Genomic DNA, 57,671 nt, shown 5'->3' on the forward strand with positions numbered 1-57,671 from the left:
ACGGATTCAAGCCTGCGTTCGGCCAGCGTGGTTGACGGGGCGCCTCAGATCAAGATCAAGGTCACGAGCCAGGTCACAAGCAGAGCAACAGCTACGGCTTCAGTGCGGTGTTGGACTTGGGCGTTAAAAAAGCTGGGGCACCATGGTGACCCAGCTTTTTTTGTTGCGCTCGATGTATTCAGGCTGGCATCACCACAAAGCTCTCCGGCTTGCAGGTCAGCGCCACAGCCGTCCCCGGCGGCAGTGCGTGGCTGCCTGGGGTAGGCAGTTGCTGGCATTTGAGGTCAAGTGTGCCGTCCGCGACGGCGACGCGGTAGATGACGCGGTTGCCGATGAAGGAGGTGTCTTTGACTTTGCCGGCAAATGCGCCGTCGGCGAGGGGGGTGCCGAGTGCGGGTTCCAGGCCGATGGTTTCGGGGCGGATCGAGACGTTGACCGGGCCGCTGCCGAGGTTGGTTTTGGCGCTGTGGGCGTAGCGTCCGAATGGCAGCTCTACGTAGCCTTCGTGACCGTAGGTGCCGTTGACGATGTTGGTGTCGCCAAAGAACTTCGCCGCAAACAAGGTGCGCGGTGACCAGTACATTTCTTGCGGGCCGCCGATTTGTTCGATGCCGCCTTTGTTGAGCAGTACCACCCGGTCGGAGAGGATCATCGCCTCGTCCTGGTCGTGGGTGACGTAGACGAAGGTGGTGGAGGTTTCTTCGTGGATGCGTTTGATCTCGTTGAGCATGTGGTGGCGAATCTTCAGGTCCAGGGCCGCCAGCGGTTCATCGAGCAATAACACGGCCGGGCGGTTTACCAGGGCGCGGGCCAGGGCGACGCGCTGGGCCTGGCCGCCGCTGAGTTCGGAGATCCAGCGGTTCTTGAAGCTTTCAAGTTGCACCAGTTCCAGGGCTTTGGTCACTTCGCGCTTGATTTCGTCCCTGGGTTTTTTCTTCAGGCGCAGGCCGAAGGCGACGTTGTCGAACACGTCCAGGTGCGGGAACAGTGCGTATTTCTGGAACACCATGTTCACCGGGCGGTGCTCGGGGGCGAGGGCGGTGGAGTCCTTGCCGTCGATCACCACTTTGCCGGTGGTGGGCTCCTCGAAACCGGCAATGATGCGCATCAGGGTGGTTTTGCCGCAGCCGCTGGGGCCGAGCAGGGTGAGGATTTCATTGCGCTTGACGGTCAGGTCGACCTTGCCCAGGGCGGTCAGGTTGCCGTAGCTCTTGGAGATACCGGTGAGTTCAATACTGTTGGTCATGGTGATTACTCTGCAGTTTCAGCACGTTCAAGTTCGAGGCGGAGACGGCGCAAGGTCATGACCAGGCCGGCAATGGCGATAATGGCGATGGTCACCACCAGCATGAACACCGAGGCGGCGTTGATGGTGGGGCTGACGGCGCGGCGCATCATCGAGAGGATCATCAGCGGCAGGGTGGTGTCGCTGCCGGTGACGAACACGGTGATCAGGAATTCATCCATCGACAGCGCCACGGCGAGGATCGCGGCCCCGGCGATGGTCGGGCCGATGATCGGCAAGGTCACCAGCCAGAACGCCTTGAGCGGTGAAGCGCCCAGGTCGCGCGCGGCCTCTTCGAAGGACAGGTCGAAGTACTCCAGGCGCGAGCGCACCGATTCGACGAAAAACGGAAAGGTGAACAAGGTATGGCCGATGATCACCGTCAGCAGCGAGCGCGGCAGGCCGATCAGCGAGAAAAAGATCACCAGCGCGATACCGAGAAACAAGCCGGGCAAGGCAATCGGTGCGAAGTTCATAAAGGCGAACACCGCCTTGACCCGCCCCTTCATGCGCATCAACGCCATCGCCGAGAACGTACCCAGCAACGTGGTGAGCACGGCTGAGCCGAGCGCGACGATGGCGCTGTTGGTCAGGGCGCTCATGAAGTCCGAGCTGTTGAACAGCGCCGCATACCATTGCGTCGAGAAACCTTCGAACGGGAACGACAGCGACGGCGATGAGTGAAAGCTGAACAGCGCGATAATCGCGATCGGCGCGTAGAGGAACAGCATGTAAACGTAGGTAAATAGCCTGAGCATGACGAGGGACCTTTTTGATGGGCGGTATTCAGTCGTGGTAACGCTTGCCGGGTGCCAGGTTCGCCACCCGCAACACGGCCAGCAGCAGCGCGTAGACCAGCATGAATACAATCAGCAGCAGATAGGCCATCGCCGCACCCAGCGGCCAGTTGCCGACCGAGCGGAACTGGTTGGCGATCACCAGCCCTGTGGTCATGGCATCGCGGCCGCCGAGCAATTGCGGGGTGACGTAGTCACTGGCCGCGAGGACGAAGGTGAACATGAATGAGCTGACGATGCTTTTGTGCGCCATGGGCATGATCACCCGCCACAGAATCGTGACGCCGCCGGCGCCCAGGTCGGCGGCGGCTTCCAGGTAGTCACGCTTGATGTCGCGCAAGCCCGAAACCAGCAGCAACAGGGTGAAGGGCAGCATGATGTGCACCAGCGTCAGCACCACGGAAAACTTGCTGAACACCAGCCATTCCATGGGCTGGTCGATCAGGCCGAAGTGCATCAGGGTGGAGTTGATCACGCCGTTGGTGCCCAGGATCGAGCGCCAGGCGTAGACCCGCACCAAATAACTGGAAAACCACGACACCAGCGCCAGATACAACACGGCGTTGGAGCGGGTGCGGTACACGATGTAATACGCCACCGGGGCGCTGATCACGGTGGACAGCAGCGCGGTCCAGAAGCCGTTTTGCAGGGCGATCCACAGCGAGTCATAAAACCCGCTGGCCCCCAGGGCCCGCGCATAGCTTGCAAGACTTGCCGCGGGTTCCATGCTGAAGGTCTTGGCGGTCCAGAAACTGGCCACCAGCAGCAGCACCGAGGGCACCAGAAAGAACACCAGCAAAAACACCAGCGGCGGCGAGGCCAGCCAGTAGGCGCTGAGGGTTTTCTTGTCGATCTTTGTGCGTTTTGCGGCCTGTTCGTCCCCGTTTTGCAGGGTGATGGGCTCGCTGTTGTTGACTACGGTCATGATGAAATTGCCTGTGCTTTTATCCGATAACCCGTGCGCATGGGTGAAACAGGCGCGTGCTCACGCGCCCCGCATCGCAGCGCTTTAAAACGAACCCTTGAAGTTGGCCCACTGATCGATCCATTGCGCGTAGGTCACGTACTGGTCGGAGTTCAGCGGAGGCTGGCCGTAGAGTTTGGATTTCTCGAAAAAGCTGTCCAGGTGGGCGTAGTCGAAGGTGTTACGCAGCTCTTCGGACAGCAAAGGAATGGCCTTGGGGTTGACTACGCCGGAGAACATCGTGGTCGCCATCTTGGCTTGGGTATCGGCCTCCAGCACCTTGTTGATGAACTCCAGCGCCAGGGGAACATTCTTCGCCGTCTTCGGAATGAACAGCGCATCGCACCACAGCGCCGCGCCTTCGGCGGGCACTGAAAGCAGGGTGGTCACGCCGCGTTTGGTGGTTTCGCTGGGGGTGTTGGCGGAGGCCGAGAACACCACGTCGACTTCCCCGGACACCAGCAACGACACGGCATCGCCGGACGACGCAGCAAATACGCGGCACTGGTCGCGGTAGGGTTTGAGCTTTTCAAAGGCGTCGTCGAATTCGGCGCGGGTCAGGTTGGGGTACTTGTCGCCGTAGCCGGCAATGATTGCGATCAATGACCAGTTGGACGTGCCGTCGTCCACAAACGTAAGGCGGCCCTTGTATTTCGGGTCGAGCAGGTCGCTGTAGCGGGTGGGTTTTTTGACGTTTTTGGGGTTGTAAACGATGGTGTTCATGCCCCACAGCAAAGGCACGCCCCACTGCTTGCCATCCCAGTACCAGCGGCTGCCCTTGTAGAACAGCGGCAGGGTGTTGTCGGGTGAATAATTGGGGATTTTCGAGGTGTCGATGGCCTTGAGCAGGCCCATTTCCTTGTAGATGATCTCGTAGCCCAGCGCATACATGGTCAGGTCCAGTTGCACCGGATCGGAACCGGCCAGCCGTGCGGTGATGTCGTCCTGGTTGCTGGCGTAGCTGGACCGTACGGTGATGCCCTGTTGTTTGCGCCAATCGGCCAGTTCCGCGTCACCGGTCTCGCCCTCCCAACCGAGGATTTCCAGGTGACCGCCGGTGGCCGCGAACACGCTCGGCGCAAACGAGCCGATATACAGCCCCGCAGCAGAGGCGGCGGCGCCCAGCAGAAACGAGCGACGTTTCAAGCTCAGTGCGTTGAGGTCAATGCCGGTCAAACCATAACCCGTTTGTTTTTCTTCGTTCATTTCGAGTTCCTGCCTGGGGTAAGTGTGTGCAAACGCTATGAATGCAGTCGTGTAGATCGGCAGTGTTATGGCCAGCATTGTTTCCATGCTGCTGGGGAGGGGCTTAGCCTCCACTGGTCCGATTGACTCTTCCTTGGCGGGGCGACACCGGCCTGATTCACGGGCTATGTGCCCGTGCTTTGAGGGGGTTCGCCCAGCGGCTGATAGGCTCGGCTTGTTGTTTTCATGGCTTGAGTATTCGCCCGGCGGGCAGGCCACTCAATTTCGCAGCCCCGGCAAAAGCGACGCACACTGACGCATCAAAGTGACTTAAACGGCGCAGCCCCGGCCGTCTGGCGGGCGCCAGAGCGGCTGCGTCACCCTGCGTCTGTTTTTGTGCAGGGTGCGAAATTGAGCGCAAGCGACGGCGGGCCAATACTGCAGCGGTGATTCTTGAGCCAGGCGCGGTGCATTGATGAAACTCACGGGCAGCCAGATTGTTGTGAAAGCGCTGAAAGCCAACGGTGTCGACTACGTGGCCGGCGTGCCGGGTGAGGGCGCGCGGGGTCTGCTCGACGCCTTGTTGGCGCCGGGAACGGGCCTGCCGTTTATTCACGTCATGCAGGAGCACAGTGGCATCCACTTGGCCGATGGCTATTTTCGCGCGTGCGGGCGGCCCATGGCGGTGGTGCTTGCGGGGCCGCTGGAGCGTTCCAAGGCGGTGGGGGCGGTCGCGGCGGCGCAGGCGTTGCTGGTGATCAGCGGCGTTCATGACGACACGGAAGGTATGACCATCGAAGGGCTTCCCCAGGCCTTGCGCCAAGCGTTCGAGACGATGCTCAGTGAGCGCGGGCCGGTCAACCTGCCCATTGCTGTCGCCGTGCAGAACGCTACGCTTGGCACGCGCCTGCCACCCGCCAGCCTGCGCGCCGAACCGCCGTCGCCGGGGGCCACAAACGTCGCGGTGTTGCGTCAGGCCCGCGTGTCGCGTTCGGCACTGGAAGCGGATGCAATCCTGGTGGTGGGCGGTGGTGGTGTGCAGGCCCGGCTGGGAGAACTGTTCCCCAGCCATCACCCGGCCAGCCACTTGAGCACCGAGACCCTGGGGTGGGCGGTCCCCGCGGCGATTGGCGCGCGGCTCGCCATGCCTGCCCGGCAGGTGGTGTGCGCCGTGGGCAGCACCGACTTTTTGCAGTCGCTGCAAGAAATGGCGGTGTGCGTGATGCACAGCATTCCGGTGGTGTTTCTGGTGTTCAGCGCCAGCGCTGAGTTCAACCTGCCGGATGGCAAACCGTATGCCCCGGACTTTGCCGGTATCGCGCGCAATTTCGGCCTGGAGGCCTGGCGGGTCGAACACGCTTCGCAATTCAATCAGACCTTTATCAAGGCGCTAAACAGTACGGGCCCGTCCCTGGTCGAAGTGATGACAGCGGCGAGCGCGCCTTAGTCCTGGCCGCCCCACACGATCGTGGCGTTTTCGCCGGTCATGTATTCGCGCACATCCAGTGGGATCGACTGGTCGCTGGGCAACACCACCGTGGCGTTGCGCAGGTGGTGCTTGCGGATTTTGCCCTTGTCCACCAAGCCCAGGGCCATGCGCGTGGAGAAGGGTTGGCGGAAGGATGACGACGCCACGCCCGTGACCAAACCGTAGAGAAAGCGGATCGGCCGACGGTGCTGCGGCGTCAGGATCGAAAACGTCATCTCGTTGCGTTGCTTGCCTTCGAAATCCACCATGAACAAACGGTCGCCAAGCAGCAGGCAAAAGCCGTGGTAGGTGAAGGAATAACCGATCTTGCCGCTGCCATCGCGCAATGGAAAACGCTCTATGGTGACGTATTGCACCATGGAGTCGGCGCGGTACAGGCAGGTGACGGAGCGCAGTATCCGGCCTTTATAAATCGATGAGTTGTGATAGCGGTAATACACGCCCAAATAGTCTTCCAGCAGGTCGGCCGATTGTTTGGCCAGCGGCAGGAAGTGATTGAATTGTTCCGAGGCGCGCAAGTCAGTCGGCAACTCGTTTTCATAACCTTCATAGAACTTTTTGAACTCGGCGGGCGGGCGAAACAGGTCTTCGGCCTCCATCATGAAATAGCGCCCGATCTTTTGCAGGATCTTCTGCGAGGGCACGTGCTGGCCCACCAGGTACTTGTTGAATTGCTGGCGATTGACGTCGACCTTACGGCACATATCCGCCACCGAGCGGCAGGACTCCACCAGGGTGCTCAGGTTCTTTTGCACATTGGCCTGCAGGTCGCTGCGCAGCTGCTGGCGTTCGGGGTGCGAGGTGGCGGTGGCTAACGACAGGGCGGGTGAGTCTGCGCGATTGGGCATGCTGTTCTCGACGTGACTGATTCGGTTATAGCGCCAGTTATTCAAGTTATCCAGCAGTTATCAGATAACTTTCGGAATAACCGTTATAACCGTTTAACTGTTTGATTCTTATACTAATTACTCAAGCATCTTCCATGCCGAAGGCTCGCACTTGCCGAGAACTTTCGGCGCCGGCCAACTGCGTCAGTTTGTAAGCAGTTTTCCGACACTGCGCGTGTATAACGACGTGCTGTTTTTTGGGGCAAGTCTATTGTTTCGCGCACCTTTTGGGTAACGCATAAGCGCAGTCAGTAACACCTTCAGCCTTTGCGGGTAACACCGCTTGCCGGGGTAAAAGTGCTTCGGTCCGCGTCAGGTATCGAGGGGTGTGCGAAATGGAGAAAAACCTGCGCGCGCTGAATACTCGGGGCAGGGCGTTTGCGAGGCAGACGCGATGATCACGTTACCGAGGGCATTCCATGTCAAGCGAACTGCAACGAGCCGCGTATTCGGTTCTCCTTCCGGCCTTTGCCGATTTGCAGCTGGACGACACCGTACGGCGCTACCTGAGCCGTGGCGGTGTGTCGATCCTGCTCGGTGAAACCCGCGACGAATACGTTGGCCGGGGCATGAGCCCGGCTCGCAAGGCGGCCGAGACCAGTGCCGGCTTTATCAATATTGCCCGTGAAGCGGCCGCATTGGCGGGGGCGCCGGTGCTGGTAGCGGTGGATCAGGAACTGGGCGGGATCGAACGCCTGCATCAATTGGTGCCTGCCGTGGCCAGCCGGGCCGAGCTTGAGGGCCTTGGGGCCGATGTGATCGAGAAACGCTGTTTTGAAATGGCCACCGTGGCGCGCAGCCTGGGCGTCAACCTGTTCCTGGCGCCGATTGTGGATGTGGTCACCGGCGCCAACCCATGGTTGCACAACCGCCACCTGGGCGCCGACCCGCACGAAGTCAGCCGGGTGTCCTGCGCCTTTATCCGTGGGGTTCAGCGCGCCGGGGTGATTGCCACCGCCAAGCATTTCCCGGGGCATTACGTGACCGAGCACGACCCGGCAATCGCCGAAGCCACGGTACCGGGGCCGCTGGAATTGCTGGACGCCAACCTCGACGTGTTCAGGCAGGTCATCGCCACCGGCGTCAAAGCCGTGATGCCCGGGCCTGCGGTGTTTGCGGCACTCGACCCGGAGCAATCGGCCTCAACCTCACCGGCGGTCATCGGGCTGCTGCGTGACACGCTGGGGTTTGACGGTTTGATCATTTCCGATGACCTGGATGCCGTGTCGATTCTGCGCGGCAACAGCATTCCCGACACGGCCGTCGCCTCGCTGGTGGCCGGGGCGCACTTGCTGCTGGTGTCCAGCGAATCCGGCCTGGATGCGATTGCCGAGGCGATCGTCAACGCGGTGCATGAAGGTGCCCTGGACCGCCAGGTGCTGCTGGCCGCCGCCGCCAAGGTACGCCACCTCGCCAGCCAGGGGGCGCGTGATGAGCAGCAATGAGCGCAAGGCTTACGGCGTGCTGTTCCCGGTGGTGCTTGACCTGGAAATGACTGACGAGGTGCGCCGCTTCCTCGGCAATGGCGGGCGCAGCCTGCTGTTTGGCGAGACCGCCGAGGAATATGTCAGCGGCGTGATGAGCCCGGCCCGCCTGCACTGCGAAACCCTGGATAAGTGGCAGCGTTATACCGCTGCGGCCATTGAGCTGGGCGGGCCGTTGTTGCTTGCGGCCGATGCGGACATCTCTGCCGTGCACCGTTTGCAGGGCGTTGCACCGGCATTGCCCGAGCCGGATGCGGCCAGGGCAATGGCGGTTTCCGAGCTGGAAGACGCGTGCTTTCGCGTCGCCTGCGCAGTGCGTGATGCCGGGGTCAACCTGCTGCTGTCACCCACGGCAGATGTCGTCGGCGGCCCGAACGTGTGGCTCAGCGGGCGCACATTGTCCGATGACGTCGAGCAGGCCGCTGCGATGGTCGGTGCCTATGTGCGTGGCGTGCGCCGGGCCGGTGTGGCCAGCACGCTCAAGCATTTTCCCGGGCACCCGGTGTTGCTGCGCCAACCGGCGGTTGAAGAGGCGCAGGTCAACGCAACGCTGGCGCAATTGCGCGCGTATTGGCCGGCCTTCCAGGCGGGCGTCGACGCCGGGGCCGACGCGGTGATGATGGGGCCGGCGATTTTTACGGCCTGCACGCCGCCGGTTGCCGCGTCGATCTCGCCCGAGTTGATCGGCGTGCTGCGCGAGGAGCTGGGTTTCAGCGGCGTGGTGATGACCATCGACCTGGACCATCGCTCCGTTATCGGCCAACGCTCGCTCAGCGAGGTGGCGGTGCAGGCCTTGAACGCCGGTGCCGACCTGCTGCTGATTTCCGCCCGGGCGCTGCCGCAACTGCCTCACATCGCCGATGCGATTGTTGGCGCCGTAGCCCACGGACGCTTGCCCCAATCGCGCCTCGATGCAGCCGCGCTGGCCGTTGCTCGCCTGGCAAATCGCCTCTCAACCGCCCCTTAGGAGCGCCCCATGACAACCCTGACCCTGCATTCCACCGTCGCCAAGCATTCCACCTTGGCGATGGACCTCGACATCGCGAGCGCCGTGGGCTTCGACGCACTGGAAATCAACAGCGGCAAACTCGAAGCCTATCTGCAGGCCGGCTACACCGAAGCCGAGTTGCGCGCACTGCTCAAGCCTGTGCAGGTGCCCGGCATCGGTTACCTGCGCGACATCGAACGCCAAGGCGCCGAGCGCGACGAACTGTTCAAAGAGGCCGAGCGCCTGTTTCAACTGGCTAATCTGGCCGGCGCCAAGGGCGTTCAAGTGCTCACCGGGCCGATCAATGTGCAGGCGGTGCATGACTTCCAGCGCAGCGGCCACAGCCCGCATTACACCGGCCTGTTGGGGCAGGACTTGACCGAGCAATACCGGCTGACCGCGAAAAACCTAACCTCGCTGGCCGACCTCGCCGCGCAGTACGACGTGCTGCTCTACCTCGAAGCCTTGTCATGGACGCCCTTGAACAGCCTCGCGCACCAACTGCAACTGATCGACCGCAGCGAGCGCAGCAACGTGAAGATGGTCATCGATTACTGGCATTGCTTTACCTCCGGCAACACGCCGGACGACGTAGCACGGCTCGACAAGGAGGTGATCTACGGCGTGCACGTGTGCGACTCGCTGCCTTTCAGCGGCGGTATTGCGGATGAAGCGGTGTTGCGCGACGTCCCCACCGGCAGCGGGGTGCTGGACCTTGGCGCGTGGACGGCGGCGGTCAAGGCCACCGGTTATGCGGGCTGGTGGAGCTGCGAGTTGTTCTGCCAGAAACAGCAGCAGCAAAACAGCTACGCCGTGGCAAAGGACCTGCACACGCTGTTGCGCCGACTGGTGGGCTGATTCGGCCTGCCACTTCCCGAACAATCAAAACAATTGAGGTCGTCATGGTGGATTACATCGTGATCGGAGGCGGCTCTACGGGCTGCACGGTCGCATCGCGCTTGAGTGAAGACACGTCGGCATCGGTGGTGCTGTTTGAAGAGGGGCCGCGAGACCGCAGCCCATATATCCACATCCCCGGCGCCTACTACAAAACCGCCCAAGGGCCGTTACTCAAGCGCTATGCCTGGGAGCCCACTGAGGACCAGCATCGCAGCGAAACACCGACCATGGTCCAGGCCAGCGTGCTGGGCGGCGGCAGCTCGGTGAACGCGATGATCTACATCCGCGGTGTACCGGCGGATTACGACGGTTGGGCCGAGCAGGGCGCCACCGGCTGGTCCTATAACGATGTGCTGCCGTACTTCAAAAAAGCCGAAGACAACGAACGTTTTTGCAATGCCGCCCATGGCGTGGGCGGGCCGCTGGGGGTGTCGGACCCGATCAACATTCACCCGCTGACCAAGGTCTGGCTGCGCGCGTGCCAGCAATACGGCCTGCCGTACAACGAAGACTTCAACTCGGGCCAGCCCCAAGGTTGCGGGCTGTACCAGATCACCGCCAAAAACGGTTTTCGCAGCAGCGCGGCGGTGGCTTATCTGGCGCCGGCCAAACGTCGCACGAACCTCACGGTCAAGACGGGCTGCCGGGTGCTGCGGATTTTGCTGCAGGGCGACAAAGCGGTGGGCGTGGAATACCTCGAAAACGGCGTGCGTCAGGTGATGCACGCCGGGAAAGAGGTGGTGCTCTGCGCCGGCGCCATCAACTCGCCGCGCTTGCTGATGCTGTCCGGCATCGGCCCCGCGGCGCAGCTGGAAAAGCATGGCATCCAGGTGACCAAGGACTTGCCGGGTGTCGGGCAGAACCTGCAGGACCATATCGAAATATCGCTGGTGTATGAACTGACCGGCCCGCACAGCTACGACAAGTACAAGAAGCCGTTCTGGAAACTCATGGCCGGCTTGCAATACGCGCTGTTCAGGCAGGGCCCGGCGGCCTCCAACCTGATTGAAGGCGGGGCATTCTGGTGGGGCGACAAAGACGCCGTGCACCCGGATATCCAGTACTTCATGGTGGTGGGCGCAGGCATTGAGGAAGGCGTGGATTCAGTGCCGGGCGGCAATGGCTGCACCCTGAACCTGGGGCAGATCCGGCCTCGCTCGCGGGGCTACGTGGAGTTGTATTCCAGCGACCCGATGTCGCCGCCGCGCATCGTGCCCAATTATTTTTCCGACCCCTATGACATCGAAAGCCTGGTGGACGGCTGCCTGGTGGGCGAGGCGATCATGGCCCAGGCCGCGTTCACGCCTTACATCGCGCGGCGCCACGTGCCGCAAGACAGCGTGCGCACACGCGACGCGATGAAACAGTTCTGCCATGAACAAGCGCACGCAGCCTTGCACCCGGCGGGCACCTGCCGCATGGGCGTGGATGAGCTGGCCGTGGTGGGGCCGGATTTGAAAGTGCATGGCATTCAAGGGTTGCGTGTGGCCGATGCGTCAGTCATGCCGACGCTGATCTCGGGCAACCCCAATTCGGTGTGCATCATGATCGGCGAAAAAGCCGCCGACCTGATCAGGCAGGCGCGCTAGCTGCACCGTTTTGGTTCGGTTGCTACCGACCCGTGAAGGGCGAACAGTGTCCCCGTGGCGAGCGGGCTTGCCCCGCGTTGGGTTGCGAAGCGACCCTAAAAAGGCAGAATGCGGTGAGTCAGTCACGCTGCGACCGCTGGTTTTGGGGCTGCTTCGCAGCCCAACGCGGGGCAAGCCCGCTCGCCACAGGGTACTTGTCGCCTGTTCTACCTCACACCCCGAGCAACCACAGCACGCCACAGCCGCCAAGGGCACACACCGACAGGGCAATGGCCAGCCGCGCTTGCCATTCGAGGGACAACCCACGGGAGCCGTGAAGTTTTTCAATCGAATCAAGCGGCTGTACCTGGCCGTTGATCACCCGGGCGGTGGCAAAGAACAAACTGTGCATGGCGTATACCTCTGGGTCGTTTCTGCTCATGTCGAGGCGCGAGTAGCCCTCTGACAACACTAGAGCAAGCGCCATGCCACCTTCTAGCGCTGCTCCACCAGATTGAGGAAACGCCGGGTGCGCTCGTCTGCGGGATTCACCAGAATCTGCTGCGGCGTGCCATCGGCGACGATCTTGCCGGCCTCCATGAATAACACGCGGTCAGCGATGTCCTGGGCGAACTTCATTTCATGGGTCACCAGCAGCATGGTCATTTGCTGTTCGTGGGCGATCGAGCGAATTACCGCCAGCACTTCGCCGACCAGCTCCGGGTCCAGGGCCGATGTGACTTCATCGAACAGCATCACTTGCGGGCGCATCGCCAAGGCGCGCGCGATCGCCACGCGCTGCTGCTGGCCACCCGAGAGCTGGGCTGGGTAGGCGTCCGCCTTGTGGCTCAAGCCCACCAGGCTCAGGTACTCGTCGGCGCGGGCATTGGCTTCGTCGCGGCTGAGCTTCAAGACCCTGTACGGCGCCTCGGTGATGTTTTCCCGTACGCTCAGGTGCGGGAACAGGTTGAACTGCTGGAACACCATGCCGACGCGATGCACCACCGGCGCTCTGCGTGCGCCCGGCCAATGCCAGCGGCGTTGCTTGTCGGGCACGGCGGCACCTGCGACTTCGATGGTGCCGTGCTGGTAGCTTTCCAGGCCCTTGATCAGGCGCAGCACGGTGGACTTTCCGGAGCCGCTTGGCCCGATCAAGGCAACTTTCTGGCCTTGGGGGATGCACAGGTCGAGATGGTCGATGACCCGTGTGCGGCCAAAATCCTTGACCACGTGCTTGAGCTGGATCTGCGCCGGCGCCAGGCGGTGGGTGTGGGAGAGATCAGTCATGGCGGCGCCTTTCGAGGTAGGTGAAAAACAGTGAAGTGGGCACGCTGATCGCCAGGAACATCAGCGCCATGACGGTGTAGGGCTCGTTGTAGCGGTAGGTCATGCCTGCGATTTGCTTGGCGGCCTGGAACAGTTCCGGGATGGTGATCACGGCCAGCAGCGGGGTTTCCTTGAACATGCCGATCAAGTAGTTGCCGAGGATCGGCAGCATCGGCTTCAACGCCTGGGGCAGCACGATCCGGCGCCAGGTGGTGGCGGTGTCGAGGTCCAACGCCTTGGCGGCCTCCCACTGGCCGGCCGGTACGCCTTCGATGGCGCCGCGATAGGCTTCGGCGATGTAAGCACCGTAATACAACCCCAGCCCGATCACCCCGGTGGAAATCGCGGGGAGGGTGATGCCGACTAAAGGCAAGGCAAAAAACAGCACATACAACTGCACCATCAACGGCGTATTGCGAAAGAAGCTGAGGTAGCCACGGCTCAGCGTGTGCACGATGCCGACGTGCGAACGTTGCGCGATGGCCAGCACCAAACCCAGCAACACGGCAAGCACAAAGCCCAGCACCACCACCTGGAACGTCACCAGCAAGCCGCGAAACAAATCGGGCAGGATCGACAGGGCGAACCCGTAATCGAAGTTCATGCCGTTCGGTCCCTGCGCCAGCCCGTCACGTGGCGCTCATAGCGTTTCACCAGCCAGCTCAACGGCCAGGCCATGACGAAATAGCACAGCAGCACGATGCTCCAGATCAGTGTCTGTTGGCCCAGCGTGGTGACGAGCTGGCCGCCGGCAAACGTCAGGTCGCTGAGGGTGATCAGCGACACCAGCGAGGTGGTTTTCATCAGCTCAACCAGCTGGTTGCCCAACGGCGGCAGCATGAACGGCAGCGCTTGCGGCAGCAGGATGCGGCGAAAGGCGGTGACGGGGGCAAAGTCCAGGGCGCGAATCGCGTCACGCTGGCCACGGCTGACGTTGACCAGTGCCGAGCGCACGATTTCCGAGCCATACGCCGAAAACGTCAGGCCCAGGCCCAGCACGCCGGTGGTCATCGGTGACAGGCTGATGCCGAACAGCGGCAAGATGAAAAACAGGTAGAACAGCAACACCAGCGCCGAGATGCCGCGCAGTACTTCGACGTACAGGGTGGCGATCCAGCGCAAGGGGCGTGAAGACGAAAGGCGCATCAGCGCGATGACGAACGACATCACCAGAACCGCCAGCTCTGCGAGAACGGTGATCTCCAGCGTGGTCAGCGCGCCATGGGCCAACTGGCGCGCGATGAACGCTGCGGTATCCAGCGTTGAGGGGTCGATAAACATGGCGGGTACGGCTACCTGGAAACTCAGAGCGCGCAGCGTTGGGCGGCAGTAACACCGGCTTCCGGCAGTTCATTATCGGTGTAGCCGTATTTCTGCAGGATCTTCAGCAGCTCGCCGGATGCACGCAGTTTGGCCAGTTGCTCGTTAAAGGCCTGGGTGAATTCCGGGTCGTTTTTCGGCAGGCCATAGGCGTGGTAATTCCAGGTCGGCTTGCCTTGCGCGTCAGGAATTTGCTCAAAGGGCAGGGCGCGTTCGATGTCGCTGCTGTTGGCTTTTTTCACCAGGCTGATGATCTCGGCGTCCGGGAAATACACCACGTCAACGCGGTTGGCTTCGAGGGCGGCGAGGGCTTCGGTGTCTTTGTCGAAGAGGATCACGTTGGCGGCGCTGATGCCGGTGTCCTTGGCCTCCTGGACCTGGTTGGTGCCGGTTTGCGTGGCCAGGCGGGCCTTGGGGTTCGCGGCGACGTCCTTGAGGCTGTGCAGCTTCAACGGGTTGCCCGCTTTGACAATAAACGCACCGCCGGAATGGGTCACGGGGTTGGAGTAACCGATCACTTTGCAGCGGGCGGGGTTGATAAACAGGCCCGCACCAATCAGGTCAAAACGCCCGGCGGCGAGGCCCGGCACCAATGAACCGAAGTCGGTGATCGGGGTTTCAATTTTAGTGATGCCCAGGGGCTTCAGGATGGCTTGCAGCACTTCGACGTTGGCCCCGGTGACCTTGCCGTCGGTGCCGATGTAAGCGTAAGGCTGTTCATTGGCGATGCCCGCCACCAGCCCGTTGCTGCGGCCTTTTTCAAGCAAGCCGGCCATGGCCGACGAGGCCAAGAATGTGCTGAGCAGTGCAGCGGAACCCAGGGTGACGGAGAGCGAGCGAAGGTTGATGCCTTTCATGATGAACTCGACGGGGAAATGGGAAGAGGGTCCATGCGGGTGACAGCGAGACGTCACGGCGACTGGAGTCAGGCGCGCGAGGCTTTCCTAAGCTTGAGAATGACTCTATAGCTATAAGAAATATTATTTAAATATCTTTGGGGAATATCGATAGATCGCGGGGGTGTGCAGCGGGGCGAGGCAGCCCTGCAACTGCGGGAGTTGCAGGGCCTGTAGCGGGGAGACTTACTCTTTCACGTCCATGAACTCTTCAGCCCATGCCACGTAGTTTTCAGGCCGCGTGTAGGTATGCGTCAGCTCTGTGGCACCGAGGTTGGAGGTGCTGTGAGTGAGTTTGCGCTGGGCACGCAGGCTGTCGTAAGTGGCCTTGATCGATGCGAAATAGGCGCCATGGCCGGCCACCACAATGCGCACGCCGAGCTTGGCCAGGTGCTCGCTGTCATTGAGTTTCGGGTTGCCGTAGGTCACCAGCATCAAGGGCACCGTGAGGTTCTCGGCGATCTGCTCAAGGTGGTCGAAGTCTTTGACGCCGACCATGCAGATGCCGTCAGCACCGGCTTTCTGGTAGGCCAGGGTGCGCTCGATCACTTCTTCGGTAGGCAGCACGCCAGCGTTGGTGCGCGCAATGATCGACAGTTCAGGATCAACCCGCGCTTCCAGCGCTGCCTTGACCTTGCCGATGCCTTCCTCGATGGAGATCAGGTCGGTGGACTTGCGCCCAAATTGTGCCGGCAGCAGCGTGTCTTCAATGGTCAGCGCAGCCACACCGGCGCGCTCAAGCTCTTCGACGGTGCGCATGACGTTCAGCGCGTTGCCATAGCCGTGGTCGGCATCCGCAATGAAAGGCAGTTGGGCGACACGACCGATGCGGGTGGCCTGCTCAACGAACTCACTCAAGGTAATCAGCGCAAAGTCGGGGGCCGCGAGCACCTGCAAGGAGGCGACGGAACCACCGAGAATGCCGACTTCAAAGCCCAGGTCGGCGGCGATACGCGCGGACATGGGGTCAAAGACGGAGGCGGTTTCAACGCAGATGGGCTTTGCAAGCAGTTCACGGAAATTGCGGCGCAATGCTGAGTGAGAAATTTTCGGCATGTTCTTTCCTGGCTCTGGTCATCGTCGAGTGACGATCAATGTCTATTCGTGGTGGCGCGAGATTACCACGCAGACGAACCGCAGATGATGACGTTTGAGTATGAGGTATGCGTCAAGCACATGGATCCTGGGTTCACAGTTCGGTGATGGACAGCCGAAAATTCGTGCGATCTGCATAAACCAATCCGAATGTTTTAGCCAGCATACAAACATGAAACATCTTGTAAATGTTTCATGTTTGACAAATTGACGTCAAAAATTTGCGCCAATAGTATCGCCGCCAAATGATGGCACTAAGCCATTTCGTCAATGGAGTGGCCATGCGCGTTTCAATCCTCACATCAACGTGCTACGCGCTGGCACTGACCGGCGTTACGCTGGCCTTTACGGTTCAAGCGGCGCCCAACCCGGGTGACACCGACCTGATTCGTGACCGCCAGGACCGCCTCCTTGAAGAACAACGCCGGCGCCTGGATGACCTCAAAGAGCTGCCTGGCCATACCGCGCCGTCCCAGGCGCCGGACGCCGCAGCGGACAGCCGCTGCTTTCCGATCAAGACCGTAGAACTCAGTGGCGCGGACGCTTTGTCCCCCGCCGAACGCACGCAGCTGTTGGCGCCCTACATCGACCAATGCCTGGGGGTTGCGCAGCTCAATGCCCTGCTCAAAGTCATCACCGAGCGCTATATCGCACTGGGGCTGGTCACCAGTCGCGCCTATTTGCCGCAACAGGACCTGTCCAGCGGCACCTTGAAGGTGCAAGTCGTGGAGGGCCGGCTTGAAGGGTTAAAAGGCGCCGAGGGCAGCGGTTTTTCCCAGCGCCAGTTGGCGCAAGTGTTCCCGGGCAAGCCCGGCGAGGTGCTCAACCTACGCGAAATCGAGCAGATGGTTGACCAGCTCAACCGTCTGCCATCGAACCAGGCGCAAATGGAGCTGGCACCCGGCAAGGCCGTGGGCGGCAGCGACGTGCTGGTCAAAAACACTCCGCAAAAGCCGTGGCGCGCCGGGTTGTCCTACGGCAATGACGGCCAGCGCAGCACCGGTCGACAGCAGGCCGGCACCAGTTTCGACTGGGATAACCCGCTGGGGCTGTCCGACCAGCTCTCGCTGCGCGCAGGCCATGATGTGGTCAGCGACACCACCAAGAATTCGCGCAACGCGATGCTCAATTACAACCTGCCGTTCGGCTGGTGGAACCTCACGTACAGCTACAGCGAAAGCGAGTACCGCTCCCAGGCCCAGGCCAACGGTTTCAACTTCAAACAAAGCGGCGACAGCCAGAACCACCAGCTGCGCCTTGAACGAGTGATCTACCGCGACGCGCTGAGCAAAACCTCGCTGAGCACCGGCGTGTCGTCCCTCAACACCCACAACTACATTGAAGACAGCAAGCTGGCGCTGAGCAGCAATCGCATCAGCGAAGCGCAATTCGGCATCAACCATGGCCGGCGTATCGGCGGGGCGTTTCTCAACATCGACCTGGGCATGCAGGACGGTATTGGCGCCTTTGATGCCCAGAGCAACCGTGACGTCAAAGCCGGCCAGCCCGATGCGCGCTACCGCAAATACACCGCCACCGTCAGCTATTTGCAGCCGTTCAAGCTGTGGGACGAGTCGTTGAGTTTCAGCAGCCTGATGACCGGCCAGCACAGCGAAGACGTGCTGTTCAGCCCCCAACGCACCAGCCTCGGCGGGCAATCGTCGATTCGCGGTTACCAGGACCAGACCCTTTCCGGCGACAGCGGCGGCTATTGGCGCAACGACCTGCGCTGGACCCGCCCGGTGACCTGGAACTGGATGCACGCGGTGTTTGCCGAGTACGGCAGCAGCCTTGGCTATGACCGGGGCGTGATCAGCCACGGGCGCTACAACCCTGACCAGCACGGGCGCATGAGCAGCGACTCGCTGGAACTGTTTGCCCGGGGCGCCAACGTGGCGGCCACCGTGACCTTTGCGCATTCCCTGGAACGACCCGACGCGATCACCGAACGTGAAGCACCGATCTATTTGCGCCTGGATTTCTTCCTCTAACTTTTTCGCCTTCGTGCATCGAGACCTCACATGGACGTCCGCCAGTTCGCCTTTCTTGCGCGCCAACCTTCTGCAGCCCTGAAAAATCGCCCGACGTTCCTCGGGCTGCCCAAGCGCGGGCTGGCGTTCATTCTGGTCAACGCCCTGTTCTGGCAGCCGTTGCTGGCACAGGCGGACGGTGTCGTCGTGAATGCCCCCGGCACCACGCTGGCGCAAGCGGGCAACGGTGTGCCCATCGTCAATATCGCGGCGCCGAATGCCGCCGGCCTGTCCCATAACAGCTTTCAGGACTACAACGTCGGCGCGCAGGGGCTGATCCTCAACAACGCCACCAACCGCACCCAAAGCACGCAGCTGGGCGGGATCATTGTCGGCAATCCCAATTTTACCGGGCAGGCCGCCAGCACCATCCTCAACGAAGTCAACGGCGGCAGCCCGAGCCAGTTGCGCGGTTACACCGAAGTGGCGGGGCAGGCCGCCCATGTGATTGTGGCCAACCCCTATGGCGTGAGCTGCAACGGTTGCGGCTTTATCAACACGCCCCAGGTCACGCTGACCACCGGCCAGGCGGTGATTGAAAACGGCGCTATCAGCCGCTACCAGGTGGACCAGGGCAGCGTGTCGGTGGAAGGCGACGGCCTGAACGCGAGCAACGTCGGCCAGTTCGAAATCATCACCCGTGCCGCGCACATCAACGCACAGATCCAGGCGCAAAAGCTGAGCATCGTGGCCGGTCGCAATGACGTCGACGCCGCCACCCTGAATGCCACCGCTCGCGCAGCCGACGGCAGTGCCGCACCGGCGCTGGCCATTGACTCGTCGGCGCTCGGCGGCATGTACGCCGGCACGATCCGGCTGGTGGGCACCGAAGCGGGCGTGGGGGTAAAACTTGCCGGCAACATGGTTGCCGGGGGCGATATCCGCATTGATGCCAACGGTCACCTGAACCTGGGGCAAACCTCTGCCGGCACTGCCGTGAATGTGACGGCCCAAAGTGTGGAAACCCAAGGCGCGGTGTATGCCGGCACAGACCTGGCGATCAAGGCCCAGGGCGACCTGAGCAACGGCAATAACCTCGCCGCGCGCAACAGCCTCACCCTCGACAGCGGTGCTCGCCTGAGCAACAGCGGCATCATCGAAGCGGGCGTGAACGCGGACAACAGCCGCAATGCCAACGGCGACGTGCGACTGACTGCGCAAACCCTCGATAACAGCGGCAACAGTGTGATCGCCAGCCGTGACCTCACGGTGAATGCTGCCACGCTGGGCAACAACCACGGCACCCTCAGCGCCGGGGGCCAAGGGCAGGTCAATGCTGCTCAAGTGGACAACACCAACGGCGGCCGGATTATCAGCACCGGCAGCCTGGGGCTCACGGCCAGCCAGTTACTCAACAATACGGGCGGGCTGCTGAGCAGTACTGGCAACTTGACCGGCACGGTGGGTCAACTGGTCAACAACGCGGGCGAGCTGTCGAGTGTGGCCCAGGTGAGCTTGCAGGTGGCGTCGCTGGATAACGTTGCCGGGCTGCTGTCGGCCGGGCAGTCGTTAATTCTCAACGCCACCGGTGCGGTCAACAACAGTTCTGGCGGGAAAATCCTGAGTACCCAGGGCCTGCACGCCAACGTGGGCAGCCTGGACAACAGCGCCGGTCGGGTCGCGAGCCAGTCCGACGTGAGCCTTGACCTCAACCGTGGCCAGCTCACCAACCTGGGCGGCGTGATCAACGCGCCGGGGCAGTTGCTGCTCAGCCATCTGAGCAATGTCGACAACCGCAACGGCGAGATCGCCAGTGCCAACAGCTTCAGCCTGCTCGCCGACAACCTGGACAACACCCAGGGCAGCCTGACCAGCGGCGGCCAGCTGACGGCGCAGATCGCCGGGCAATTGCTCAACCCGACCGGCCTGTTCGCCGCCACCGGTGACCTGCAATTGAGCGCCGCCAGCGTGAACAACGGGCTCCAGGGCCGCATCATCGGCAAGGCCGGTACGCGCCTTGCCATCGGCCAGTTCGACAACCGTGGCGGCAGCGTGGCGACCTTGGGCCCCCTGCACGTGCAGGGCGCGAGCCTGGATAACCGCGCCGGTGGCTTGCTCAATTCGGCAGCCGCCCTGACGCTGGCCGTCGACCAGGTCGACAACCGCGGCGGCGAAGTCTCCAGCGTTGCAGACCTGAGCGTGACCGGCAGCGGTTTCGACAACAGCCAGGGCGGCCAGCTACTGGCCGGCGGCGCATTGCAACTGACGCTCGATCGCCTCAACAACCAGCTCAAGGGCATTCTCAGCGGGCAACACACCGTCAGCATCAACGCGGGCAGCCTGGACAACAGCGGCCAGGGCAGCGTGTACGGCAAAGACGGCCTGTCGTTGCTGCTGCGCAATCAGTTCACCAACGCACAGGGCGTGGTGCGCAGCGACGCCAGCTTCAACGCGCAAACGGGCAGCCTGATCAACGACGGCGGGCGCATCAGCAGCGCCGGGCCCTGGGCGCTCACCAGCCAAGGCACGGTCAGCAACCTGGGCGGCCAGTTGTACAGCACCGCGGGCCTGAGCCTGGACTTGAGCGGCGCGCAATTGAACAACGCGGGCGGCCTGATCAATACCCCGGGCGTGCTGCTGCTCAACCATCTCGTCACGGTGGGCAACAGCGGCGGTGAAATCTCCAGCGCACAGGCCTTTACCTTCGCTGCGCAAAACCTCGACAACAGCGGCGGCAAACTGATCAGCAACCAGGCGTTGACCCTCAACGTCGACCAGTCGCTGACAAACCTCAACGGTCAAATTTCGGGGGCCGGGGTAAACGCGCATGTCGGCACACTGGATAACACCCACGGTTTATTGAGCAGCTCGACGGACCTTGCGTTGACCGTAGCCGGCAACCTGCTCAACGACAACGGCGAGGTGTCGAGCGCCGGTGCCAGCCTGGTCAGCGCGGCGGCGCTGAGCAACAAGGGCGGGCAGGTGCTGGGTGATAACAGCCTGGACCTGAGCGTCAGCGGCGCGCTGGGCAATCAGGGCGGTACCCTCGGCGGTGGCCAACGCTTGCAGGTGAAGTCTGCCAGTCTGGACAACAGCCAGTCCGGCAGCCTCGTCAGCGACGGCAGCCTGAGCGCGACCGTTGACGGCCTGCTCGACAACCATGCGCAAGGCAGCGTGCAGGCCAAGGGCGCGGTGGACATTCAGTCCGCCAGCCTGGACAACCGCACCGGGGCGATTCGCGCCAACGCGAACCTGAACCTGCACACGGCCCAGGTGGACAACCGCCAGGGCGTGATCAACAGCAAGCAGGTACTGGGTTTTGTCGGCCAGCAGCTGAACAACAGTAATGGCTTGACCAGCGCCACCGGGCCGGTGCACCTGGCTTTCGATAGCGTCAGCAATGACAAAGGCCGTATCGCCAGCCAAAGCGACCTCGACGCCACCCTCGGTGCGCTGACTCAACAGGGCGGCGAACTGGCGGCTCAGGGCAGCCTGACGCTGAACGCCACCACCCTCGACAACAGCAACGGCGGGCTGGTGGCCGCAACAAAAGCGCTGAAACTCAATGTGGGCTCTGCCGACAACCGCGGGGGGGAAATCTCCAGCCAGCAGAACGTCTCGCTGACCGGTCAGCAACTGGACAACAGCGGCGGCAAGCTGCTCGCCGCGACCGCTCTGGAAGTGGCCGTGGCCCAGGTGATCAACCAGGCCAAAGGGCTGGTGTTCGGACAAGACGTGCACCTGAGCGGCACAGGTCTGGACAACACTCAGGGCACTGTCGCCGCACAGCACTCGCTTGCGATTCAGCTGGCGGCAAGCCTGACCAACGCCAGCGGCACCCTCAGCAGCGAAGGCGACCTGACGTTGCTCGGCCAACGCCTGGACAACAGCGGCGGCAAGGTGTCGAGCGCCGGGCTGCTCAGCGTGACCAGCACGGCTGACCTGTTGAACCTCGGCGGTACCTTCGAGGCTGCGCAGGGCCTGGTGCTCAACAGCGCCAGCCTCGACAACAGCGCGCAAGGCCTGATCAAAAGCGACGGCGCGGCGCTCATCACCACCGGCCAGTTCAACAATGCCTCGGGCGGGCAGCTCACCAGTTCCGGCAAGCTCGACTTGAGCGCCGCACAGGTCAACAACGGCGGGCGCATCGCCAGCGCCGACGAGCTGAACGCGAGCGTCACCGGCCTGAACCAGCAAGGCGGCCAACTGTTCAGCAATACCCGACTGAACCTCAACCTCAACGGCGGCGACCTGAGCAACAGCGGGCTGATCAATGCACCCGTCCTGCTGCTGAGCAACCTGGGCAACCTCAGCAACAAGGGCGGTGAAATCTCCAGCCAGAACGCGTTTTCGCTGGCTGCGCACACCCTGGACAACAGCAACGGCAAACTCATCAGCAATCAGGCCCTGACCCTCACCGCAGACCAGCTGTTGAGCAACGTCAACGGCCATATCAGCGCCTTGGGTTTGACCACGCGCAGCGCGCAACTGGATAACACCGACGGCATCCTCAGCAGCCACGGCGGCGTGGACATCAGCGCCCGCGACCTGCTCACCAACCTGCGCGGCAGCCTGGTCGGCGACGGCTCATTGCTGCTCACCACCGCCAGCCTGGACAACAGCAGCGGCCAGGTGGCCGGCAAGGCCGACACGACGCTCAATGCCGGCGTGATCAACAACGGCAAAGGCCAGTTGGTCAGCACGGACACCCTGCACATCAGCGGTGCCAGCCTGGACAACCGCACCGGCCTGGTCGGCGCCACACAGGCGTTGAAACTGGACGTGGGCAGCGTCGACAACCGCGCGGGCGAGTTGACCGGCAGCGCCGATGTCACCGTCAATGGCCAGCGCCTGGACAACAGCGACGGCGGCAAACTGTTCGCGGCCAACGCGTTGAGCCTCACTGTCGACCAGTTGCTGAACCGCAGCCTCGGCCAGCTCAATGGCCAGCGCGTGACACTCACCGGTGTGACGCTGGATAACAGCGGCGGCAAGGTGTTCAGCCAGCAACCCTTGGTGCTGAACCTGACCGGCGATGCCAACAACACGCAAGGCCTGTTGAGCAGCGAAAGCCAACTGACCCTCAATGCCGCCAACCTCATCAATGCCCAAGGCAGCCTTTCCAGCGCGCAAGACCTCTCGCTGGGCCTCGGCGGCCAGTTGAACAACCTCGGTGGCGAACTGGTGACTGACGGCACCCTGACTCTGCACAGCAACGGGCTGAATAACGGCCAAGGCAGCATCAGCGGTAAAGGCGCGGTGGCACTGACCACCGGCGACCTGACAAACCAGAAGGGAAGCATCAGCAGCGGCGACACCCTGAGCCTCAGCGCAGGCCAACTGAGCAACGGCGGCAGCATCGGCAGTACCCACGCGCTGACCGCCAGTCTGACCGGCCTGAGTCAGCAAGGCGGCAAGCTGTTCAGCAACGGCGCCCTGACGCTCGATGTGAACAACGGCCTGTTCGACAACACCGGCGGCTTGATCAATTCGGCAGGTGCGCTGCAACTGAACCACCTCAGCGACGTCACCAACCAGAACGGTGAAATCTCCAGCGGACAGGCGTTCACGCTGACGGCGCAAAACCTCGACAACAGCAACGGCAAACTGCTGAGCAACCAACAGCTGACCCTGCGCGTTAACCAAGCGTTGGCCAACATCAACGGCCTGATCGGCGCCGCCGGCCTCGACGCCCACGCCGCCTCGGTGGACAACGGCAACGGCACCCTGAACAGCCGTGGCGACCTGCAACTGACCAGCGATGGCCTGCTCAATAACACCGGTCTTGGTCTGATCCACAGCCAGGGCAACCTGAACCTCACGGCGGCCAGCCTGAACACCGGCAGCGGCGGCGAAGTGTCAGCCCTAGGCACGCTCGACTTGAATGCGGGCGCGCTGACCTCGGCGGGCGGCAGGATCACGGGTGAGCAACGCGTCACCCTGGAGTTGAACAATGGCGACCTGGATAACCACGGCGGCCTGATCCTCGGCAAAGGCCCGTTGGCGATCAACCACCTGCGTGACCTCAACAACCAGAGCGGTGAAGTGTCCAGCCAGCAGAACCTGACGCTGGCCGCGCGCACCCTGGACAACAGCGCCGGCAAGCTGATCAGCAGCCAGGCACTGACCCTGGGCGCGGCCAACCTGACCAACGCCAATGGCCTGGTGTCGGGCTGGCAGAGCCTCGGTTTCACTGGCGGCAGCCTCGACAACCGCAACAACGGCACGTTTTCCAGCCGCAGCGGTGCGATGGCGGTCAACCTCACGGGGGCGCTGCTCAACAGTGGCGCCGGTGCACTGGTCAGCCAGGGCCGCTTGGACATCAACGCGGCCAGCCTCGACAACAGCAGCGGCGGCATTCTGTCCAGCGCAGCGGGGCAGGGCTTGACGGTCAGCGGCCTGCTGAACAACAGCGGTGGCGGTTTGATCGACAGCGGCGCGACCCTTGACGTGCAAGCGGCGACCCTCGGCAATGACGCCGGGAAGGTCAACGCGCAACAGGCGCTGGCCGTCACCGCCACCGACCTGAACAACACGGGCGGTAGCCTGGCCGGCAACGGCGCGGTCACCCTGAACCTGCTGGGCAACCTCATCAATGCCAACGGCAAACTGGCCAGCGCAGGACCCTTGCTGTTGCAGCGCGTTAATCAGGTCAACAATCAGGGCGGGCAGATTGTCAGCCAAAACCTGCTGAGCCTGTTTGCCGGGGCCATCGACAACAGCGCACACGGCACCCTCGCGGGCACCGGCAGCGTGGCGATCAACGCCAGCGGCGGCGTGCAAAACAACGCTGACGGTTTGATCTATAGCCAGGGCGGCGGCGTGCAGTTGCAGGCCGCCGGGCTCGCCAACGGCCGGGGCGTGGTGCAGGGTCAGAATGGCCTGAGCCTGAACCTCAGTGGCGACGTGGATAACCAGAGCGGCACACTTATCGCGCAAACCGGTGACGTGGCGCTCAACGCCAACAACCTCGACAACCGCGGCGGCACACTCGCCAGCCTCAACGGCGCAGTGCAAGCCCAAGTGGTGGGCGTGCTGCGCAACGGCTACGACCTCAACAACAACCGCCAGGGCGGCACCGTGCAGGGCCAGCGCCTCAACCTGCTGGCGGCGATGATCGATAACTACGGCGGACGCGTCTCCGCCCAGCGCGGCGATGCGCTGGTCAGCACCGGCAATTTCGACAACCGTAACGGCGGCCTCTACGCCACCGGCCTGGTCAGCGTCAGTGCCAACGACTTTGATAACAGCGGCGACAACGACGGCCAGATCACCGGCCAACAGATCGACCTGAGCCTGCGCGGTGCGTTGAATAACCGCCTGGGTATCGTCGAAAGCCAATCCACCCTCAACGTCAGCGCCGCCAGCGTCGACAACACCAACGGCCGCTTGCGCGCCCTGGGTAACGCGGGCACCACCGAGTTCGCCGTCGCCGGCCTGCTGGACAACACCAACGGTGTGCTGGAAACCGCCAACAGCAACCTGACTCTGGGTGCCGGCAGCCTGCAAAACGTCGGCGGCAGCGTGCTGCATGTCGGCAACGGTAATTTCACGATTGCGCCCGGCAACCTCAACAGCGTGGGCGGCAGCCTGGTGACGCGCGGCGGCCTAACCATCGCCCAGGACACCTGGACCAACAACAGCGTGATCCAGGCCGGGCACCTGACAGTCAACGTCAACACCCTCAACCAGACGGCCGACGGCCAATTGCTGGCCAGCAGCGCGCTGACCGGTACGGGCGGCAACTGGACCACCAACGGCCTGATCGCCAGTGACGGCAGCCTCGACCTGCACCTGGGCGGCACGCTCAACGGCGCAGGGCGCATCACCAGCCAGGGCGACCTGAGCCTGAGCGCCGCGCAACTCAACCTCAGCAGCGCCGCCAGCCTGGCCGGTGGCGGCCTCACCACGGTCAACGTCGCGGGTACCCTGAACAATGGCGGGCGGCTGACATCGGCGAATGACCTGATCATCAATGCTGGCGCGATAAACAACACCGCAACCCTGGGCAGCGCTCAGAAATTCACCGCCACCACCGGCGCATTGCTCAATGACCATGGCCTGATTTTCAGCGGCGGCGACATGAGCCTGCGGGTCGACACGCTGAACAACAGCTACGCCGACGTCTATAGCCTGGGCAACCTGAGCATCGACCGCGACGGGCAGGGCGGCCTTGCCACGGGCATCGTCAACAGTTCGTCGAGCCTGCAAAGCGACGGCAACATGAGCCTGGCCGCCAGCACGATCCAGAACGTGCGAGCGGTGCTGACCACCAGTGCGGGCGGCATCTATACCGCCTCCATCACTGAGTTTCCGTGCATCGAAGGCCCGAACTACGCGGGCGATTGCAGCGGCAAGCAGAACCACCTGTGGCAAATCGACCAGCGCGAAAAACTCGAGGTCACAGCGTCCAGCGCCGCGTCGAGCATCACCGCCGGGCAGAACCTCAACATTGCCGGCGGCGACGTGGTCAACGCCAGCAGCACCATCGGCGCGGGCGGCAACCTCAGCGTTGCCGCCAACAACCTCACCAACAGTGGCGTTGAAACCGGCGAGACCGATACCTCACGGCTGTTCGTGTCCGAGCGGACCCGGCACCCCGAGATGTGGTACGACGCCGCTGCCGCGTTCAACAGCCGCTACTCCGTGGGCGGCGCCACCTACAACCCCAACGACCTGAGCGGCCTGGACGGCGCCATGGCGTCGTTCATCGGCATCACCGAGGCTGAGCGCACGGTGTTTCGCACCGTCACCCATATCAACGGCGGCGACCAAAGCTACGCCGGTGTGATTCAGGCGGGCGGCGCGGTCAACATCAAGGCGCAGGCGAATATCGACAACAGCGTGGTGCGCCCAGGCTTCACCTACGTGGGCGCGGGCGCCAAGACCGGCACTGGCGCGGCGGGTGCCAGCGGTGCGGGTACCTTCTCCACACGCATCACCGTCAACGCGCAACTGCCGCCTGACCTCGCGCAGCGCCAGATCAACCCCCTGACCTTGCCGGGCTTCAGCCTCCCCACCGGGCAAAACGGCCTGTTCCGCTTGAGCGGGCAGGGCAGCAGCACCCCGGCTTCCAGTCACAACGCGCCAGCCTGGTCCCTGAGTGGCGCCAGCCTGCAACTGGACCCGCACCAGATCACCGCGCCCACGATTTCGGGCCGCGTGATACAGGTGAACACAGTGGCCCAGGACGCCGCCGACAGCCTCCAGCTGAACCTGGCCTCCCGCCAGGCCAGCGGCATCGGCGCCAGTGGCAGCGGCGTGGGAACCATCGCCGATGGCGGCAGCGTCAACCTTCAAACCCCGGGCCGCAGCAGCGCAGCCGCGGCCAGCCAAGTGGCCACTGGCGGTGCCCAGAACGCGGGCGGCGGTACCGCACCGTCCACCGTGCCCAACCTTGACCTGCCCGCAAACCAGGGCGGCAGCCTGGGCGCACCGGCGATCGCCGCGGTTTCCAGCCAGAGCATCGCCCGTGTACAGGGCCTGCCGGGCGCGCAGCCGGTGTCGCAGCCGCAAAAATACCTGGTCGAAACCAACCCGGTGCTCACCGACCTCAAGCAGTTCATGAGCTCGGACTACCTGCTCGCAGGCCTCGGCTACAACCCCGACGACAGCGCCAAGCGCCTCGGCGACGGCCTTTATGAGCAACACCTGGTCGATCAAGCCGTGGTGGCCCGCACCGGGCAACGCTTTATCGACGGCCAAAACACCGACTCGGGCATGCTCAAGTACCTGATGGACAACGCCATCAGCAGCAAACAGCAACTCGGCCTGAGCGTGGGCGTCAGCCTCACTTCCGCGCAAGTCGCAGCGCTGACCCACGACATCGTCTGGCTCGAAAACGAGCAAGTGAACGGCGAAACCGTGCTGGTGCCCGTGGTGTACCTCGCCCAGGCCAACAACCGCCTGGCCCCGGACGGCGCACTGATCGCCGGTAACGACGTCAACCTCATCGCCGGCCAGAACCTGGACAACGTCGGCACCTTGCGCGCCACCGACAACCTGTCGGCCCAGGCTGGCAACGACCTGACCAACAGCGGCCTGATCCAAGCCGGCAACCGCCTCGACCTGCTGGCCGGCAACACCATCATCAACACCGCCGGCGGCATCATCGCCGGCCGCGACGTAAGCCTGACCACCACCAACGGCGACATCCTCAACGAACGCAGCGTCACCAGCCACGACAGCAGCAGCGGCTACCGCACCGAACACAGCGACTCCGTGGACAGCGCCGCACGCATCGAAGCCGCCAACAACCTGAGCCTGCAAGCCGGCCGCGACGTCGACAGCGTGGGCGGAGTCGCCAGCAGCGGCGCCGACACCACCATCAAAGCCGGGCGCGACGTCAACCTCATCGCCGCCGAAGGCGACAACAGCAACACCGTAAGCGGGGTGTTCAAAGACAGCAGCATCAACCAGTACGGCAGCAGCCTGCAGGCCGGCGGCGACCTCAAGGTACAAGCCGGGCGAGACATCAGCGCCGTGGCAAGCGAGATCGACGCCAAGCGCGACGTCACCATGTCGGCAGTCGGCGATTTGTCACTCTCATCGGCGGCGGACGAATCCCACGCCTCGTTTACCTCGAAGAAGGTCAAGAGCGAAGACGACCATGTGAGCCAGGTGTCCACCACGGTCAAGGCCGGCGGGGATGTGGCACTGAGCGCCGGTCAAGACCTGGCGATGACCGCAAGCCGGGTGACTGCTGGGGACGAGGCATATTTGTATGCCGGGAACACGCTGGATCTGAATGCGGCGCAGGACAGTGATTATTCGCTGTATGACATGAAGAAGAAGGGTGGCTTCGGCGCGCTGAAGACTCAGCATGATGAAGTGACGGATGTTCGGAATGTGGGGAGTGAGATTCAGACCGGTGGGGCGCTGGCGCTGATCAGCGGCGGCGACCAGGTGTACCAGAACGCCAAGCTTGATAGCGGTGCGAACCTCTCGTTGAACAGTGGCGGGAGTATTTCGTTTGAGGCGGTGAAGGATCTGCATCAGGAGAGCCACAACAAAAGCGATTCCAGCTTGGCGTGGACGTCGATGTCAGGCAAAGGCAGTACCGATGAAACCCTCCGCCAGACCGAGTTAACTGCCAAGGGGCAGACCGTCATTAACGCCGTGAACGGCTTGAATATCGGCATCAAGCAGATTGACCAAAATACGGTTTCGCAAACCATTGATGTGATGGTGAAGGCCGATCCGAGCCTGGGGTGGTTGAAAGATGCAGAAGCCCGTGGGGATGTGAACTGGCAGCAAGTCAAGGAACTGCACGACTCCTACAAGTACAGCAGTTCCAGCTTGGGTGAAGGTGCGATGCTGGCGATCATCATCATTGTCTCTGTGCTGACTGCGGGAGCCGCGAGTGGCGCGGTGGCCGCTATGTCCGGGGCCGGCGCTGGGTCGACCATGGCAGCGGCTACAGCGGAAGTCGCAGCCACCGCAACGTCTGCTGCTGTTGAAGCGACCACTGCTGGCTTGGGGAACATGATGGCCTCGGCCGTGTTGACCTCTATGGCCAGCAGTAGTGCGGTGAGTTTGATCAACAATAAAGGGAATCTGGGCGCAACCCTGAAGGACACACTCTCGACATCGAGCCTTAAAAGCGATGTGTTGGCGGGACTCACTGCGGGAATAGGCTATGAACTGCCTTACAACCCTACAGCATTCAGCGTGGACAACCTTGAAAAGGCTGCTGTCACGTCAGTTGCCAATGCCGTAGCAAAAACTGCTGTTGAGGGCGGAAGCCTGCAGGGAAATCTGGTTAGCTCGTTGGCTGGTGCGGCGATTAACGTCGGTGGCGGCACAGTGGCCAACGATATCGGAGGGACTTACCTGCCCGACGGATCGCTGACGAAAATCGGCATGCATGCTTTGCTCGGTGGCGTTCTGTCCGTCGCTCAAGGCGGGGATTTCAAAACAGGCGCATTGGCAGCGGGGGCTGACGAAGCTGTAGTCAAGACCTTGTCTGACCTGGTCATGCCTGATCCTGCCACCGCCAGTTCGTTGACCGTACAGCAAGCGCAGCAGAAGTTGGTCGCACTGTCAGGGCTGGTGGGCATCCTTGCCGCGACTGCGACTGGGGGGAATGCTTCGATTGGTGCTTCTATAGCGGAAAATGCTACGCAGAACAATTTCCTGGGACCGAATTCTATAGCGCGTCGAGAGGCAGATCGTCAGGCACTGGAACACGGAACTGCGACAAATCAGCAGGCAGCTGAATACAAGGAATTGCAACAACGGGATCAGCAAAGCGATTACCTGCGTTCGAAAGTCGCAGCTGGGGGGGCGCTAACCAGTGCAGAGCGATCTTTCCTGCTTGATTCATATCAACAGTACTACGACGAAATGGTCAGCCAGGTCGGTGAGGGTCTGGCAGGTGCAGCGTTAGCCGGTTTGAAACAGGACGGCGCCATTAAAACATACGGCTTTCCGTTTGCCGGAACACCGGAGCAGAAGACTGACTGGACCGCCGCCAATTCCCAAACAGTTTTGGATTTCTTGAAGACAGCGTTTCGCTCACCGAGTGAGGATGAAACGCTCTACAACGGTATTGGGCATAGCGAGCAGATCGCAAAAGCACAGGAGCAAGACGTTCAAATAGGGCAGATTGCTATGTTGCCTGAGGAGGGATTGGCCGGGATTGCTGCGATAGGGGCTGTGACTATCGGGAAGGCAGTATCGGCTGGCAGCGAAGCTGGGGGTGCGCTACCTTCCACGCTGGGTTTGGCTTATGGAGAGAATAATGTAGTAGAGGTAGGTGTTGATCGAGGGCTGGGCAGCACAAGTGGTCATGAGTTTGCCGGGGCGGTTACCGAAGGTGGTAGTGGACAAGCGCTCGCTGGGCACGGTGTGATGGATGGTAGCTCCGCGTCAACACAATATGTCTCTCCTGCGGGAACGTTTGTTATTTCACCACGACCTGGCATAACGATTGCTGACTCAACCGGCCAGATATTGGAGCAGCTAACATCAGTGGAACAACTGGAAAATACGATGAAAACGGGTATTTCGCCTAACGGTCAAGTTCTTACGCAGCGAAACTATAACGATTTGGCAGGTTATCAGGTGACTGCACCTGGTGAGACGGGCTATAACTATACATTGCTGAGTCCGGGGTTCCAAAATAAGCCGTTAAATATATTTGGCAATTCCACAACCACGAGTGCGCCAACTAAGCTTTCCGACTTTCTTGAGCCGAATATGGGCTGCGTTTTTTGGGCCGCTTGTACCCAAGCCGTTCCCTATATACCACTGAAGTAGTGATAATGAATAAAATCCCCTATTTTGCTGACTTGACCAGCTACTCTCATCAGATAGAACCATTCACTTTAATCGGTGTAAAAAATGTGGGTTGGCTTGATGTCGAATCAACATTTCCGCTAGGCGATATCCCTAAGACAACGTTCCTTAAGCTGATAAGTTTGGCAGGTGGAAGTGGCAGCTTTCGGCCACTTGTGGAGCCAGTTCGAGAGTTGACCTGTTGCCAAATATGTGGCCCATTAGAGCTGCGTGACTCCACTGGAAAAATATTGCCTAGCGCTGAGCTTTGGATTCCAGCGCGCGAAACTATTTATGCAGCGCCCATAATGATTCTGCATTTTATCAGTGTTCATAATTATCTTCCTCCGGCAGAATTCATTGCTGCAATAGATGAAGTGGACGAACATAATCCGTTTGTCGCGGATGAAATATATAGAGAACAGCTGAGGTTGAGTGATTGGGGGCGGCTCTCAGGAGAAGAAAAAATGGATTTGGCCGCCGCTTACATTAAACGAACGCCTGGCGCGAAACCACAAGAAGATATAATAAAAGGAACAGATTTATTTAATGATTAATTGCCGATCAGCCTATTTTTTAAGCATGCGAAAAACGGGGTCAGCCCCCGTTTGATGTACGTTTTAATGTGGGCATATACAGGGTCTGCCCCCTATTTTTCGGACCTCCACGGCGTTGGAGCAGGCTGGAATTCCACGGAATGAATGGTTTGGGCGGAATCAAACTGGTATTGAAGCTTATTCAGGTAAAACTTTTAATGATTTAGCAGCAGATCAATTAAGAAATAATGATTTGCCATCAACCGGAGCAGAACAGCTGAAGTCGGTACGCCCATGATAATTAGCAAGCCAAAATTAGTACTAAATCCATACGAATGGTTGCCAGGGTACGGCGAATCAAAAGTGTCCTTTCGCTCCGAGGGGGCGAATGTGTTACTTGGTATTGAATGCGAGAGGGAAGTGCTAGATGCTGATGGAAATGAAAATATATTAAGCCTGGCTCGAGAAATTTGTTTTAAGCGTGTAAATGCCTTCGTTAAAACTCTGTTCCCTGGAAGTGCTATTTTTGAGTTTGAAGGTGAGCTAGGTGAGTTTAGGCTAGGTGAACTGACGGAATTCACGCAGTCTGAGTGGGTTAGGAGTGGTTTGAGTTCTTGGCGCTCAAAATCAAGTCATTCCCCCCCAACGATAAGACATTTTAGTATTCAGTTTATGTCTGAAAACCTTGCTTTCCATATATTGGCTGAGGGGGTGTTTTTGTCAGATGAACGCTCTAATGATTGTCCTCAATAATTGGATTTGACCTGTAGAAAACGGAGGCAGATTTATTTTATCTGGATGGCGTCAAAAACGCGGCAAATGGAGTCGAGCGAGTGGGGGCAAAGAAATAAATCTGTCCCCTTTATTCAGGTGACCTGATTATTGCCAAACTCAAGTGAGATTAAATAAGTGAATAATTGGGGTCGGTACGGAAAATTAAAATTTCAAGCGCTGTCACGGATTGAGCATGTACAAAGTCATTTGGATGGTGGCTTCGATCTGGCAGGATGTGTCGACAACATAGAGACCGGCAAAGGAGATCCTGCAGGCTGCGCGGATCTGTTGTCGACGCATGCGTACGCTCAGGGTATAGAAGAGTGGTTTGGCAATTCGTCACTGGAAAAAATGAAGGCCTGGTTTTTTATAGCAGACAGCCTTCGCCAATATCGATACTCATTCAAAAGTGACAGAATGAATTTTCTGTTAAAGACGTTTGATTTTATGGCCGGGTTGGTTTCTGATAACGAATCACCGATAGACTGGTTTTGTAATATCGATGAAATTGTTGATGCTAAGAGAATTCAAGCTACCACTACTGCAGACTTTATAGCTTATCAAATTCGGCTGGCTATTAAGGGAGACTTTGCTCAGCTTCGCGACCGTTGTGCCAGAATGATCGCGCGCCCACCTTCGGGACCAAAGAAGAGATTCATGCTGGATAATGAGTTCTTCATTGCGCTCGCAGAGGGCGATAAATCAAAAATGGAATCAGTTTTGCGCGAGCTGACAACACCGGCTTCAATAAAGAGAAGGTTTGATAGTGAGAACGGTTATTCTGAAGGTCTGATTTCAACTTTTGGTGTTATCTATGCAAAAATTGCCTGGAGACATGGTTATGAAGTAGTCATCGATACACCATACATCCCCGCAGAGTGGTTGCCCGTGAAACCGCTGGCTCATTATGACGTTCATTATAAATTCTTAGCGAGAGAAGTTTGAAGCGGATATGAATGGAGAAAAAGGGCGGGCATATAAAGTGTCTGCCGCCAAAGTCTGTCAAAAAAGCCATGGCCTTCGACAAGATTTTTCTATGCGACTAATTATATTACTGCTTGGAATGGCAGCCATTTGTGGATGCGTTAGTCAGCCAGTGACGTTGAGCAAAAATGCTGCAAAGGCATATGATGCTTTTCTGTCTCAACCTGTGGTTGCCGATACAGTGTTCCGTGAAGGGGACAGATTAAGTTTCCAGCTCGTTGCACCGCAAACCAAAGAAAAGACTCAACGTATTGTTGTGCAATTAGAAGCGTCTTGCAGCGTACCGCAGTTGAGCGCCGCGTATATAGACTCTCCGCATGGTCGATTTTATACAAATCGCAAAGAGGGAGAGTACGTAGGTGTGCAGCCCCTGCTGTCATCGCTTTATTCCGGGCTTACAAAGAGTCCGAGCTTTGCTCAAGCATGTTCTGAGATAACGCAGGCTGACTGGCGAATCGTAAAAAAGAAGGTGAACGATCGATGGCTAATGCTTGATAGGCAAAGCATCAAGAAGCAAGGCTCGGAAACGCTGTTTTGGGGAGCTTATGATAATAATGAAGTACAGATGAATGCAGTACGGGGCTTCTCGCCCTCCCAAGTGCGCGAGCACTATGCCGTCGATTGCTCCAAGCAAACATTTCGCCGGCTGGCCAGTTATGATGTTGATATCTTCAACAGCGTTGCTGATGGTGAAACTCCGGAAAATCCTGTGACTAAGATTGTAGCGGAAGCTAATGATGATAATAAGCTGTTATTCAAAACAGTGTGTATGAGCACCGAACAACTGAGTGAGCTACCAGTTTACAGTCCACGCTCCAAACCTCTTGATGTGCGCGCCCAAAATAGGATTGATGCGTCAGTTCTTTCTGCAGTTAACACGATCAATCTGCAACCGGCAACCAAAAAATTGACATATCTTGCACTGAGCGAAGAACCCACCAGCAGGGATGCCAGTTCAGTTCCTTACGAAGAGCTTTATTTCACCTCAGATTTGGCCAGTGGTCAGCTCGCTGTCGATCTGCGTGGAGAAGTCTATCAAATTCATAAGGTTACTTGGCGAGGGCTAATTAACCTTGATAGTAAAATAACTACATTTCAAGGCAAGGTAGGCACCTATAAACTCAACAGCTTGAGTTTTTCCGGAGATTGGCAGCTTATGCCTATTGGCTCTCTACTGAGCTACACCGCTCAGGGGGAGATTGGCCGTTCTGATCAACACCTGAAAGTCGGTAGAGTCTTCACGGTTGAATGCACTGTCGGGCGAGAACTTAACGCCAGTGAACTCAATGCCAACCTCAGTGGCACAGCCAAGGAATTAGGATGCATTACTAAATTTGAGAAAAGCAGCCCGACTTATAAAGTGTACTACCTGGCTGAATATGGCTACTTTTTATATTTGGCTGGTGATGGAAATGCATATTCCAATAATGAACTGCGTATTTTGAGCGTTCACTGAAGATGATCTGTTCGGGGGGCAAAACTGTTCTCGTCAAGCTTTACCGGACGCCGATTACGATAATTAAACCGCCTGCTGCTCCATTGCTGTTGGCGACAAATAGTTGTTGTAGCTGTGGAATCTGATTCGCTTGCGGCGTATACGGGGTCTGAGCCCTATTATTTCATTTGGCGAGCTTCCTGTGTGCTAAAGCTGTCGTGGCGCGATTTCACAGCTTGAATCTCTTCATCCAGAAGTTACCGCGAACGTACGAACCAATCCAAAGGGCCGTAGAGTACCACTCAATTAATAGGTGATTAATGTGTTGAGTTATAACGATATAGTGCAGAACATACTTTATTATTATCCAGTTTACTGCCGGGCTAAGGTTGCCACCAATAAAAGACAAGGATTTTCATGGGTGCCGGGAGAATTGGAGGTGGGGTACGCGTTGAATCAAATTGAAGGCAGCCTTGATCATCCCGCAGAGAGGTTGATGTTGCACACTGCGGGCCTTATTCTTTCAGCCGGTAGAGAGCCTGAAGTTGCTCGAAATGCCAACCTTGGTGATATTCTTGGCCTAATTGAAAAATATGGCGTCAATGCGTTATTAGGTGATCTTTCAGAGGCGGATGCAAGAAGAGTAAAAGCTGATTTAGAACTTTTTGGCGTAATATGAGTTCTGTCAGTTAATATGTGAGCACTCTAGGGGAAGACGGGGTCAGACCACGTTTTAATGTGAGCATATATGGGGTTTGACCCCTATTTCCCACAGATTTTTCACTTATTTGCTAGCTTGTAATCTTCCAAGGAGGGAAATTGCTTACGTCGGAGCAGTGCGAAATAGAGCTGCCCCCTTTTTCTATTCTTTTTCTTATTGGCCAGCTTAGAGTAATTGAGGTTCTGAAATGAGCATTACAATGTTTTTAGAAATTGAAGAGGGTGTCTCATATAGTGAGATAATCTCTGTGCTCTCTAAGATGAAAGCAAGCTATGCTGAGGAAGAAGATAATTTATTTGGAAACTTTTTCCGTTCAAATTGCTTCTTTGTTTTTGATCGCGCCTCCTCAGACTTTGAAGTGATAGCTGAGAGTGTGACTGTAGACTGGAAGGTTGGAGTAAGAGGCTCATTTAGCTCTCCTAATAGCGCAATGGAGGAAAGCTGGGGAGATATCAAGGCTTTTGTAGCTACGCTTGCCAATGACGCCCGCTTTAAGTTTGTGCTGTCTTTCCAATATGAAGGTGTATATGCATTGAATAATGAGGGCGGATTTAAAATTGTGCAAGAGATGTTTAGTTGATTGGGGTCAGATCACGTTTAAGAAAATATGGCCAATTTGCGTATACGGGTCTGACCCCTATTTTCCTGACCAGTTTGGTAACCATTGGTTTGCCAAAACGCGGCCAGACGGAATCCAACCATGGGGCAGTATCCGAAATGGAGTTATTCAAAATGACGGATTGAATACGACGGCGCGAGGCTTCAATCCAGATACCGGACTGTTGAAAGGAAAATAGCAATGAGTACTGAAAATTTAACACCTGAACTCGCGTATCTTACGATGTATGAATTTCTTGTAAATCTGTATCAGCGAACAAAGTCGGATGACTTAGGTTCACTTTTGGGAAGTATGAGTTATCTTGCTGATGGTGAGACTGCCGATCCTACAATTTGGAACGATTGGGTGCTCTGTGTGAACAAAATATTGGGTGGGCAAGGCGATGCTCAACTGAGATTGGAATGATTTCTTACCACAAACACCACGCTGACACAGCTTTGATGAATTGTTGAAGGGAGGCTTCATCAAGCCAATCACATAATTCGGGGGGTTAACTGTGAAAATCGAACAAATAGCAGAATGCTTTTTTAAATATGCAAATGAGCAGGGGAATCCATATGATGAATTTCCTTTGGGAACTGAAGTGGATGAGTTTGGTGGCCCATACATCGAAATTTCCGACTCTGGAAAGCTCGCAATAGTGGCAAAGGATCGCGGCGAAGCGTGTATGAGGAAAGAAACGCTATCGCCGGAAGCTCTGGCCAAATGGATCTATGAGATTTTCAACAAAGAATAACGGCCAAGTGATGGAAGAGTAGTGTGAGGTAAGGTCCTGAACGTATACGGGGCTGCTACTGTTTTTCCATTTTGAGTTGCAAAAAACGGGATCAGACCCTGAGGGCTCCGATTTTTCTTAATACAATTCAGCAGGTTGGAATTATTAAAAGGCCTGCATGACTCGGCAAACTTGGTTTCCCCCACGCTCTAGACATCAATGCGCAAGGCATACTGATTGTGCTTGCACACCTCGTTATTGGACCCTATCCAGATACCGCTCTATCAACCCCAACAACCGCCCGTTATCCACGGTCTGCAACACCTTGACCGGCTTACCCACCGCCACCTCAATCCCCACATCCAGCCGCAACGGTTGCTTGTAACGCCAGGTTTTACCGCGTGTACGCCCCTCCCGCAGTTCCACCTCCACAAAAAACTCCGTAGCCGTGGCGACGCCGGAATCCAGCAGCCAGGCAATCACCAACGCATCATGAATCCAGCACCCCGCCAGGCCACGGGTGGTCATCGAGTAGTCGATCCACGGCCGGAAGGTTTCGCAGATAAATTCGGCGAGTGGTGTACCCAGCGAAGCGATGAGGTCGAGGTCGGTGTGGGTCATCAGGGTTTGGGTGGTGACGTCCAGCGGCACCAGGATGATGTTCGCGCCGCTGGTGAGTACCTGGTGGGCGGCTTCGGGGTCAAAGCCGAAGTTGGTGTCCTTGATGTAGTCGTCGAGGGCGAACACGCCGCCCATGATGACGATCTGGCTGACGGCGGTGGCCATGGCGGGGTAGCGTTGCAGCGCCAGGGCGACGTTGGTCAAGGGGCCAATGGCGACGAGGGTGATGTCGCCGGGGTTGGCGCAGATCAGTTGGCCGATGGCGTCTGCCGCGTGCAAGGCGGGTGGCTGAAAGGCTTGGGGGGCGCGTACGTCTTGCCATAAATGTGCGAGTTGGCGTTTGTGCACGCTGTTGTCGAGTGCGTCGCGCCACGGGGCGTCGGGTTCTTGCAGTGCCTGGGTGCTGCCTTGTACGACGGGAATCGTGCGGCCGACGCGGGCCATCAAGTCTTGGGCGACGTTGTAGCCCACGGCGCTCGGCGTGTTTCCGGCGACGGTGGTGACCAACTCAAGCGACAGTTCGGGCGCGGCCAATGCGAGCGCCAGTGCCAGGCCGTCGTCAACATTTGCCCCTGCGATCCCGTTGCCGGGGTCGCAATCAATGATTAAACGCTTCATTTCACCTTCTTGTTTTCAGGCTTGCGGGGTTTTTATGGGGGTGCATCCGCAGGATTCGCCGAGTACCAGGCGATGGGAGAACTCTTGCAACTTCACCTCGCCATCCCAGGCCAGCAGCATGGATATGGCGGCTTTGGCCATGTCTTTGACGGGCTGGCACACGGTGGTCAATGACGGGGTGCAGAACGCTGAGGCTTCGGTGCCGTTGAAGCACACCAGCGCGATGTCTTCGGGCACCTTGAGGTGGTGTTCCGAGAGTGCCCGTACGCAGCCGATGGCCTGCGCTTCGTTGGAGCAAAACAGCGCGCGGGGAGGGCGGCCGTTGGCCAACATCTGTCGGGTGGCGTCATACCCGCCCTGGCGGGTGTAGCTGGCAGGGAAGATCCATTCGGGGTGTTCTTCAAGTGCGGCATCGGCCAATGCGTCGCGCCAGCCGTTGAGACGGTCCTGGGCGTTGAGCATTTCCGGCTCGCCGCTGATGATGCCAATGTCGCGGTAGCCGTGGCTGAGCAGGTGCGCGGTGACTTGCCGGGCTGCGGCGCGTTCGTCCACGCGCAGCATATTGACACGCAGTTCGGGGTCGACGCGGTCGAGCATCACAAACGGTGTGCCACTGGCCTGGATCAAGTCGATATGCGGGTGGCGGTCGACGCTGGTGTAGAACAGGCCGTCGACGCGCTGGCTGAGCAGGCTGTTGATCAGGCTCAGTTCGCGGGTGCGGCAGTCGCCGGAATCGCCCAGCAGGATCACTAGACCGTTGTCCAGCGCCTCTTGTTGCAGGGCATGGGCAAAGGAGGCGATGAAGGTGTTGGAGATGTTGGGCACGATCAGCCCGTAGGTTTTCGTTTTGCCGGAGGCCAGCGCCTGGGCCACGCCGTTGGGGCGGTAACCGGTGGCTTTGATGGCGTCGAGTACGCGTTGCCGTGTGGCTTTGGCGACGGGCCTGGGGCCGTTGTTGACCACGTAGCTGACGACGGCCACTGAAGTGCCGGCTTCACGCGCGACGTCATCGCGCGTGGCGCGGCTTGCGTGTTGTTTGGTCAAAGTGACCTTCCCGTCTGGAGGGGTTTGGCAGTGGGTCTACCCGCGTAGACCCGTGCGTTAAAAAAATAGAAAAGGGCGTTCAGGCGACGGGCAAAACCGGCTTTTCATAAACGACATTATCCCTTCGGTTTTATTGCAGTTTGATGACCGGCGACGCGTTTGCGTGATCACCTGCAGCCCTTTATTCAGAAGATTGCGTAGGTGTAGCTGAAGACCACGCGGGCCTGGTCAACTGCGCCAACGTTGGGGATGCCGCTGCGGAAACTGCCCTCGCGCAGGGACGCGCCGAGGCCTTTGAGGGCGCCGCTTTGCACCACGTAGTCGATGCGCGCATCACGTTCCCATTCCGAATAGCGCTCACCACCGGCGGAGCGAATGTTGTCGCCGTGCAGGTAGAGCACCGAGGTGGTCAGGCCGGGTATGCCCAGCGCCGCAAAGTCGTAGGAATATTGACCGAAGTTGGTGTTTTCGCCGGCGCGGATGAAGGAGTTGTCCATCACGTCGGTGATCAAATACACGCTCGCGCCGCCATTGCCCTCGTTGTTGCCAGTGCCACCCAACACGCTGCCCTGGTTGAGGTAGACCACGCCACCTGAGTCAGACACTTGTTGGCGACCCAGCATGAACGCGTGGCCGCCCAGGGTGTAGGTGAACGCGGCGCTCCAGGTGGTGTTGTCGACCTCGCCGGGCTTGCTGGCGTAGCCGCCGTTGTTGTTGAACACGTAGCCGGGCTGGCCGTTTTTGCCTTGGGCGGTGCTGTTGAAATAGCGCAGGTCGGTTTTGAAGCGTGAGTTGCCGTCGAGCTGGGTGGTGTTCAGCAGGCCGAGGAAGGTCTGGTTGTAATAGTCGCTGAGGTTGGCGCGGTACAGCTGCACGGTGGTGTCTTTGTTGAGTTTCCAGCCGGCGCCGGCGTAGGTGAACTTGCTGCCTTCGGTGCCGCCTGCAACGGCGAGCTGAGTGGCATTGGATGACGCACGGCCGGTGGAACGGTCGAGCTGCCCGGCATTGATCGTCAGGTTGTCAATTTCCTTGGAGGTCATGGTCACGCCTTCAAAGGTTTGCGGCAGCAGGCGACCATCGTTGGCGACAAGGATGGGCAGGTTGGGGGACAGTGCACCGCCTGCGTGAAACTCGGTCTTGGACAGGCGCACCTTGGCATTGCCGGCAAGGCGGCTCCAGTTATCGACCGGGCTGCCGTCGGAGCTGACCGGGGCGAGGGAGTTTTGGGTGGTGGCATTCGGGTGCTGGGTGCCGCCTGACAGGTTGAAGGCTTGCATCGCCTGCAGATCAAGGCCAAAACCTACGGTGCCTTGGGTAAACCCTGACAAGTAGTCGAGCTTGAAACCCTGGGTCAATTCGTTTTGATCGACGCCGGGTGTGTTCGGGTTATCACTGCGCAGGTAGAACGTGCGCGCGCTGATGGCCGCGCTGCTGTCATCGATAAAACCTGCGGCCAGCACCTGCTGGGTCAGTGCAGTTGCGGTTATAGCGAGTGCGAGGGTGGATCTTTTCATGACGACGCTCCTATCAAATGGCCGTTTTTCAGGCATGGCTTTGCCCGGCTGTGGTTTCACAGTCGTGCGGGTTGGCGCCTTCTATGAGGCGTTGGCAGTGCTGGTTTTTATGAAGGGGGAGTTGCGTTAGATGGCGTCTTCCACGGCGTTGAGGTCTCGACCACGGGTTTCCGGGGCGATAAACGTGGTGAAGAAGCCGATGCCGGCCATGGCTGCAAAGTAGGTTGCGATCGGCCACCAATGGCCGGTCCAGGACAACAGCGCTGCGGCGATCAATGGCGCGGTGCCGCCGGACAGAATCGAGCCGAGTTCCTTGGCCATCGCCAGCTTGGTGTAACGGTTTTTTACGCCGAACATCTCCACGCCCCAGGCGGCTTGCACACCGAAAATACCCAGTGAGGCGAGGCCCATGCCGACCACCATGGTCGCGGTGACGATCACGGGATCACGGGAGTCGAGCAACATGAACGCCGGGAATGCGTAGAGCATCAGCAACAGGCAAAACCAGCGGTACACCACGCGGCGCCCGAAGCGGTCGGACAGCCAGCCAGCAAGGGGGATGATCAGGAAACCGAGAAGGGAGGCGATCAACACCGCCTGGGTTGCAACCGACTTGTTTACGGTCAGCACTTTCACCACGTAGCCGACGATAAAGCCCTGAGCCAGGTAGGACGGGCCGTTTTCGCCGATGCGCAAACCGACCATGGTCAGGAACGCGCGGCTGCCTTTCCAGAACCCGACCGAAGCGGTGTGTTGGGGCAGCGCAGCTCGGCTGCTGTCACGCTGGGCTTGCAGCTCGGCTTTTCGCTGCTCGAACACCGGGGTTTCACGCAGGTTGCGCCGCAACCACAACGCGGCCAGCGCGATCAACGAACTGCAGAGGAAGGGAATGCGCCAGCCCCACGCCTGCAGTTGTTGTTGATCCATCTGGATGACGGCCAGCCACACCAGCGAGGCGAGTAAGGTGCCGCTGTTGGAGCCCAATGCGATGACCGAAGACACCAGCCCCCGGCGCTTGGCCGGTGCAAATTCGCCGAGCATCACAGTGCCCGCCGCCAGCTCGGCACCGGCGCCGAACCCCTGGGTGAACCGCAGCAGCACTAGGCACACCGGCGCCCAGATGCCGATGGAGGCGTAGCTCGGAATCAAACCAATCAAGGTAGTGGACGCGCCCATCAGCACCACGGTGGACACCATCACCACTTTGCGGCCCTTGCGGTCGCCCAGCCAGCCAAAAAACAGCGCACCAATGGGCCGCGCCACGAAGCCGACCGACCAGGTGGCGAACGTCGAAAGCAAGGCCATGGCCGGGGTGACATTGGGGAAAAACACGTCGCCGAAGATCAACCCGGCCGCAAGGCCATACAGAGCAAAGTCGGCATATTCCATGGCCGTGCCCAACCAGCAGGCGAGGGTGGCGCGGTACATTTCCCGACGCCCTCGGGGTGTTGTCAGACTTTCATCGGCCGCGCCACGGCCTGCAAAGGCGGCGGGGTGGGGGGTACTTTCAAGCGTGGACATCAAAAAACTCCCGATCTGTGGAGGTGACGAACATCACTCGATCCTTTGTTCCTGAGCGTTCTACGCGCGTAGATTTCAATCCTTGAAAAACGGCCCGAAGATAAACCTCAAAGGCCGATGCTTAAAACCGATGGAGCAGTGTTCGCGTCAGTGGAGACCTGGGTAGCGGGTCTCCGGCCGGGATTTTAGACAGGGTTATGTTGCGGTCGGATGACAGGCGTGGATGCGGTCCATTTGTAGGGCATTTCCCGCAATGTTTCAGAAAAGGCCTTACCTACTTAAAGCCACGTCTGACTGAGGCGCGTAGACGAAACCCTGAAACTGGCGGCCCGTTTCATTACGCGAGCACGCCATGAGCCCTCCTGCCGTCGCCCTGCCGGCCAGTGAATTCGAAGTCAGAAAAGCATTGGCAGAAGGGCAGATACAGCCGTTTTTTCAACCCAAGTTCAACCTCGCGAGTGATGCCGTGGAAGGCGTCGAGGTGTTGACGCGCTGGGCTCATCCACAGCGGGGCGTCTTGTCGCCGGCGGCGTTCATGCCCGCTATTGAGCAAAGCGGGTTGTTGAACGAGCTGTTTTTTCACCATCTGCACCGCGGTTTGACGTTGCAGAAGAAGCTGCGGGGCAGGGGCTATTCGCTGTCATTTGCCTACAACCTTGAAGTCGAGCAACTGGGCGATTCAGACTTCATCCGCCGGGTGGTTTCGGCGCTCGACCGTCATGGAGTGCCAGCGTCCGGAATCACTTTTGAACTCACTGAGCGCGGCGCCCTTCACTCCGGGTCGATCCAGCAGAAAAGCCTGATGGACCTGAAAGCGCTGGGGTGTCGCTTTTCCATTGATGACTTCGGCACAGGCTTTTCAAACCTGCAACGTCTGTTGCAGGGCCCTTTCAGCGAAATAAAACTCGACGCCAGCTTCGTCAGGGACGTGGTTCATGATGCGCGGTGCAAGGCCATTGTTGCGGCGGTGATTCAACTGGGGCAGGCGCTGGGGATCAGCGTGGTACTCGAAGGCATCGAAACTGAAGCTCAGCGTCAGGCCTTGATCGAGCTGGGCGGCATCACCGGCCAAGGCTACTTGCACGCAAGGCCCATGAGTGCCGGTGATTTGCTCGTCTGGTCAGGTGCCACGCGCTATTCAAGGGCTGGCGGGTTGTAGGTCTTCCTTCAGTGGCTCGGTCTGTTGATGATGATTTTCACCTATAAACATATACATCGCAGGCACCATAAACAGCGTGAGCAATGTACCAATCGACAACCCGGCAAAGATCACCAGGCCCATGTCGTGCCGACCGGCAGCACCGGCGCCCGACGCCCACACCAGTGGCACCACGCCGAGCACCATCGCCGCCGTGGTCATCAGAATCGGGCGCAACCGAACCGCTGCCGCTTCTTCAATCGCTTCACGTTTGCTGTGGCCCGCGCGCTGCAGCTCGTTGGCAAACTGCACGATCAGAATCCCGTGCTTGGTGATCAGTCCCAGCAACGTCACCAACCCCACCTGGGTGTACACGTTGATGGAGGCGTAGCCCATGGTGATGAACGCCAGCGCGCCAAACAGTGCGGGTGGCACCGAGAACAGGATCACCACCGGGTCGCGGAAGCTCTCGAACTGGAAGGCCAGGGCCAGGTAAACGATCAGGATCGAGAACAGCAACAGGCCCACAAACCCACCGGATTCCTGGATGAACTGGCGTGATTCGCCGGCAAAATCCGAGGTGTAGCCCGAGGGCGCCACGTTGGCGAGGATGGTGTTGAGCTTCGCCAGCAGTTCACCCTGGGCCACACCGCTGACGCCCGACAGAGTCGCCGAATTGAGTTGCTGGAAGTGGTTGATTGACTCCGGCTGCGTCGAGGTCTCGATGTGCGCCACGGTGCGTGCCTGAATCATGGCGCCGGAAGGCGTACGAATGTAGTAATCGAGGATTTGGTCCGGGTTGAGACGGTCCACCTGCAAGACCTGGGGAATAACCTTGTACGAGCGCCCGGCGGTGGAGAAATAGTTCACGTAGTTGCCACCCAGTGCGGCAGACAGCGCCGCGCCGACGTCTGCCTGGGTCATGCCGAGGGCGGCGATTTTTTCGCGGTCGACCACCAGCTTGGCTTGTGGCTTGTCCAGTTTCAGGTCCATGTCGGCGAACCAGAACAGTTGTTGCTTCTGGGCTTCGGCCATCACGGCCTGGGCCACCTCATTGAGGTTTTCCACCGTGTCGGTGGTGGTGATGACGAACTGCACCGGCAAGCCTTGGGCGCCGGGCAGTGAAGGCAGCGGGAACGCGGCGATGGTCGCGCCCGGCACCTGGTTCCATTTTTGCTGCAGGTCCAGTATCAGCTGGGCCTGGGAACGCGTGCGGTCGCCCCAGGTTTTCAGCAGCACGCCGCCCAGGCCCTGGTTGAGAATGGGCAGCCCGGTCAGCTGGAACATTTGCGCGTATTCAGGCTCTTTGTTGGCGATCTGGAAGGCCTGGTCGGCGATTCGTTCCATCTGTTGCGGCGAGGCGGTGGGCGGGCCTTTGATCTGCATGAACACCAAGCCCTGATCCTCGGTGGGCGAGAGTTCGCTTTTGGCGGTCATGCCACTGGCGCCCACCAACAGGAACAGCACAAAGCCAAAGGTGACCAGCACCGGCCAGATGTCCAGGCCGCCAGACAGTACGCGGTGGTAGCGTTTGCGCAACCAGTCAAAGTACCCATCGAGCCGGCGTGCGAAGCGGCCTTCCTCCTGGCCGGGCTTGAACAGCCGGGACGTCATCATCGGCGACAGGGTTAACGCGACCACGGCGGACACGGTCACCGCACCGGCCAGCGAGAAGCAGAACTCCTTGAACAGTGCGCCGGTCAGCCCGGTGCGCAGGCCGATCGGCACGTAAGCGGCAATCAGCACCACGGTCATCGCCAGGATCGGCCCGCCCAGCTCCCGCGCGGCCACCAGCGCCGCCTCCAGCACACCTTTGCCTTCTTCCTTGATATGCCGGTCGACGTTTTCCACAACGATGATTGCGTCGTCCACCACCAGCCCGATCGCCAGCACCAGCGCAAGCAGGGTCAGCAGGTTGATCGAATACCCCAGCAGGTACATCACGAAGAACGTTCCGACCAGCGACAACGGAATCGCCACCAGCGGCACTATCACCGCGCGGAACGAGCCGAGGAACAGGTAGATGACCACGGAGACGATGATCATGGCCTCGACCAGGGTCTTCACCACCTCGTAGATCGAGGTGTTAATGAACTCGGTGGAGTCATACACGATGTCCCCGCGTACGCCGCTGGGCAGTTGTGATTGCAGCTCGGGGAAGGCCTGACGCACGCTGTCGGCGACGGTCAGAATGTTCGCCGTGGGTGCGACTTTAATGCCGATGAACACCGAACGTTTGCCCGAAAACGCCACGCTGCTGTCGTAGCTTTCGGCGCCGAGGGTGACGTTCGCCACATCCTCCAGGTACACCAGCGCGTCGCCGTTCTGCTTGATGACCAGGCGCTTGAACTCATCCACCGTGTGCAGATCGGTGCCGGCGGTCAGGTCCACCGTCACGGTTTGGCCACGGGTCGAGCCGACGGCGGACAAGTAGTTGTTGTTGGCCAGGGCGGTGGACACGTCCTGCGCCGTGACGTTGTGCGCGGCCAGTTTGTCCGGGTCCATCCAGGCGCGCAGGGCAAATTGGCGGCCGCCGAGAATTTCGGCGGTTTGCACGCCCTGCAGCGAGTCCAGCTTGGGCTTGACCACGCGCACCAGGTAGTCGGTGATGTTGTTGGTGGGCAAGGTGTCGCTGTAGAAACCCAGGTACATCGCATCGGTGGTCTGGCCCACGGCGATGGTCAGTACCGGTTCCTGGGACTGGGCCGGCAGCTGGTTCTTGACCGAGTTGACCTGGGTATTGATCTCGGTGAGCGCCTTGCTCGCGTCATAGTTCAGCCGCAGTGTGGCGGTAATGGTCGAGACGCCGGTGATGCTGGTCGAGGACAAGTAATCGATGCCCTGGGCCTGGGCAATCGCTGATTCAAGCGGCTGGGTGATAAACCCCGCGACCGTGGACGCATCCGCGCCGTAGTAGGCGGTGGTGATGGTGACCACGGTGTTTTCGGTGCGCGGCCACTGGTTAACCGGCAGTTCGAAGATCGAACGCAGCCCCAGGATCAGGATGAACAGCGAGACGACAATGGCCCAGACCGGTCGCTGAATAAAGGTATCGGTAAACTTCATGGGACACCTTTAGTGTTCTTGGGGAGTCGGAGCAGGGTCGTTCAGCGGTGCGGTGCTGTTGTCGATCTTCACCGGCGAGCCGTTTTTGAGCTTCATCTGGCCGCTGGTAATCAACAAGTCGCCTTCCTTCACACCGGACACGATGGCCACCTGATCGCCACGCGTCGGCCCGGTCTTGATAAAGGTTTGCTGCGCCGTGAGCACTTCTTCGCCTTTGTCGTTCTTGCTCGCTGTCGCGATGAACACCGTGGTGCCGTAGGGGTTGTAGGTGACCGAGGTCTGCGGAACCGTGAGGTAGCGCTGCGGGCTGCCGGAGGTCACCACTGCACGGGCAAACATGCCGGGCACCAGACGTTTTTGCGGGTTGTCGACCGTCGCTTCCACGGTGACGTTGCGTGTGGTGGCATCGAACTGGGTGTCGACGGTGCTGACACGGCCCGTGAAGGTTTGGTTGGACACGCCGTCAGCCGTCACCGCTACGCTCTGGCCGATGGCGATGGCTTCCAGTTGAGTTTGTGGCACGGTGAAGTCGATGTAGATGGGGTCGAACGTCTGCAACGTGGCGATTTTGTCGCCGGGGTTGAGGTACTGCCCCGGGTTGACGCCGGTAATCCCGATGCGCCCGGCAAACGGTGCACGAATCGACTTTTTCTCGACCAGCGCACGTTGCTGTTCGGCCGCGGCGAGTTTGGCCTTGAGGTCGGCGCTGTCGGTGTCTACCTGTGCCTGGGACACGGCATTCACCGCCAACTGAGCCTTGTCGCGCTTGAGAACAATACCGGCTAAATCCGCGGTGGCTTCCAGCGAGTGAAGTTGCGCGATGTCCGAGTCGGCATTCAGCTGCACCAGCAACGCCTGCGCGGCCACTTCTTGCCCGGGTTTGAAGCCGATGGTGCGCACGATTCCACCCACTTCAGTGGTCACGTCCACGCCTCTGACGGCCTTCATGGAACCCACGGCGGACACGTTGGGCTGCCATTCCTCAAACGGCACCTTCAAGGCCGTCACCACGGCGGCGGGCAAGGGCATTTTGGATTGGGCGATCAGCGCCGATATCTGCACGAATTTCACCCCGGCGATGATCGCAACGATCACCAGTACGACCACCAGCATGATGATCATCGGCCGCCATAACCGACGCTTGCGCGGAGCACTCTGTTCGTGGGGCAGGGCAGTCTTGACGTCAGCCATGGAGGTTCTCGCTGTTTCAATGAGTCAGTTCAGTTGCGCCGCGTTTCTGTCCGGCATGATCTCGTGCCATGACGGCAGGCCGAAACGATCAGGGCTGCCCTGGGTGGCGGGATCCACGTCGGTGCGGTTCCACCAACCGCCACCCAGCGCCTGGAACAGCGCAGTGGTGTCGCTGTAGCGGGCGGCCTGCGCCCTGACGCGCGTCAACACGGTGTTCTGGTAGGTCTGTTGGGCGGTGAGCAGGTTGATATACGCCACGGCGCCGAGCTTGAACTGGGCCTGCACCAGGTCCAGGCTGGCTTGCGCGGAGCGTTCGGCCAGCACCTGCTGATTGAGTGCGTCGGCATCCGCTTGCAGGGCGCGCAATGCATTGGCGACATCCTGGAAAGCGGTGATGACGGTGCCGCGATACAGCGCGGCCGACTGGTCATAAGCCGCCACGGCTGCGCGTTTGCGATGTTCGAGGGCGCCTGCATCAAAGATCGGTTGGGCGATTGCGCCTGCCAGGCTCCAGACGCCGGTGCCGGAGGAAAACAGCTTGGTGCCAGCCACCGCCGTTGAGCCCAGTGAACCGGTAATGCTGAACTGCGGCAACTGATTGGCCACGGCCACACCAATGTTCGCGCTGGCTTGATGCAGTTGCGCTTGCGCAGATCGCACATCCGGCCGCTGGTCGACGATGGCCGAAGGCAGGCTGACCGGCAACGTTTCCGGCAGGCGCAGGGACGCCAGGTTGAACGCCTCGCCACGGTCCTGATTGGGAAACCGGCCAAGGTAGGCCATCAATTGGTTACGAGTCTGCGCCAACTGTTTTTGCAGCGGCGGCAAGGTGGCGCGGGTTTGCGCGAGTGCGGTCTGCTGGGTCAGGACGTCGGTGTCGGCGATGGCGCCCAGCCGCCGCTGCGCTTGCAACAGGTCCAGCTGGCCGCTCTGCAGCCGGATGATTTCCTCGGTGGCAACCACCTGGTCGCGCAAGGACGCGAGGCTGATCGCGGTGTTGACCACATTGGCGGTCAGGGTGAGGTAGGTGGCTTCCAGCTGGAAGCGCTCGTACTCGGCTTGTTGCGTGGAGGACTCGATCTGCCGGCGTGTGCCGCCGAACACGTCCGGGGCGTAGGACACGCTCAGCGACGCAGAACTCACGGTCAGGATGGGCGATGACGGCAGGCCGGTTTCAGCCCCCGAGACTTTCTCGCGGGTTTTCGACGCGTTGGCGTTGACCGACGGAAACAGCGACGCCTGATCGGCGTACACCAGCTCATTGGCCTGGCGCAATGCAGCTTGCGCAGCGCTGACATCCGGGTTGGCCCGCAAGGCTTCTTCCACCAGGGCGTTCAGGGGCGGCGAGCGGAACAGCGTCCACCATTGCCCCGGGATATCCATCCCGGCGACCAACTGCTGAGCCGCGCCACCGGTGTCGATGTCGGCACGGGAAGTGGCAGTGAGTTTTTCTTTTGAAAAATCGGCATTCGCCGGTGTTTGCGGGCGTGCAAAATCGGGCCCCACGGTGCAACCGGCGAGCGCAATGCACAGCACACTGAGGGGAGCCATAAGCCGGGAGTGTTGCAACAAGCAATGAAGGTAAGCGACCTGTCTCGATCCTGATACACGCTGCCGAGTCTGCTCTTTCATATTTACTCTGATTAATCAGCAGGTTGACTGCTTTTGTGGTTGAGCAAAACGTGCAGGTATTCCCAGGCCGGACCGCTGCGGCGGCCGGGTTCAGATCAGTGTAGGTTGTGCTTGGCACTGCGCAATGTCAACGCGGTGCGTGCGAACTTAATGTACTTTTCAAATAATGCATTCTGCGCATTATTAAAGAATTAGGTTATGCGCAATCAGTATTTTACACGGCGTGACAAAGCCCTCATCGTATCCAGCCTACAAAAATGCCGAGACCGCGCGCGCGGATCGACTTGCAATGCCTGAACCGGCATCTGGAGACGAGCGTGCGTTACCTGACAAAACTGGCGGCCGGGCTGGCTGCCACCTTGATGTGCCTGACTGCGAATGCGCAAACGCTGGTGGTGGGCGACCAAAGCTATAACGCCCAGGCGGTTATGGAGGCTGCGGGCGTGCTGGATGACCTGCCTTATCAGCTTGAATGGAAGCAATTCACCGCCGGCTCGCCGGTCGCCGAAGCGCTTAACGTTAACAGCCTGGATATCGGCCTGCTCGGGGACGCGCCTGTGCTGTTTCTGGGCGCACTCGGCGCGCCGATCAAGGTGATTGCGATCAGCCGACAGAACCTCGACGGCGTGGCCATTCTGGTGAGCAAGGACTCGCCGATCCACAGCCTGGCAGACCTTGCGGGCAAACGCGCAGCCATCTGGAAAGGCTCGTGGAGCCAGCAACTGTTGCTGACTGCGCTGGATAAGGCCGGTGTGCCAAAAGACGCCGTGGAGCTGCGCTACCTCAGCGCACTGGATGCTTCCCACGCGCTGGAAGGCGGCTCGGTTGACGTGATCGCCACCTGGGAGCCCTATGTGACCCAGCAGGAACGCCAGGGCGCGCGGGTGCTGGCGACGGCTGAAGGCTTGATCCCGGCCCAGAGTTTTGTGGCGGCCAGCAGCAAGGCCGTCGACACCAAACGGGCGCAAATCAGTGACTTTCTTCAGCGCCTGAAAAAAGCCCGTGACTGGACGCGCCAAAGTCCGGCGAACACCGACGCCTATGCCGATGCATGGGCCAAACGGGCTCGCGCAGATGCCGACATCGCCCGTGCCTGGTTTGCCCGGGCACGTGCCACGGTGGAGCCCGTGACGGAGCAGTCGCCTGTAGAGGCGCAGAAGACCGTGGACTTTTTTGCCAGCCAAGGCCTGGTCAAGTCTTACTCGGCAGCCACGCTGTTTGACGCTTCATTTGCCGCGTCCTTGCAGCCTGCCGTCGCCAAAACCCAGCCCTGAACGCTAGAAGGAATCCTGCACAAATGACCAAAAGACAGCTCAAACTTGGCGCCCTGACGATGGGCTGCGGAGGCCCGGGCCGCCACAACCTGTGGCTTGACCCCGAGTTGCCTGCCGATGCCAGCGTCAACGTCGACTGGTACATCGACATTGCCCGCCAGGCCGAGGCGGCGCTGTTCGACCTGATATTTATCGTCGATAGCCAGTTCATCACGCCGGGTTCGCCCTCGCATTACCTCAACCGCCTGGAACCCTTGACGCTGCTGTCGGCGCTCGCCGTGAGCACGCGGCGTCTGGGGTTGGTGGGCACGCTGACGACTTCCTACAACTCGCCCTATAACGTCGCGCGCCGCCTGGCCTCACTCGACCTGATCAGCAAAGGCCGCGCCGGCTGGAACGTGGTGACCAGCGGCGATGCCGGCACTGCCGGCAATTACAGCCGCGACGAACATTATGACTACGACACCCGCTATGGCCGCGCCGCCGAACATGTCGAAGTGGTGCAGGGCTTGTGGAACTCCTACGAGGAAGATGCCTTCGTGCGCGACCGGGCCACGGGCCAGTTCCTCGACCCGAGCAAGCTGCACAGCTTGAACCACAAGGGTGAACATTTTTCCGTGGTCGGCCCGCTCAACATCCAGCGCTCACCTCAAGGCCAGCCGGTGATTTTCCAGGCCGGTGACTCGGAGCAAGGCCGCGACCTGGGTGCTGCCACCGCCGATGTGATCTTCACCCACGCCGCCAGCATCGAGCAGGGCCAAGCGTTTTATCGGGATATAAAGGGCAGGGCAGCGCAACATGGCCGCAACCCGGAGCAACTGCTGGTGATGCCCGGTGCGGAAATCTACGTGGGCGATACCGACGCACATGCACGGGAAATCGAGCAGTACTACCACCAGGCCGACCATAGTTTTGAGCTGGCGCTGAAAGAGTTCGGGCGTAATTTCGGCTGGCATGATTTCAGCCGGTACGACCTGGATGCGCCGTTTCCTCAGGAAAGCCTGGAGGCCGCGCGCAGCAGTTTCTTCACGGCCGCCAAACGCATTGCCGACCAGGCGCGTGAAAAGGGTTTCACGCTGCGCCAGGCCGTAGAGTTCGGCCGACAACTGCGCCCGGGCGCGTTTGTGGGAACGGCTGATACGGTCGCGCAGAAAATCGCGGATTGGTTCGAGGCGCGGGCCGTGGATGGCTTCAATATCTATATTGGGCACCCGCAGCAGTTCAGTCGTTTCACACAGGAGGTCATTCCGTTGTTGCAGGAACGCGGTGTCTACCGCACGGCCTATGAAGGCACAACGCTGCGTGAGAGTCTGGGCCTGCAGATTCCGACGTTTACAGCCCGGCACCCACTGACTCGATAAGCGCCCTGAACCAGTGCTGAGCCGGGTTCTCGTTGCCCCGACGGTGCCAGATCAAGTGGAAAACGATCTCTGGCAACGCCACGGGGGGTGGAAACAACGCCAGCTTGGCGCCAATCGGTGAACTGAGGGCCACGCGTTTCAGAACAGTGGCGGTCATTCTGGACGAGGCGATGATCGCCGGCACCGCAAACATGTGCGGCAACGTCAGCGCCACCGTGCGCTGTTGACCGGACTGGGCCAGTGCCTGATCCACCAGGCCGTGCCGGTCGCCTTCGGGAGAAACCAGCACATGGGACAGCGCAAGGTAAGTCGCCAGATCCATCCCGCGCCGTGCTGCGGGGTGGTCGTGGGCCAACAGCGTGACAAACGTGTCGCGCAGGACCGGCCGCGTCAGAATCCGCCCGTCTTGATGGCTCGGCAGTACGCCAATGGCCGCGTCGATCACGCCGGCGTCGAGCAGATCGACGGCATGATCGCGACCATTGAAGGCGTGCACATTGACGACCAGCCCCGGCGCCTGGTCTTGCAGCGCTTGCAGGAGCTTGGGCAGCAGGACAAAGGCGGGATAATCCGCCAGGCCCAGGTTCAATGTGAGTACCGCTTCGGCGGGGATAAATCCGGGTTTGGTCACCAGCGCGTTTTCGATTTGGCGCAGCGCCAACTCGATCGGCTGGGCCAGTTCACGTGCTCGCGGCGTCGGCAGCAGGCCTTCGGCGCTGCGCAGAAACAGCGGGTCACCCACCAATGTGCGCAGCCGGGAGAGTGCCGCGCTCATCGCCGGTTGGCTGACACCCACCTGAACAGCCGCGCGTGTGACGTTGCGTTCGGTCATCAACGCGTTGAACGCCGCCAGCAGGTTCAAATCAATGCCATGAAAATCCATAAATCAAATAAACACTCATATCGTTAATTTGTTTTACGGATGTTAGCGCACTCCCCACACTCGCGTCATACCCAACGACGAGAGATGCGCCATGACCCCCGATGAACTGACGACCCGCCTGCACACCGAACGCCTGGCCGTGGAAACCCTCTACCGCGCCTTCAGCGACAAGAACCCGGACCTTGTCGACAGCGTATTGGCCGCTGCCTGGGACGATATTCCACTGGCGCCCGGACAAGGGCCGGGGCCAGAGGGGATCAAACCGATTATCCGCAGCTTTGGGGAGGCATTCCCGGATGTGAAAATCACCATCCGTGACCTGATTCAGGTGCCTGGCCAGATCGCTGTTCGCGCTGAAATCACCGGCACCCATCTGGGTGAGTTCTTCGGCATTGCTGCGACCGGCAAACAGGTCAGCTTCCGTCTGCACGAGTTCCATACGCTGGATGGCCAACGCATCACCACCACGTGGCACATGGAAGACTGGTTCGGCCTGTTTCTGCAACTGGGTCAATTTCCTGCCCAACCTTGAATCTTCGCGTGAGGCTTACCATGAAAGCAGCAACCATTAACCTGTTCGGCGGCCCTGAGGTCGTTACGCTTACCCCCTTCAGCCCGGGGCTGCCGGGGGCTGACGAGGCCGTTGTGCGCATCGAGGCCGCCAGCGTTAACCCGCTGGATCTGAAGATGATCGCCGGGTATATGCAACCGGTTTTCCCGGTACAACTGCCCTACGTTCCCGGCACCGATTTCAGTGGCGTGGTCAGCAGCGTCGGCGTACGGGTCAGCCACCTTAAACCGGGTGATCGGGTGTTTGGCCGTAGCGCGCCGAGTTCAGGCGGCGCGTTTGCCCAGCACCTGTTGATCGCCGCCGCCGACCTGTGCGTGCTGGCGCCCTCCATGAGTTTTGAGCAAGCGGCGGCGCTGCCCACAACGTTCGGCACCGCGCTGCAGGCGTTGTTTGATGTCGGGCAGTTGAAACGCGGTGAGCGCGTGTTGATCCATGCGGGCGCCGGTGGCGTGGGCAGCATGGCCGTTCAGTTGGCTCACCTGGCGGGCGCCCATGTCATTGCCACGGCGTCGGAACGCAACCTTGAACGGGTCAAGAGCCTGGGGGCAGATGAGGTCATCGATTACCGCAGCCAGGCATTTACCACGCTGCGCGACATCGACCTGGTCCTCGACACGTTAGGCGGCGATACATTGGAAAACTCCTGGTCGGTGCTGCGCGAAGGCGGGCGTATTGCGTCCCTGGTGGAGTTCGGCATCGAACCTCGCGAAGGGCGCGCGGGCACCTTCGTGTTCTTCGCCTCGGCGACCCCGTATCTGCAAGCGGCCGTGCAGCAGTTCAATGCGGGGCAGTTGCAAATCATCACTGACTCGATCTTTGCGCTGGGCGAGACGCGCAGCGCCCTGGAGAAAGTCGCCACGGGGCATGCCAGTGGCAAAGTGATCATTCGAACCGGTCACTGATTCCGGCGAATCGCAAGCCGTGCCAAATCGGCTCAGACCAGCCTGGTGGGATTGTCGCCGGGCTGGCACCCCGGTGTCAGTAGTCGTAATTAAATGCGGAGCATACCTTTTGGGGGGGAAATGCTCGTGAAAGTGCTCAGCCAAGTTCTGCGCTCGCTGCGTGGGGGTTCAGGCACGCAGCGTTCATGTCTCTCTTCGGATTCAGATGGGCGGTTTTTCAGCGTGTTCTTAAAGATATCGGCGTGAGATGTTCATATGATATTTCTTTTTAGAACAGCTAGAGCCCCCATGCCTAACAATCTCGAGGCGTTTATCGTCCGTCTTCCAAGTGAACTTCACGCGAAAATAAAGAACACGGCAAAGGTCGACCGGCGAAGCATGAACAATGAAATTGTCGGGAGGCTTGAGGACTCTTTTGCAGCAAGGCGATCAGTGCCTGCTGACGCTAAACTCAACGCCATATTGTTTGAGCACATTTCTACGCTCGAAAACCAAATTGAGTGTCTGCAGCAAGAGCTGGCCGCTTGCAGATAGTCAGCGTTTAGTTTTCAGCATGCGTGATTTTCAGATCAGTCCTAAATACAGCAGCTGCATTCAAACATAAGCTGAGATTGTGCAGGGTCGCCAGGTTCTTTACCGCGCAGGGATTGCGCGACCTGGTGGCCCGGCATTGTTCTATGCCTATAAATAGAGTGAGTTGTTGAATGTCGTCCTGAAAGGTTGGCGCAATTAAATAAGTACGGCAAAGTACGCGCTTTCGGTGAGCGATAGGCAGGAGGTTGTTATCCTTGTGATGCTTCTTTTTCTTGAAGAAGGTTGCATTGCTTACAGAGGTGTTTGTCGCTTTTGGCAGGCGATAGTTACTTTGAAAAATGGTGCATTCAAATCGTTATAGTTGTTGGCGAGGGCACCCGTGCCGATATCCTGAAGCAGAGTCTCGTTACGACACAAACACCATTGGCATCGAAGTCAGCGTGCCGTTGTACGCGGGGGGGCGGAGTATCGGCTTCAACCCGTCAGGCCAGCCGGAACCTGGAGCAAGCCGAATATGAGCTGGAAGGCAAGACCCGCAAGACGCTGATTCAACTGCGTCGTCAATTCAACGACTGCCTGTCAGGCGTGAGCAAGCTGCGTGCTTATCAAAAAGCCCTCAAGTCCGCCGAAGCCCTGGTGGTGTCGACCCAACAGAGCGTGCTGGGGGGCGAGCGGGTCAACCTTGACGTACTCAATGCCGAACAACAGCTTTACACCACGCGACGAGACTGGCCCCGGGCGCGTTACGACTATCTGATGGCGTGGACTCAATTGCATTACTACGCCGGGATCCTGAAGGCAGACGAACTGGCAAGCGTGGATGCGGCCTTTAGTGGAGGCACCGTCAGTCAATAACTGTACCCACAGCGTTGATGTTCGGGCGTGTTGATCAAGCGCCCGGTCGGCGAGTGCCATGCGCAGTTGCACAAGGTTGTTCACCCGTCCAGCGGTCGTGAGCCTGGGTACGGCGCATTGGCTGAAGCCGCTGGCGCTTTGGCAACGAGTTGCAGCAGGCAACACTGAGGCCGGGCAAGGTGGTACGCAACAACGGTACGTTCGAGCGAGCGATAGAAGCCTCGGACTCTGTGCTTGAAGCCTCGTACTCCTTGCCGTATCTGTCCCAATCACGGATGAAACCGCTGGTCGCCAGGATCCGCTCAGCTACCAACGCAAACTATTGGGGCCGGCTCGGCAGATTGATCCAAGGGCTTTGGGTGATCAGGCGAACCATGGTGAATCTCCGGAACGTTATCCCATCGATATTGCTCGGCTGCGCGGCGTGCTGCAAGTCGCAGCGAAAGCCGCCGGCTGGGGGCGAACGTTGCCCAAGGGGCGCGAAGCGGCCCTGAAAAATGGGACTGCTACGCAGTCCAGCGGGAACAAGCTCCCTCGCCAAAGGTTATCGGTTATTCGTGCTATCTCTAACTGATCGGCATTACCCAATGGGGCGATTTTTTTGCCGGGTAATAGAGGCAGTGCGAAAAATCGGCTGGCAACGTTACTTTTCAGAGCGTTCCAAACTACCTCCTTAGTTGAGCGTCGCCATAATGCTCCGCGCGTAGGCACACATCGGTCGCAGAATATTAGGGAGTAGTTATTTTTAATCTTGTCTGTGGTCCAAGCGCAAGCTCTATTGTCCAGGTGGGTAATAGTGGCCAGTTTAAAATATCAAATTATAAATACGATGTTGGCACTAAGACTGGCAATATCGTGGTGAATGGTCAGTCCCCTGTAGCGTTCAAGCAAGGGGCTGATGCAGGGTCTTACGAAAGAGCGGCAGTGACTCAAACTTCTATCTACGTGCCTGCTTCGTCAGCTCAGTCGGTTGGCGTAAGTCAGGTCTCCATCAATATCGGCGGCCTCGACAAGATCGACGTCAGTGGCATCACCCAAGGGGCAGGGCAGCAGTCTGTCGGTGCATTCAATATCAATATCGGACCCGCGCTGGTGAATTCCAACTCGATCAGCGCAGGTTCTTTTTCGCTTAATTTCTCCGGGCAGAATGATTTCCAGGTCACGACTGTCGGTCAGTCGATCTCTACCGATCTGTTCGTGTGATCTGACAATAAAGGCGGTGGAGTTTTTGTACCGCTGCCCTTCGGAAATGCGTTGGTTGATGCTTTTCGGATCACTCCTAAAGACTGTTTTTGCGCCCGCGCGCACAATTTTTTTGTCTTGCGCGCGCGAGTTGCTGGTTCGGTGCCTTTACCAGTCGTCTGCATTGGCCATTCGCTATTAAACGATTTCAAGCAACGCGAACGTTTAGAAATACAGGGCAAGAACAACTCCTTCGGGGTCTCCCTAATCGATGTTTATTTAAAAAGGCGGCTTATGAATCGAACCTTACTCGCTGTTACTGCGCTGACGTCCATACTCGCTGTGTCAGTCGCCCAGGCCAGTGACGGTACTCTCAACTTCACCGGCGCTTTGACGGCGCCCACGTGCACCTCCAGCGTAAATGGTGTTGCTAACGTAACGTCTATCGCTTTGCCGAGGGTCGCTGCAAGTTCGCTGGCATTTGCGGGCACTATTGCAGGTGCCACAAATTTCACAATTGAGCTTAGCAACTGTGACGATTCAATCGC

The 57,671-nt window shown here is 59.6% G+C and carries 42 protein-coding genes and 2 pseudogenes (1 of these 44 running past the window's edge); 25 read left to right on the plus strand and 19 right to left on the minus strand.

Annotated features, from left to right (window positions below; translation table 11 throughout):
- Positions 1 to 178: 178 nt before the first annotated feature.
- The 4 genes from BFW87_RS25135 to BFW87_RS25150 all read right to left on the minus strand — a co-directional run bounded on the left by BFW87_RS25135 (position 179) and on the right by BFW87_RS25150 (position 4,252).
- The gene (locus tag BFW87_RS25135) at positions 179 to 1,246 is read right to left on the minus strand and encodes an ABC transporter ATP-binding protein (RefSeq protein WP_078742412.1); all 1,068 of its coding nucleotides are present in this window, start codon (positions 1,244 to 1,246) and stop codon (positions 179 to 181) included.
- A 5-nt stretch (positions 1,247 to 1,251) separates the two neighbouring features.
- Positions 1,252 to 2,043 (minus strand): ABC transporter permease, encoded by a 792-nt coding sequence (locus BFW87_RS25140; protein ID WP_078742413.1) that lies wholly within the window; start codon positions 2,041 to 2,043, stop codon positions 1,252 to 1,254.
- Between the two features lie 28 nt (positions 2,044 to 2,071).
- Entirely contained in the window at positions 2,072 to 3,007 is a 936-nt protein-coding gene (locus tag BFW87_RS25145; RefSeq protein ID WP_078742414.1) for an ABC transporter permease, read from the minus strand.
- A gap of 84 nt (positions 3,008 to 3,091) precedes the next feature.
- Positions 3,092 to 4,252, minus strand: coding sequence for an ABC transporter substrate-binding protein (locus tag BFW87_RS25150; RefSeq protein WP_078742415.1), 1,161 nt, complete (start codon positions 4,250 to 4,252; stop codon positions 3,092 to 3,094).
- A 454-nt stretch (positions 4,253 to 4,706) separates the two neighbouring features.
- Here BFW87_RS25150 and BFW87_RS25155 point away from each other — a divergent pair, with 454 nt between their 5' ends.
- Complete coding sequence (locus BFW87_RS25155) at positions 4,707 to 5,678, plus strand: thiamine pyrophosphate-dependent enzyme (RefSeq protein WP_078742416.1); 972 nt, start codon at positions 4,707 to 4,709, stop codon at positions 5,676 to 5,678.
- On the opposite strand, the gene BFW87_RS25160 is transcribed toward BFW87_RS25155, so the two are convergent.
- Positions 5,675 to 6,541, minus strand: a complete 867-nt coding sequence (locus BFW87_RS25160) for a helix-turn-helix transcriptional regulator (RefSeq protein ID WP_078742720.1) — start codon at positions 6,539 to 6,541, stop codon at positions 5,675 to 5,677. The genes BFW87_RS25155 and BFW87_RS25160 overlap by 4 nt on opposite strands.
- Positions 6,542 to 7,026: 485 nt before the next feature.
- Between BFW87_RS25160 and BFW87_RS25165 the strand changes: the two genes are divergently transcribed.
- From BFW87_RS25165 to BFW87_RS25180, 4 genes are read left to right on the plus strand one after another with little or no spacing between them, the layout of a single operon-like run.
- Positions 7,027 to 8,052, plus strand: a complete 1,026-nt coding sequence (locus BFW87_RS25165; protein ID WP_078742417.1) for a glycoside hydrolase family 3 N-terminal domain-containing protein — start codon at positions 7,027 to 7,029, stop codon at positions 8,050 to 8,052.
- Complete coding sequence (locus BFW87_RS25170) at positions 8,039 to 9,058, plus strand: glycoside hydrolase family 3 N-terminal domain-containing protein (protein WP_078742418.1); 1,020 nt, start codon at positions 8,039 to 8,041, stop codon at positions 9,056 to 9,058. The genes BFW87_RS25165 and BFW87_RS25170 overlap by 14 nt, the downstream gene beginning before the upstream one ends.
- 9 nt (positions 9,059 to 9,067) lie before the next feature.
- A complete protein-coding gene (locus BFW87_RS25175) occupies positions 9,068 to 9,937 on the plus strand; it encodes a sugar phosphate isomerase/epimerase family protein (protein WP_078742419.1) in 870 nt (289 codons plus the stop codon).
- 44 nt (positions 9,938 to 9,981) lie between these two features.
- Entirely contained in the window at positions 9,982 to 11,568 is a 1,587-nt protein-coding gene (locus BFW87_RS25180; protein WP_078742420.1) for a GMC family oxidoreductase, read from the plus strand.
- A gap of 211 nt (positions 11,569 to 11,779) precedes the next feature.
- Here the strand turns inward: BFW87_RS25180 and BFW87_RS25185 are convergent, their stop codons facing one another.
- From BFW87_RS25185 to BFW87_RS25210, 6 genes are all read right to left on the minus strand, one after another.
- Complete coding sequence (locus BFW87_RS25185; RefSeq protein ID WP_078742421.1) at positions 11,780 to 11,959, minus strand: hypothetical protein; 180 nt, start codon at positions 11,957 to 11,959, stop codon at positions 11,780 to 11,782.
- An 83-nt stretch (positions 11,960 to 12,042) separates the two neighbouring features.
- Positions 12,043 to 12,834, minus strand: coding sequence for an amino acid ABC transporter ATP-binding protein (locus BFW87_RS25190; protein WP_078742422.1), 792 nt, complete (start codon positions 12,832 to 12,834; stop codon positions 12,043 to 12,045).
- Positions 12,827 to 13,477: an ectoine/hydroxyectoine ABC transporter permease subunit EhuD gene (ehuD, locus tag BFW87_RS25195; protein ID WP_078742423.1), complete on the minus strand. Its 651-nt coding sequence runs from the start codon at positions 13,475 to 13,477 to the stop codon at positions 12,827 to 12,829. The genes BFW87_RS25190 and ehuD overlap by 8 nt, the downstream gene beginning before the upstream one ends.
- On the minus strand, positions 13,474 to 14,154 hold the full coding sequence (ehuC, locus tag BFW87_RS25200; RefSeq protein WP_078742424.1) for an ectoine/hydroxyectoine ABC transporter permease subunit EhuC: 681 nt from the start codon (positions 14,152 to 14,154) through the stop codon (positions 13,474 to 13,476). The genes ehuD and ehuC overlap by 4 nt, the downstream gene beginning before the upstream one ends.
- Positions 14,155 to 14,177: 23 nt before the next feature.
- Positions 14,178 to 15,050 carry an ectoine/hydroxyectoine ABC transporter substrate-binding protein EhuB gene (gene ehuB, locus BFW87_RS25205; RefSeq protein ID WP_078742425.1) on the minus strand — a complete coding sequence of 291 codons (873 nt, stop codon included), beginning with the start codon at positions 15,048 to 15,050 and terminating at the stop codon, positions 14,178 to 14,180.
- Between the two features lie 225 nt (positions 15,051 to 15,275).
- Entirely contained in the window at positions 15,276 to 16,145 is an 870-nt protein-coding gene (locus tag BFW87_RS25210; protein WP_078742426.1) for an isocitrate lyase/PEP mutase family protein, read from the minus strand.
- Between the two features lie 320 nt (positions 16,146 to 16,465).
- Here BFW87_RS25210 and BFW87_RS25215 point away from each other — a divergent pair, with 320 nt between their 5' ends.
- The 10 genes from BFW87_RS25215 to BFW87_RS25295 all read left to right on the plus strand — a co-directional run bounded on the left by BFW87_RS25215 (position 16,466) and on the right by BFW87_RS25295 (position 37,237).
- Entirely contained in the window at positions 16,466 to 18,175 is a 1,710-nt protein-coding gene (locus tag BFW87_RS25215) for a ShlB/FhaC/HecB family hemolysin secretion/activation protein (protein ID WP_078742427.1), read from the plus strand.
- Positions 18,176 to 18,205: 30 nt separating this feature from the next.
- Complete coding sequence (locus BFW87_RS31740; protein ID WP_139372496.1) at positions 18,206 to 31,414, plus strand: two-partner secretion domain-containing protein; 13,209 nt, start codon at positions 18,206 to 18,208, stop codon at positions 31,412 to 31,414.
- 5 nt (positions 31,415 to 31,419) lie between these two features.
- On the plus strand, positions 31,420 to 31,989 hold the full coding sequence (locus BFW87_RS31745) for a hypothetical protein (RefSeq protein WP_139372497.1): 570 nt from the start codon (positions 31,420 to 31,422) through the stop codon (positions 31,987 to 31,989).
- A gap of 273 nt (positions 31,990 to 32,262) precedes the next feature.
- Complete coding sequence (locus BFW87_RS31750; RefSeq protein ID WP_139372498.1) at positions 32,263 to 32,721, plus strand: hypothetical protein; 459 nt, start codon at positions 32,263 to 32,265, stop codon at positions 32,719 to 32,721.
- A 156-nt stretch (positions 32,722 to 32,877) separates the two neighbouring features.
- Positions 32,878 to 33,687: an Imm49 family immunity protein gene (locus BFW87_RS25275; RefSeq protein ID WP_078742428.1), complete on the plus strand. Its 810-nt coding sequence runs from the start codon at positions 32,878 to 32,880 to the stop codon at positions 33,685 to 33,687.
- A gap of 7 nt (positions 33,688 to 33,694) precedes the next feature.
- Positions 33,695 to 35,182 carry a hypothetical protein gene (locus BFW87_RS25280; protein ID WP_139372499.1) on the plus strand — a complete coding sequence of 496 codons (1,488 nt, stop codon included), beginning with the start codon at positions 33,695 to 33,697 and terminating at the stop codon, positions 35,180 to 35,182.
- Between the two features lie 301 nt (positions 35,183 to 35,483).
- Positions 35,484 to 35,840, plus strand: coding sequence for a hypothetical protein (locus BFW87_RS31755; protein ID WP_139372500.1), 357 nt, complete (start codon positions 35,484 to 35,486; stop codon positions 35,838 to 35,840).
- Between the two features lie 229 nt (positions 35,841 to 36,069).
- The gene (locus BFW87_RS25285) at positions 36,070 to 36,462 is read left to right on the plus strand and encodes a hypothetical protein (protein ID WP_078742430.1); all 393 of its coding nucleotides are present in this window, start codon (positions 36,070 to 36,072) and stop codon (positions 36,460 to 36,462) included.
- A 219-nt stretch (positions 36,463 to 36,681) separates the two neighbouring features.
- The gene (locus BFW87_RS25290) at positions 36,682 to 36,906 is read left to right on the plus strand and encodes a hypothetical protein (RefSeq protein WP_078742431.1); all 225 of its coding nucleotides are present in this window, start codon (positions 36,682 to 36,684) and stop codon (positions 36,904 to 36,906) included.
- 91 nt (positions 36,907 to 36,997) lie between these two features.
- Positions 36,998 to 37,237 carry a hypothetical protein gene (locus tag BFW87_RS25295; RefSeq protein WP_078742432.1) on the plus strand — a complete coding sequence of 80 codons (240 nt, stop codon included), beginning with the start codon at positions 36,998 to 37,000 and terminating at the stop codon, positions 37,235 to 37,237.
- A 234-nt stretch (positions 37,238 to 37,471) separates the two neighbouring features.
- Here BFW87_RS25295 and BFW87_RS25300 read toward each other — a convergent pair whose 3' ends face one another.
- The 4 genes from BFW87_RS25300 to BFW87_RS25315 all read right to left on the minus strand — a co-directional run bounded on the left by BFW87_RS25300 (position 37,472) and on the right by BFW87_RS25315 (position 42,534).
- Positions 37,472 to 38,455 (minus strand): nucleoside hydrolase, encoded by a 984-nt coding sequence (locus BFW87_RS25300; RefSeq protein ID WP_078742433.1) that lies wholly within the window; start codon positions 38,453 to 38,455, stop codon positions 37,472 to 37,474.
- A gap of 15 nt (positions 38,456 to 38,470) precedes the next feature.
- A complete protein-coding gene (locus BFW87_RS25305) occupies positions 38,471 to 39,499 on the minus strand; it encodes a LacI family DNA-binding transcriptional regulator (RefSeq protein ID WP_078742434.1) in 1,029 nt (342 codons plus the stop codon).
- A 185-nt stretch (positions 39,500 to 39,684) separates the two neighbouring features.
- On the minus strand, positions 39,685 to 41,013 hold the full coding sequence (locus tag BFW87_RS25310; RefSeq protein ID WP_078742435.1) for an OprD family outer membrane porin: 1,329 nt from the start codon (positions 41,011 to 41,013) through the stop codon (positions 39,685 to 39,687).
- A 126-nt stretch (positions 41,014 to 41,139) separates the two neighbouring features.
- A complete protein-coding gene (locus BFW87_RS25315) occupies positions 41,140 to 42,534 on the minus strand; it encodes an MFS transporter (protein WP_078742436.1) in 1,395 nt (464 codons plus the stop codon).
- 352 nt (positions 42,535 to 42,886) lie between these two features.
- On the opposite strand from BFW87_RS25315, the gene BFW87_RS25320 reads away from it, so the two are divergent.
- On the plus strand, positions 42,887 to 43,693 hold the full coding sequence (locus BFW87_RS25320; RefSeq protein ID WP_078742437.1) for an EAL domain-containing protein: 807 nt from the start codon (positions 42,887 to 42,889) through the stop codon (positions 43,691 to 43,693).
- Here BFW87_RS25320 and BFW87_RS25325 read toward each other — a convergent pair.
- The 3 genes from BFW87_RS25325 to BFW87_RS25335 form a co-directional block, all read right to left on the minus strand.
- Entirely contained in the window at positions 43,673 to 46,738 is a 3,066-nt protein-coding gene (locus BFW87_RS25325; RefSeq protein WP_078742438.1) for an efflux RND transporter permease subunit, read from the minus strand. The two genes, BFW87_RS25320 and BFW87_RS25325, sit on opposite strands and share 21 nt — an antisense overlap.
- Positions 46,739 to 46,747: 9 nt before the next feature.
- Positions 46,748 to 47,860 carry an efflux RND transporter periplasmic adaptor subunit gene (locus tag BFW87_RS25330; protein ID WP_176159832.1) on the minus strand — a complete coding sequence of 371 codons (1,113 nt, stop codon included), beginning with the start codon at positions 47,858 to 47,860 and terminating at the stop codon, positions 46,748 to 46,750.
- 93 nt (positions 47,861 to 47,953) lie between these two features.
- Complete coding sequence (locus BFW87_RS25335; protein ID WP_139372501.1) at positions 47,954 to 49,480, minus strand: efflux transporter outer membrane subunit; 1,527 nt, start codon at positions 49,478 to 49,480, stop codon at positions 47,954 to 47,956.
- Positions 49,481 to 49,878: 398 nt separating this feature from the next.
- Between BFW87_RS25335 and BFW87_RS25340 the strand changes: the two genes are divergently transcribed.
- Together BFW87_RS25340 and BFW87_RS25345 are read left to right on the plus strand one after the other, a co-directional pair.
- Positions 49,879 to 50,835 carry an ABC transporter substrate-binding protein gene (locus tag BFW87_RS25340; RefSeq protein WP_078742441.1) on the plus strand — a complete coding sequence of 319 codons (957 nt, stop codon included), beginning with the start codon at positions 49,879 to 49,881 and terminating at the stop codon, positions 50,833 to 50,835.
- A 23-nt stretch (positions 50,836 to 50,858) separates the two neighbouring features.
- The gene (locus BFW87_RS25345) at positions 50,859 to 52,196 is read left to right on the plus strand and encodes an LLM class flavin-dependent oxidoreductase (protein ID WP_078742442.1); all 1,338 of its coding nucleotides are present in this window, start codon (positions 50,859 to 50,861) and stop codon (positions 52,194 to 52,196) included.
- Here the strand turns inward: BFW87_RS25345 and BFW87_RS25350 are convergent.
- Entirely contained in the window at positions 52,168 to 53,079 is a 912-nt protein-coding gene (locus tag BFW87_RS25350) for a LysR family transcriptional regulator (protein ID WP_078742443.1), read from the minus strand. The genes BFW87_RS25345 and BFW87_RS25350 overlap by 29 nt on opposite strands.
- Positions 53,080 to 53,170: 91 nt before the next feature.
- Between BFW87_RS25350 and BFW87_RS25355 the strand changes: the two genes are divergently transcribed.
- From BFW87_RS25355 to BFW87_RS25385, 7 genes and pseudogenes are all read left to right on the plus strand, one after another.
- Entirely contained in the window at positions 53,171 to 53,611 is a 441-nt protein-coding gene (locus BFW87_RS25355) for an ester cyclase (protein WP_078742444.1), read from the plus strand.
- A 20-nt stretch (positions 53,612 to 53,631) separates the two neighbouring features.
- Positions 53,632 to 54,552: an NADP-dependent oxidoreductase gene (locus BFW87_RS25360; RefSeq protein ID WP_078742445.1), complete on the plus strand. Its 921-nt coding sequence runs from the start codon at positions 53,632 to 53,634 to the stop codon at positions 54,550 to 54,552.
- A 288-nt stretch (positions 54,553 to 54,840) separates the two neighbouring features.
- Positions 54,841 to 55,086, plus strand: a complete 246-nt coding sequence (locus BFW87_RS25365; RefSeq protein ID WP_176159821.1) for an Arc family DNA-binding protein — start codon at positions 54,841 to 54,843, stop codon at positions 55,084 to 55,086.
- 404 nt (positions 55,087 to 55,490) lie between these two features.
- Positions 55,491 to 55,941, plus strand: a pseudogene (locus tag BFW87_RS25370) (TolC family protein); the annotation flags it as partial.
- A 274-nt stretch (positions 55,942 to 56,215) separates the two neighbouring features.
- Positions 56,216 to 56,434, plus strand: a pseudogene (locus BFW87_RS25375) (xanthine dehydrogenase family protein molybdopterin-binding subunit); the annotation flags it as partial.
- Between the two features lie 431 nt (positions 56,435 to 56,865).
- On the plus strand, positions 56,866 to 57,144 hold the full coding sequence (locus BFW87_RS25380; protein WP_078742447.1) for a M10 family metallopeptidase C-terminal domain-containing protein: 279 nt from the start codon (positions 56,866 to 56,868) through the stop codon (positions 57,142 to 57,144).
- Between the two features lie 51 nt (positions 57,145 to 57,195).
- Positions 57,196 to 57,671, plus strand: partial view of a fimbrial protein gene (locus BFW87_RS25385; protein WP_254865947.1) — the 5' portion only. 283 nt of this gene lie beyond the right edge of the window; 476 of the gene's 759 nt are visible here — the first part of the coding sequence; it begins with the start codon at positions 57,196 to 57,198; its stop codon lies off the right edge, out of view.

It is taken from the genome of Pseudomonas fluorescens (genome assembly GCF_002022275.1).
GTDB lineage: Bacteria > Pseudomonadota > Gammaproteobacteria > Pseudomonadales > Pseudomonadaceae > Aquipseudomonas > Aquipseudomonas fluorescens_AJ.

Excerpts from the sequence above, each read along its gene's own strand:
- BFW87_RS25135 (WP_078742412.1), bottom strand. The coding sequence starts at position 1,246 with ATGACCAACAGTATTGAACTCACCGGTATCTCCAAGAGCTACGGCAAC.
- BFW87_RS25140 (WP_078742413.1), bottom strand. The coding sequence starts at position 2,043 with ATGCTCAGGCTATTTACCTACGTTTACATGCTGTTCCTCTACGCGCCG.
- BFW87_RS25145 (WP_078742414.1), bottom strand. The coding sequence starts at position 3,007 with ATGACCGTAGTCAACAACAGCGAGCCCATCACCCTGCAAAACGGGGAC.
- BFW87_RS25150 (WP_078742415.1), bottom strand. The coding sequence starts at position 4,252 with ATGAACGAAGAAAAACAAACGGGTTATGGTTTGACCGGCATTGACCTC.
- BFW87_RS25155 (WP_078742416.1), top strand. The coding sequence starts at position 4,707 with ATGAAACTCACGGGCAGCCAGATTGTTGTGAAAGCGCTGAAAGCCAAC.
- BFW87_RS25165 (WP_078742417.1), top strand. The coding sequence starts at position 7,027 with ATGTCAAGCGAACTGCAACGAGCCGCGTATTCGGTTCTCCTTCCGGCC.
- BFW87_RS25170 (WP_078742418.1), top strand. The coding sequence starts at position 8,039 with ATGAGCAGCAATGAGCGCAAGGCTTACGGCGTGCTGTTCCCGGTGGTG.
- BFW87_RS25175 (WP_078742419.1), top strand. The coding sequence starts at position 9,068 with ATGACAACCCTGACCCTGCATTCCACCGTCGCCAAGCATTCCACCTTG.
- BFW87_RS25180 (WP_078742420.1), top strand. The coding sequence starts at position 9,982 with ATGGTGGATTACATCGTGATCGGAGGCGGCTCTACGGGCTGCACGGTC.
- BFW87_RS25185 (WP_078742421.1), bottom strand. The coding sequence starts at position 11,959 with ATGCACAGTTTGTTCTTTGCCACCGCCCGGGTGATCAACGGCCAGGTA.
- BFW87_RS25190 (WP_078742422.1), bottom strand. The coding sequence starts at position 12,834 with ATGACTGATCTCTCCCACACCCACCGCCTGGCGCCGGCGCAGATCCAG.
- ehuD (WP_078742423.1), bottom strand. The coding sequence starts at position 13,477 with ATGAACTTCGATTACGGGTTCGCCCTGTCGATCCTGCCCGATTTGTTT.
- ehuC (WP_078742424.1), bottom strand. The coding sequence starts at position 14,154 with ATGTTTATCGACCCCTCAACGCTGGATACCGCAGCGTTCATCGCGCGC.
- ehuB (WP_078742425.1), bottom strand. The coding sequence starts at position 15,050 with ATGAAAGGCATCAACCTTCGCTCGCTCTCCGTCACCCTGGGTTCCGCT.
- BFW87_RS25210 (WP_078742426.1), bottom strand. The coding sequence starts at position 16,145 with ATGCCGAAAATTTCTCACTCAGCATTGCGCCGCAATTTCCGTGAACTG.
- BFW87_RS25215 (WP_078742427.1), top strand. The coding sequence starts at position 16,466 with ATGCGCGTTTCAATCCTCACATCAACGTGCTACGCGCTGGCACTGACC.
- BFW87_RS31740 (WP_139372496.1), top strand. The coding sequence starts at position 18,206 with ATGGACGTCCGCCAGTTCGCCTTTCTTGCGCGCCAACCTTCTGCAGCC.
- BFW87_RS31745 (WP_139372497.1), top strand. The coding sequence starts at position 31,420 with ATGAATAAAATCCCCTATTTTGCTGACTTGACCAGCTACTCTCATCAG.
- BFW87_RS31750 (WP_139372498.1), top strand. The coding sequence starts at position 32,263 with ATGATAATTAGCAAGCCAAAATTAGTACTAAATCCATACGAATGGTTG.
- BFW87_RS25280 (WP_139372499.1), top strand. The coding sequence starts at position 33,695 with ATGAATGGAGAAAAAGGGCGGGCATATAAAGTGTCTGCCGCCAAAGTC.
- BFW87_RS25285 (WP_078742430.1), top strand. The coding sequence starts at position 36,070 with ATGAGCATTACAATGTTTTTAGAAATTGAAGAGGGTGTCTCATATAGT.
- BFW87_RS25290 (WP_078742431.1), top strand. The coding sequence starts at position 36,682 with ATGAGTACTGAAAATTTAACACCTGAACTCGCGTATCTTACGATGTAT.
- BFW87_RS25300 (WP_078742433.1), bottom strand. The coding sequence starts at position 38,455 with ATGAAGCGTTTAATCATTGATTGCGACCCCGGCAACGGGATCGCAGGG.
- BFW87_RS25310 (WP_078742435.1), bottom strand. The coding sequence starts at position 41,013 with ATGAAAAGATCCACCCTCGCACTCGCTATAACCGCAACTGCACTGACC.
- BFW87_RS25315 (WP_078742436.1), bottom strand. The coding sequence starts at position 42,534 with ATGTCCACGCTTGAAAGTACCCCCCACCCCGCCGCCTTTGCAGGCCGT.
- BFW87_RS25320 (WP_078742437.1), top strand. The coding sequence starts at position 42,887 with ATGAGCCCTCCTGCCGTCGCCCTGCCGGCCAGTGAATTCGAAGTCAGA.
- BFW87_RS25325 (WP_078742438.1), bottom strand. The coding sequence starts at position 46,738 with ATGAAGTTTACCGATACCTTTATTCAGCGACCGGTCTGGGCCATTGTC.
- BFW87_RS25330 (WP_176159832.1), bottom strand. The coding sequence starts at position 47,860 with ATGATCATCATGCTGGTGGTCGTACTGGTGATCGTTGCGATCATCGCC.
- BFW87_RS25335 (WP_139372501.1), bottom strand. The coding sequence starts at position 49,480 with ATGGCTCCCCTCAGTGTGCTGTGCATTGCGCTCGCCGGTTGCACCGTG.
- BFW87_RS25345 (WP_078742442.1), top strand. The coding sequence starts at position 50,859 with ATGACCAAAAGACAGCTCAAACTTGGCGCCCTGACGATGGGCTGCGGA.
- BFW87_RS25350 (WP_078742443.1), bottom strand. The coding sequence starts at position 53,079 with ATGGATTTTCATGGCATTGATTTGAACCTGCTGGCGGCGTTCAACGCG.
- BFW87_RS25355 (WP_078742444.1), top strand. The coding sequence starts at position 53,171 with ATGACCCCCGATGAACTGACGACCCGCCTGCACACCGAACGCCTGGCC.
- BFW87_RS25360 (WP_078742445.1), top strand. The coding sequence starts at position 53,632 with ATGAAAGCAGCAACCATTAACCTGTTCGGCGGCCCTGAGGTCGTTACG.
- BFW87_RS25365 (WP_176159821.1), top strand. The coding sequence starts at position 54,841 with ATGCCTAACAATCTCGAGGCGTTTATCGTCCGTCTTCCAAGTGAACTT.